Origin of the sequence: Lysinibacillus zambalensis, assembly GCF_040183165.1 — a bacterium.
Classification (GTDB): Bacteria; Bacillota; Bacilli; order Bacillales_A; family Planococcaceae; genus Lysinibacillus; species Lysinibacillus zambalensis.
The window spans coordinates 1-57,671 of sequence record NZ_JBEGDG010000001.1 but is presented as its reverse complement, the minus strand read 5'-3'; the positions used below and the strand labels follow the sequence as shown (position 1 = coordinate 57,671).

Sequence of the window (57,671 nt, the reverse complement as noted above, 5' to 3'; positions counted from 1 at the left end):
AAAGTCGATACTCCTTTCACTTATTTTTTTCACGTCTAAGTAAATAAAGAAAATACGGCGCACCAATGAGAGCTGTAACGATTCCTGCTGGGATTTCTACTGGTGGCATAAGTCCTTTTCCTAACGTATCAGCCACTAATAAAAATAAGGCTCCTAAAATAGCTGACATTGTTATAAATCTACGCGCGTTTGTATCAACAAGCCTTTTAGAAAGATGTGGCACTACTAATCCTATGAAGCCTATTGATCCGACAACTGCTACAGAAGCACCTGTTAAAATTACGCTAACAGAAAGGAAACTATAACGTAATAATTGCACATTTTCACCTAGGCTTGATGCTACCTTATCTCCCAATCCTAAAATCTCTAATTTTCGAGCAAATAATAGCATGATCGGTACCAAAATAAGGCAAGGGATTAAGAACATGATTTCGTTCCAGCTACGTCCCCATAAACTCCCAGTAAGCCAAAGCAATGTCGTATTAACATTATCAGGGAATTTAACGATGAAAAATTGAATACCCGCTTGGCATATCGCGCTTAATGCTATCCCTATTAAAGCAAAGGAGTGCATTTTTGCGCCTTGCTTATAAGCAAAAACTAAAAGAATCGTTGCTACAGTGACCGCTCCTAAAAGTGCTGATATAGGCAACATGATTGTCAAAGCATTAGGTAGTAAAATCATGGAGGCAACTGCAAATAAGCTAGCTCCCTTTGTGACACCAACAACATCCGGAGAAGCTAGTGGATTCTTCAATATTATTTGTAAAATTGCTCCTGCAACTGCCAAAGATGCTCCAACGATAATCGCAATAATCATACGAGGTAAACGATAGTTAAACAAAATGAAAGAATTATCACTAGAATGTCCTATTAATGTATAAAAAATATCGATAGGTGATATTGATATTGAACCAATTCCTAAACTAATAAAAGAAAACGCGAGCAAAATTATTCCACAGATGCTAATAAGTAAATTAGGCTTTTTCTTTCTAATCATTGCTTTATAAGTCGCTCCTTCCTTACTAAATACAAGAAAAATGAAGCGCCTATCAGAGCAGTAACAATTCCCACCGGTGACTCATAAGGATATACGATAAAGTGAGACAAAATATCTGCATATAATAATAAAGTTGCCCCTAAAAGTGCCGAAATTGGAATGACCCGGCTATAATCTAGACCGACAAGTTTCCGTGTAATATGAGGTACAATTAAACCAATAAAACTAATTGGACCTACCACTGCAACCGAAGAACCGGCCAACATAATAACTAGTAACCCTCCAATTAGGCGAATCAATTGGACTCTTTCACCTAAACTGGACGCCATACTTTCTCCCAATGATAATATGGAAAATGAACGCGAAAGTAAAAAGGCTATTGCCAGTCCTATAATGATCCACGGCGATGCAACTTGTACATGTGTCCAATCTTTCCCATTCAGAGAGCCAACAAGCCAGTAAAGCACATCGGTTGCGCGTTCATTTAAAATAACGATAGCTTGTGTAATAGAAGAAAAGAAAAGATGAATCGCTGTTCCAGCAAGTGCTAGTTTGACATGTGTCATCTTCCTTCCAGAGGCGAATACATATACTGTTAGCCCTCCAAGCAATGCACCAATAAACGCTGCATACACGGTCATGGATGGACTCAGTGTTGCAAATAGCAGTGTAGCAGATGCTACTGCTAATGAGGCACCCGCGTTGACACCAAAGATTTCTGGAGAAGCAAGTGCATTTCGTGTAATAGCTTGCATCAATGCGCCAGCTACTGCTAATGCAGCCCCTACCATCACCGTAAGTATTGTTCGAGGTAAACGTAGTGTTTGAATAATCGTTGTTTCTCTTGATTGATCTATTTGAAAGATTGCATTAAAAATAGTATGGATGTTCATAATAGTCGAACCAACACTGAGGTGTAAAAATAAACCAATTAAAAGAAAAGATAGACTTAAAATTGTAACGACCCATATATTCAATGTTCGTTTAGAACCCATTGTTTGTATCACACCTTTAACTGAAAACATATCTAAAAATAAGTAATGCGAGAATGTTGGATTATCAACATTCTCGCTTTTAGTAAAGAAATTAATCTTTTAATTGTTTAACAAGGTCATCACCAATTGCTTCAGATGAAATAACCCCTCGATAACGAGTCCATAAATCGCGATCTACTACAAAAACTTTGTTTTCTTTTACAGCTTTTAAATTTTTCCAAAGAGGATTTGACTTCCAATCATCAATCACCAATTTTCCCTCATTCTGCGCTAACACTAAAATATCAGGGTCGATTGTTGAAAGTTGCTCTAAGTTGATTTCCACATAAGCTTCATTACTTTTTGCAGCGATTTCAAAGCCTAAAGTTTCTAAAAGTTCACCATCATAAGAAGAAGCTGCATGTCCTTGGAAAGAAGTATCACGAACAACTGCTGTTAAAATACTTTTTCCTTTTTCATCAGCTAATTCAGCTTTTAAAGAAGCCAATTTCTTATCGTGTTCTTTGAGGCGTTTCTCAGCTTCAGCCTCTTTATTTACAGCTTTCGCAATTGTTTTGAATGAATCAATATTTTCTGTATATGTTGACTCACGACTACTCAATTCAATCGTTGGCGCTATTTTTTGTAAGTCCTCATAAATGTTTTTATGACGTTGTACATCCGCAATGATTAAATCTGGTTGAAGTGAGCTAATAACTTCCAAGTTTGGCTGTTCACGAGTACCAACAGAAGTGTAGCTTATTTTTTCGCCTACAAGCTTCTCAATCATATCCGTTTTATTATCATCTGCAATACCAATTGGTGTAATACCAACACCTTGTAAAGCATCCACAAAAGAAAGTTCTAAAACAACTATCTTTTTAGCATTTGTCGGAACTTCTGTCGTCCCCATTTCATGTTTGATACTGATTGATTCTGTTACATCTTTTGCATCTTTATTTGACGCCTCTTTTGAATTGCAACCTACTAATAAGAAAAGCATTGAAACAACCATTAGTAAGCCAATCGTCTTTTTGTTACACTTAAAAAACACTTGAAAGCCTCCATCAATTCATTTGATAACAATTATCATTCTCCTTTTATATCACCATATTCACTATGTGTAAATAGTTTTATATAAAAAATAATTTTTTACTTAACAATCCCCACATTCTCAAATTTTAACAAATTTTTATTATTTCTACTTTATTTTATATGTTCGATCCTCATCACTCACAAAAAATCAAATATTAAACGTTTCACTAACACAAAATGACATTCAAACTACTGAGAATTCATTACGTTAAAATTTGTACGAAAGTGAAGCAAGACAAACAATTTGCGAATTATATGAATAGCTACGATTTGATTATGCAATAATAAAAAATCTTTGATAGTTAAAGTTTTCAACCACTTAATGAGTATCTGGAACTAGCGATGTCGATTTTTGATTTGTCCGACTTCTTTCCGCTGTGCCTATTAAAAAGATAAGGAAATTCCCTCTTCTAAAGTAATATCATTGAGAAACTTTACAAATAGCAGTAAAATTTATGTAAGCTTTATTTTTCATTGAAACTTTATGTCGATTATTTCGTATAAGAAGATAGACATATTTAAATGCTAGGAGGAAGAAACATGCTCAGTGTCGGACAGTTTTTCTCTAGACATACCGCTAGCCTCTTATTTTCTATCACAACTGTTTCTATCGCAGCATTTGCGGCAACACCAGGATACTTACTTGGTAGTTTATTGTTCGCTGGAACATACGCGTCAAGTACGACGTTGTTGAAACATAGACAGAAAAAGAAATTCATGCAATTAGCCGGTATAACAAAAGAAGAATACAAACATATTGAAACACAACTTAAAGCAGCCAATAAAAACATCCAAACATTAAGCCAAAACTACTTACGTGTACGTTCTGTTTCTGCATTTAAGCAATTACTCGAAATGACACGTATTTCAAAAAATATCGTGAAAATTGTTAAAACAGATCCACGAAAATTTTATAATGTTGAACAGTTTTTTTATGCACATCTCCCATCCGCTGTTGAATTAACGGATAAATATACGATGTTATCAAGGCAGCCTGTGAAAGATAAGGAAATCCAAATTACATTATCTAAAACAAGAGAAACACTTACAGAATTAAATGATACGATTCAAATTGATTTAAAAGATGCACTTTCTAACGACATCGACCATCTTCAAATGGAAATCGAATTTGCGAATCGTTCCAATATACGACGAAAAGAACAATTGGAGTGGCGAGGCGATGATAAGTGACGGCAAATGATCACGCATTTCAACTAAATACAATACAAGGTATTTCCCCTCTTGTGCAATCTTATTTAGAGACTACAAATAATGAGGCGATGGCGACGTATGAAACGCTATCGCCTCTTGCACAAAGTCGTGCACTTTTATATGCTAGTCAGCTTGACCTAACAAACTTCGAATCAGTCCTGTCCTTAGGGCAAGATTCGCAACGATCACTTTCTCAATTTGCTGATCGAATGCTTGCACAAGTAAAACAAAAAGACGTCACAAAAATCGGCCAAATGCTAGACTCGTTAATGCATACATTAGACCGAGTGGACCCTAACGCATTAGAACCAAAAAAACAGTCCTTTTTTAAAAAAATGTTTGGTAAAATTGAGCCTACTGTTAAGCAAACATTAACGGAGTTTGAACGTACTAGTATCCAAGTAGAGCGAATTGGTGTTCAACTTGAACGCGCACAGCTTCAAATGATTAAAGATGTAGAAATGCTAGAAGAACTGTATGCTCATAATAGAGGATTCTTTGAAGAGTTAGCGACTGCTATTGCAGCTGGACAAATGAAGAAGCAGCAGGCCATTGAAGTAGAACTTCCAGAAAAAGTGACAAGTGTACAGGCATCAAAACAACCACTAGCTGTCCAACAGTTAAATGATTTTGCCGCTCAAATCGAACGTCTAGATCAACGTATTTATGACTTACAAGTATCGCAGCAAGTTGCCTTACAAACTGCGCCACAAATACGGATGATCCAACAGTCCAATCAAACACTAGCGGAAAAAATAGAATTTTCAATCGTTACCCTTATTCCACTTTGGAAAAATCAGTTAGCTATGATGTTGTCTATGCATATGGATCATCGCTACGCGCAGCTAGAGGAAAAATTATCTCGTGCAAATGATCGTTTTACGAGCCCTTCCTTTGCACAGCAAGTATCAAAATTCAAAGAAACACAGCATGAGCTGAAATCAGCTATCCAAGATGTCTTCGCCCTTCATACAGCTACCGAGCAGGAAAAAGAGCATCTACAAGAAGTTGCTGAATTAAAAACCTTTAAGCAGTGATGATTCCGTTTAATCAACAAAAAAGGGTGGCTCAGAAATCATCTGAACCACCCTTTGGTTTTCACTCAAACCTATTGAATGAAAAACCGTACTCAATTACGCAAACGCGAAATTGAATTGCTTATTCAAAATAATCTTTATAGTAGCCACCGATATTACCAGTGTTATCGATAATAAAAACGAACTCTTCTGTTTCATTTTTCACATCATATTGTTGCCCTACTGTTAATACGTTTGACACTAAATATTTTGATGCATTTGTATGCTTACAAGTAACTGTACGTACTGTTGGAGCATCTTTCCATTTTAAATGTAACATAATCTCTCTACCTCTCTTTACTAGCACGAAGCTAATGTATACAGCTTATTTTATAATATTTTTGTCCGCTTGTGGAGAAAAAAACCATAGATGACCATATTTTCTCCGTAACTATCCATTTTTTTACCCATATCCATTTCTCATTGGCGTAAAAGGTGCTGTCGCACAGATAAACAATGCGTCTGAGGACATGTCTTCATTCAGTAGAAATTTCACTGTAGCTCTCATCCCAATACATGCAGAGATGGGAGTCTAAATGAATGGAGATTACTAATAAAAAAATTTACTTCGAGGTGTTAACATGAGCTTTGGTGGTGTACCGCAATGGTTTTTTATCCTGGCCGTTGCATTTGCAATTTGCTTTATTTTATACGCAGAATGGAATTCTAGAAAATAAAGGATCCTATACTATTGTAAAAAAATAAAATGTACATTACAAAATTCAATTTTAGTAGTGTACGTTTTTATTTTTAAAAGTCATTCAATTATTATAAGAAGTATTACGGACTTCAGCTCGAAAGGCTAAAAGAGAACAGGCTCATCAGTCGCTCATGCCATTTTACTTTGATATTCTGTTTAGAGACTTGAAAGTTTAAGTTACAATAAAAAATTTTTTCATGGAAGTTTCCTTACTTGTTTAATCTCTCATATTACTCATTAATCTCAATTTTTTTCGCATCTGCTTGTTCGGGATAACTTTCCTCAATTGCATTTGTCCAAACAGAAACATTTTGTCCTTCTTTTAAAGATTCAATTTCATCAGTTGAAAACCATATCGCATATGGTCTATCATCAGATAATTTTTCAGTTTTGTCTTCCACTAAAAATCTTCCACCTTCAATTCGAACAATTTCGCCTATGATTATAGGTTTATTTGTTATGTCCTCGTTTGACTTCTTCATTACCACTTTTTTGACAGCCTAATAACCCGATTGATAAAAATATGAGAGATAAAATTAAGCTAAATTTTTTCATTATCATCACTCCTTAAAAAATCAGACTGAATTTCGTGGTTTTCGTTTCAATAAAGTGAAAATAATTATATAAAAAAAGCATTATCCCTCTTGAAGAATACTCCCATAAGCTTAAGTACAGCACATTAAAACCTTATTCATATCTTTTTCATTTACTAAAACACTACCATTTTCATCAATAATGAAATCAACCTCGGCATCAGTAAGCCTTTCTATCGCTGAATCAATCATTTCTTGACTTTGTGTTGATGAATCAACCATTTCTTGACTTTGTGTTGATGAATCAACCCATACGTTATAGCTTTTTTCTTGCGAACATCCAAGTAATAGAACACTAGTTACGGTAAATAGAATCCATAATTTTTTCAAAATACTATCTCCTTAACTGAATAAAATTGACGCTACCAGTGGAAGAAAGTTCCTAGAGTGATCGTTAATCGGAGTGGCCCAGATTATATCTTAATCACAAATAAAAGCTGAACAAATTTAGTTCAGCTTCATTGTTACACATTATATATTGACTATTAATAAAATTCGTTTGTACTTATTTTTTTTATTATTTTAATGTCCGTTTTAAAAACGCTTTTGTCCGTTCATGCTGAGGGTTTACTAAAACCTGTGCTGGTGGGCCTTCCTCTACAATAACACCTTTATCCATAAAGACAACGCGATCGGCTACTTCTTTGGCAAATTCCATTTCATGTGTAACGATTAACATCGTATTTCCCGAATCCGCTAGCTGACGCATTACCTTTAATACTTCCCCTACCATTTCTGGATCAAGAGCTGATGTCGGTTCATCAAACAGCATTACTTCTGGGCTCATTGACAATGCTCGCGCAATCGCTACACGCTGCTTTTGACCGCCAGATAGCTGCCGAGGCTTCGCATTTACGTATTGATCCATACCAACGATTTGTAAATATTTTAGTGCAATTTCATCGGCTTCTACCTTCGATCGTTTTAATACTTTCATTTGACCAACTGTGCAATTTTTTAGCACATTATGGTTATTGAATAAGTTAAATTGCTGAAATACCATGCCTAAATGTGTACGGTATTCCTGGATATTATGTTTTTCATCTAAAATATTTTCACCTTTATAAATAATTTGACCTCCACTTGGTGTTTCCAGTAAATTAATGCAGCGTAGTAATGTTGATTTACCTGAACCTGAAGAACCGATTAAGCAGACAACCTCGCCCTTTTCTACTTGGAAATTTACATCCTTTAACACTTCGTTACGCCCAAATGATTTACTTAAATGCTCTATTTTAATAACTGTCATTTATTAGCCCCCTATACTGCTTCTTTCTGTTCTTTTTGGTAGGCATCTGATCCATCCAGCCGTTTTTCTATATACAGTAAAATTCTTGATGCTGTGAATGTCATGATGAAATAAAGAACACATGCTACGAAGAAGGATTCAAAATAGCGGAAGTTATTACCTGCAATCGACTTTGTTTGGAAGAATAATTCCGTAACTCCAATAACGTTTAAAACTGCTGTATCTTTAATATTCATAATTAATTGGTTACCCGTTGCCGGCAATATATTTCGGGCAACTTGTGGTAATACAACATGTAGCATGATTTGAACATGATTCATACCAATAGCCGATGCAGCCTCGTACTGCCCTTGATCAATGGAAACAATTCCACCTCGTACGATTTCTGCCATATAAGCGCCTGTATTTAGTGAAACAACTACAATACCTGCTGTAATAAAGTGCATATTAATACCAAAAGCTATATCTAAGCCGAAATATACAACCATTGCTTGTACAATCATTGGTGTACCACGGAAGAATTCGACATAGCAAGTTAGTATAAAATTAATGAATTTTAAGCTATAAAATTTTACTCCCTTTTTACGAACTTTGATGGTATGCATAATTCCAATGAAAAATCCGATAAGTGCACCAATAATTGTACTAATAATCGAAATAAGTAATGTATAATACGCACCTCGTAAAAACATTTGCCAGTTGTTCTCAACAATAGAAATAATCCATTCAAGACTCATGATGTTCCTCCTAACAACGTCGTGTTGCTTTTTCGTTACAATCGTCTTAGCTATCTACTATTTTCATTGGGCCCCTGTTTCTTTTATCTTATGAAACAATTAGCTAAGACATTATTATAATTTAGTAAGATTCTAATATAATGATATTGCACGGACTAGTAGCTAGCCCGCGCAATTATATTATTGTGCTGCTGGTTGTTGGTGAATGGCTTCTTCCATAATTTTTTGGCGATCATCTTCAGAAATACCTTTTAAGATTTCATTTATCTTCTCAAGGTTTGCATCACCTTTACGTAAACCAACTGCGATCGATGTATTTGAAATGTCTGTATCGAAGCCTTCTTCAAATTTTACATATGTTAATTTATCGTTTGCAGCAGCAGCGGAAATACCTTCTGGACGTTCTGCTACATAGCCATCAATTTTTCCAGCTTCTAATGCAACTCGCATTGCTGGGAAGCTATCCATTGCTGTTTGTTTTTTTACATCTTTGATTTGATCAATAACAGTGTAGTTAGATGTATTTAACTGTGATGTAATTTTTGCACCAGAGAAATCTTGGATAGATGTTGCTTTTTCATATTTACTACCTTTTTTAATTACCATTACAAAATCAGACGTATAGTAGTTTTCTGTGAAGTCGATCGTTTGCTTACGTTCCTCAGTAGGTGACATACCTGCAATAATAGCATCGATTTTATTTGATTGTAGAGCTGGTACTAAACCATCCCATTCCAATTTTACGATAACCAATTCTTTTCCTAAGCCTTCAGCTATTTTTTTCGCCATTTGTACATCATAACCGCCTGCATATTCTGCATTATCGGCAATTTTTACTGCATCATTTGCATCACCTTGCTGCGTCCAGTTAAACGGAGCATAACTTGCTTCCATTCCGATACGGAATTCGCCGCCAGCTTCCTCGTTGTTCGTATTGCCCCCCTCATTACTAGATGACGACGGCTCCTTCTTGTCACTTGTACCACATGCAGCTAGCAAAATTGCAGTCACTACGGTCAACATTACTACTAACCAATTTCTTTTCATGTAAAACTCCCCCTTTTTTCTGTAAAAAAATAAGACAACTGTACTAAAAAAGCCTAAGCTCTGAACTTAGGTCTTACTTTTTCAACAGTTGCCCAAATCCTCACTATAATTCCATCATTCCGAGATAGCACAACCTAGTAAACCTGGAAAAATTCACTAGGACAGTCCTGCACTTATTCACTGCAGGCCCAGCATAAAAGTACGAGCTCCTTTTACACTTCGGCGATAGTTCCTTCTTCATTGCGTCTTCGCTTGCTTGTACTCAACAATGAACTAATAAATACCGCGCCTCTACCTCACAATATAAAAACGTGAGGTTTGAATATTTAATTGATTATTAAGATACTACTATAAAACTAGCTTATTCGTCAAGATAATTTCATTACTTTTCTGACTAATTACAATATTAGGGTTTTTTATCCTTTTTAAAGAAAATCCGCAAATAATTAATACTTAACATACTTTCTATTAATTCAAAAGAAATTGTTAATCAGTAAAAATAATAGCCTTTATACTATATGCAACTTGGTGAAGCTTTCGAAAGCGGTGGGATAACCTGCCCATTGATTCGATTCTTATCCATCGGTCTCGGTCCGGCTCCTCTTTCCGTCGTATCGATTGCTTTATCCGTCGCTTCGGTTCTACTTTCCGTCGCTTTGTTTTCTTTCCGTCGGTCCGGCTTTTCTTTCCGTCGTTTCGGCTCTTCTTTCCGTCGCTCTACTTCCTTTCCGTCACTTCAGCCCTTTTATCCGTCATTCTGGATCCTCATTCCGTCGCTCCGATTACTTTAACCTTCTCTTCCTCAAATTTTCCACACAAGAAAAAAACCTTGCGAAACAAAGTTCGCAAGGTTTTAAGAAACTCAGGAATTAAGAATTTAATAATAAATCTTCTGGGTTTTCAAGTAGTTCTTTAACAGTTTTAAGGAAGCCTACAGAATCTTTACCATCGATAATACGGTGGTCGTAAGAAAGTGCTAAGTACATCATTGGGCGAATTTCAACTTCACCATTCACTTCAACTGGACGTTTTTTGATAGTATGCATACCAAGGATACCAGCTTGTGTACCATTCATGATAGGTGTAGACATTAATGAACCGAATACTCCACCATTTGTAATTGTGAATGAGCCACCTTGAAGATCACCTAAACCTAATTTTTTGTCGCGTGCTTTTTTCGCTAGATCTGCAATTGAATCTTCAATTTCTGCAAAGTTTTTGCGGTCAGCGTCACGTACAACTGGTACTACTAATCCTTCTTCTGTTGATACAGCTACACCGATATCGAAGAAGTTGTTTAAGTGAATTTCATCACCAACGATTTGTGCATTCACATATGGGTATTTTTTAAGTGCTGCAACTACAGCTTTTGTGAAGAATGACATGAAACCAAGTTTAGAGCCAGTTGACTCGAAGAATTGGTCTTTTTTACGAGAACGTAAAGCCATAACGTTTGTCATATCTACTTCGTTGAATGTTGTTAACATTGCTGTAGATTGTTTTACTTCAAGTAAGCGTTTTGCAATTGTTTGGCGACGACGGCTCATTTTTTCAATTGTCACACGTGAATCATCAACAGCTGCTACTGCTTTAGGTGCTGCTGGAGCTGCTTGTGGTGCTGCAACTGGAGCTGTACCATGAGCTGCAACGTCTTGTACACGTACGCGGCCTTGTGGATCTACTGGAGATACAGCAGCAAGGTCAATACCTTTTTCACGAGCAAGTTTACGTGCTGCTGGAGACGCGATTACACGCTCACCAGAAGTTTCTACTACAACTGGAGCTGCTGCGACTGGAGCAGGTGCTGCTTGTGGTGCTGCTGGAGCTGCCTCAACTGGAGCTGCTGCAACTGGAGCAGGTGCTGCACCTTCGCCAGCTTCTACAACTGCGATTACTTGACCTACAAGTACAGTATCGCCTTCTTCAGCTAAAATTTGAGTTAAAACTCCTGCTTCTTCAGAAATGATTTCAGCGTTTACTTTGTCTGTTTCAAGTTCAACGATGAATTCACCCTTTTCAACGCGATCGCCCACTTTTTTTACCCACTGTGCGATACTACCTTCTGTAATCGATTCTGCTAATTCAGGGACTTTAATTTCAGCCACTTTCATTTCCTCCTTTAATTAACGTGCATTGGTGCACATCAATGGGCTACTGCCTAAGCAAGTAGCCCGGCTCTCAAAAATATTTAATATGTGATTATTTAACCTTTACAGGCTCAGCAACTGCTTCTTCTACAAGTGCGGCTTGAGCTGCTTTATGAGAATCTGCATCACCTTCAGAAGTTGAGCTCATTGCAGGACGGCCTACATAACGTAGCTTTTTACCTTCTGAAAGGTCGTGTAATGTTTCTAATGCATAATTCCAAGAACCTTGGTTTTTAGGCTCTTCTTGTACCCAAACGATTTCTTTTACATTAGGATACTTAGCAATAATACCAGCAACTTGCTCTTTTGGGAATGGGTAAAGTTGTTCTACACGAGCAATGTGTAGGTGATCGAATCCTTCACCGTCTTTAATACGGTCTGCGATGTCGATCATGACTTTACCTGAACCTAAAACAATGCGTTCTACAGCTTCTGGTTTTGAACCTAGGCCTGGTTGTTCAATTACTTCTTGGAATGAACCATTTGCTAATTGATCAGCATTTGCTGCAGCTAATGGGTGACGAAGTAAGTACTTAGGTGATACAACCACAAGTGGACGAACGCCTTCTGTACCTAATAATGCTGCTTGACGACGTAATAAGTGGTAGTAGTTACCTGCGTTTGAACAGTTTGCTACGAACCAGTTATTTTCAGCTGACATTTGTAAGTAACGTTCCATACGGCTTGAAGAGTGTTCTGGACCTTGACCTTCATAACCATGTGGTAACAGGATTACTAAACCAGATTTTTGACCCCATTTAGCACGTGCACCTGAAATAAAGTTATCGAACATAACTTGTGCCATGTTAGCAAAGTCACCAAATTGAGCTTCCCATACTGATAATACATGGTCGTTTTCTAAATTGTAACCATATTCAAAGCCCACTACCCCAGCTTCTGTAAGTGGAGAGTTGTGTACTGTAAATGATGCATTTGCACCTGAAATATGGTGAAGTGGCGTAAATAAATTACCATTGTTTTTGTCATGTAACACTAAGTGACGTTGAGAGAACGTACCACGTTGAGCATCTTGACCTGTAAAACGTACTGGTGTGCCATCTTGAATAATTGTTGCATAAGCTAAAGTTTCTGCATGACCCCAGTCGATTTTTGCAGAAGCAAATGCATCACGGCGTTTTTCTAAAATTTTGCCAAGTTTTTTCTGTGGTTCAAAGTTTTCTTCAAACACTAAAAGCTCTTCATTAATTTTTCCTAGACGTTCCGCACCAACTGCTGTATCAATTTGTGGGAATTCTACTTTTAATTCTTCTGGCATTTCTAAATGTTTATGTTCATCTTTATCTGCCATTTCTTTTACATGATCATAAGCCGCTTGCATTTCTGCATAAATAGCTTTATCTAATGCAGCTACTTCATCAGCAGAAACTACACCTTCAGCTGTTAATTGAGCACCGTATAAAGCACGAACTGGTTCATGTTTAGAAACTAATTTATACGTTTCAGGGTTTGTTACAGTTGGGTCATCCGTTTCATTGTGACCATGACGGCGGTAACCCATAAGGTCAACGATAATATCTTTACCGAATTTTTGACGGTAGCTAGCTGCGAAACGACCAACTAGAACTACAGATTCAGGGCTATCTGCATTTACATGCACAACCGGTACTTCGTAACCTTTTGCAGGGTCAGAAGAGTAAACAGATGAACGAGAGTCATGTAATTCAGTTGTAAATCCAATCATGTTGTTAGCAATGATGTGGATTGTACCACCAGTAGTGAATCCTTCAGTTTTTGCAAAGTTTAATACTTCTGTTACGATCCCTTGACCTGGGAACGCAGCATCACCATGCACAAGAATTCCTAATCCTTTTGTGCGGTTATGAATAGCTTGCCCTGGTTTAGAAGTGTCATCTTGTGCAGCACGTGCAGTACCTAATACAACCGGATTTCCTACTTCTAAGTGAGAAGGGTTGTAAGCAAGTTTAACATTCATACCAGATTCACGGTTGTAAGAAGCACCCATGTGGTATTTTACATCACCAGTCCAGCCTTTAGTAATTTCAAGGTTACCGTCTTTTGGCATAAATAATTCATTAGAAACATGTGCAAAATCAGAGAACATCATGTCGTATGGTTTATTTAAAATGTGTGTTAACACATTTAAACGACCACGGTGGGCCATACCAATACGTACATTTTCAACACTATTTGTTTCAGCTGTTTTCAAAATTTCATCGAATAGGACGATTTGAGTATCTAAACCTTCACCAGAGAAACGCTTTTGACCTACAAAAGTTTTATGAATAAACTTCTCGAAGTTTTCAACACGAGTTAAACGGTCTAATAAAGCTTTTTTCTCATTAGAAGCTAATGGTTGTTTAAATGAACCTGTTTCAATTTGTGCTTGAATCCAATCACGTTCTTCTGTTGCTACTACGTGATTATATTCAAATGCTACTTTATCTGTATAAACAGATTTTAAGTAATCGATTGCATCCTTACCATTTTTCACGTTTGCTGGCACATCTTTGAAGAAGACAGCTGCAGGAATTTCAGCTAAATCTGCAGCGCTTAAGTTGAACGCGCTTTCTTCAATTTGAGCTGTTTGTAGTTCACGGTTTTTCAAAGGATAAATATCTGCCGCTAAATGACCGTTTGTACGGATTGCATCTGCTAATTTCACAGCTGCTAACACTTTCTTGTAATCGCCAGCAGGAGCTGCTGCATTACTAGCTACAGCTACTTCACCTTCTACTACTACTGGTGCACCAAATTGTTGGAATAATAATGCTAACTCCGGTTCTACTTCTTCAGGAGACTGTAAGAATAAGTCGTATTGCTCCATCACATATCCTAGGTTAGGACCAGAGAAAGCTGACCATGGAGAACTTACAGTTGTAACGTTGTTCGACATGAAAAATGACCTCCAAATTTTGCCTTTCGGCAGTTCCATTAATTAAATTACAATTAATTATATAATATTTTCCCGCTCTTTAAAAGGATGTTTAACACAACATACCCATAATTTAAAGAACGTTTTTTCCATCTCAATCTTACTACTCTTCACAAAAAATACAACTCTTTTTAGCAAATTAAGCAATTTTCATCCCAAAGGCTAGAATAATTAAATAAAGCGTCTATTTTTCTCAATATTTTAGCGGGAATTTCATCAAGAAAACGGTTCCAACATTTTTTCTACTCTTGACTTCTACAGAGCCATTGTATTTTTCAAGTAACATTTTTGTAATACTAAGCCCTAAGCCTGTTCCTCCGATTTGACGATTTCTTGCCTCGTCGACCCGATAAAAGCGATCAAAAATAAATGGAATATTTTCTTCCGCTATTCCAATCCCATTATCTTCCACACTCAACAATACTTCCTTCCCGGAAACAGCAAGTGAAATTTGAATGTCAGGAACTATTTCACAATAACGAATAGCATTTTCTATTATATTGCGAACAATTTGGTTAAGTGCATTCTCTGTTATAAATATCCGCCCTATTTCCTCTTCTTTCGACAGCGTTATTCGAGCTTCTGGGTGAAGGAGTCTCGTCTCCTCTATAACCGCTTCTATAACTGCTACTGCATCAGCCTCACTATCGCTACCTTTTTCCTCACGACGAGCAAGTTCTAGTAATTCTTCGATCATTTTTCGCATTCGTGCAATTTCCGTTAGCGAAGTTTCAATAGATTCCTCTAAAATTTCCGGATCATCCTTCCCCCATCTTTTCAAAAGGGATAGATGCCCTTCAATTGCCTGAATAGGCGTTCGTAACTCATGAGAGGCGTCTGCAACAAATTGTTGCTGCTGTGCAAATGATATTTGCAATTCATTCATCATCGCATTGTACATTTTCAATAAATCACCTATCTCATCATGAGACGTGTAAGTTAATTGAATCGGTTCATTAAATCCTTTATCCATAACGGTTTTCATCGATGAACGTAACGAACGTAATGGTTTCATCAAATAATTGGCAAGATAATAGCCTATAGATGCAGATATCAATAATGCTCCTATGCCGGCTATTAACATTGTCGTCAATAAATAATGCATCAATGACTGGAACTTTGATAATGGATGAATCACTTGAATATATCCTTGAAAGAAACCAAGTTGAATCGGTTTATTAATGACAATGACATCTTTTTTATCAATTGTCATTTTAATAATTTCCCCCATCGAGGAAAGAGGCACAGCCTGAGGAATGTCATTAATACTAAAAATCTGAACACCATTTGCATTAAATATTCTAAGAGTTTGATTACGATCAGAAATTGAATCTATAAGACCTTTATTTTGCAGAATTTCCTGAATGGTAACATTGGGTCCTTGTGACTCTAAAAAATACACCAAATCATTGCTTGTCCGTTTGATTTTACTATCCTCGTCATTTGATAGCCATGTATGAAGTGAAATATATACGACAATACATATAATAGTATAGCTAAAAAATATAACAGCAGTAGATGTTAGCATCCACTTTCTTTGCAATGACTGATTGACTAAATAATGGCTCCATTTTATCATTCACGCATCACATACCCAACACCACGAACGGTTTCGATATAAGTATTCGTATCACCCGGTAGTTTTGTTCGCAAATGCCGAATATATACATCTACGACATTTGTCTCTATATCCGTATCATACCCCCAAACAGAGGTTAAAATTAGCTCTCGTGTACATACTTTGTTTTTATGTTCTATTAATAGTTTTAGTAGATCATATTCTGTTTTCGTTAAATCAAGCTTATTCCCTTGTACAAAAACTTCATAGGCCGCGATATCCATTTCGATATCTCGAAAATGTAAAGATTCCCCCATTTTTTCATCCGGTGTCACCCGACGTAAAATAGTACGAATTCTAGCTAATAGTTCTTCAATAGCAAATGGTTTTACTATGTAGTCATCTGCACCAGCATCCAAGCCAGCTACACGGTCCATCACAGCATCTCGTGCCGTTAGCAATATAATGGGTACCTGTGATTGCGAACGTATCCGACGACAAATTTCAATTCCATTGATCCCTGGAAGCATCACATCTAATAACAGCACATCAAAATTTTCAGATGCAGCTAGCGCAAGTCCTTCACGTCCATCAAAAGCTACCATTACATCATAGCCTTCATGCTTTAATTCTAGCTCTACAAAACGAGCGATATGCTTCTCATCTTCCACCAAAAGTATTTTTTTAGGCATTTCATCACCTTCTATTCCAAATTAGCGATAAGGTTTTTTCCTTAATACGGTTATAGCATACCATCAAACAAAAAGTCTGTACCACAAGCAACTACTTGTAATACAGACTTTTTTTAATTTCTAAATTAATTTAAAGCCCTTCGCGATGTCACAAATGCGGAAAGGAGTTTTTTTGCGCAAGCACTAAACAGATTCCGGATACATTGTTTATCTGTAGCGAAAGCAAAGCGGCAGCTACAATTATGCCGAGGCATAGTTGATTAAATGTCAGTAATATAGTGATTATTTTTTCCGATTTCCTTCGCTTTATATAAAGCTTGATCTGCTAATTCTAGCAATCCATTTAATGTTTGACCGTGATCCGGATAATAAGCGATACCAATGGAGGCTGTTGGAGAAAAGTAATGTTTTTCAATCGTCCAACCTTTTTTTAATTCATTACGGATTCGATTAATAATATCCATCATTTGAGTATCCCTCGTCTCACCATCCCGAGTTAAGCCTGTTAGGACGACAACGAATTCATCGCCACCCATTCGGATCACTAAATCGTGGTTACGTACCGCAGTAATTAAAACTTGACCAAACTTTCGGATAAAATCATCTCCCGTGTCATGGCCATGCTGATCATTTACAGTCTTAAAGTCATCCCCATCGATATAGAGCATAGCTAAACACTCATTATGTTCTTTTGCTTCTGCCAATATTTTTGGGAACTCCTTGCTTAAAAAACGGCGATTTGGCAATTGTGTTAATGTATCATGATAGGCTAAATATAATAGATCATTCTCTCGTTCCTTACGATGAGTAATCTCACGAGATACCATCATAATTTGCGAAACTTTTTCGCGCTTTGGATCATGAACAACAGTTACGTTTCCTTCAGTCCAAACAGGCGTACCGTCCTTCGCCTTTAGTAGAAGCTCAAATTGTTTTTCCGTTTGACCCGAAAAATTATTTAGAAACGTTTGCCAAGCCTTCTTACTTTGTTCATCTACAATATCATTGTAAAACTGACCTTGTAATTCTGCATTTTCGTAGCCTAAATACAACTCATAAGAGGGCGAGGCATAAATAATGATACCGTCTTCGTTTGTAATGACAATTAAATCATTTGTATTTTCTGTAATTAGACGGAATGTGCGTTCAATATTTTTCAATTCCGTTAACATTCTTTTCTTGTCCGTAATATTATAGTTAATGGATAAATATTGTTCTGTCTCGCCAAATTCATTTTTCAATGGAACTACAGTTGTCTCTACCCAACAATCAGCATGGAATTTTGTACGATAGCATAGCTCCCCTCTCCAAACACTCCCCTTCCTAAGTAATTGTACTAACTCTTTAGTATCGTTACGAGGCTCGATTAATTCTAAAGAAGATTGACCTATTAGCTCTTCTGCAATGTAGCCTGTTGCATTTAAAAACAAATCATTTACTTCTAATATTTTTGCATTTTTATCTAGAACTGCAATGGAAGCTGCAGAATTGAGAGCGGCCTTAAACACCTCAAAACCGTGAGATTTTGTGCGTAACTCTGCCTTTTGTTCGGTGAATTGTGTAAAATCCTGCATGATAAGAAAAATAGCAAAAGAGTTATCCCCCTGCATAACTGGGGATAGTGATACTAAATACTTGCGCTCTTTTTTATCTAGTGTATGAAGCTTAATGAGTTTTTCGCCAATATTTTTGCCCATAGCTGCTTTTTGTAAATAGTTCTGTATATTTTCCACTTCATCTATAGGAACAATTGGTAAATCAATGAATAACTGCTGTTTAACTGTTTCAGTATCTAATTCAAAGTCTTCTGTAAAGCTGGAATTCACTTCATAAATAGTCCCTTCAGCTGATAAGATGACCGTTGAAAAGAAGGCGTGATCAAACATAGAGCGCAGAAATAAAAACTTATCTTCGATGCTACGATCATAAAGAATCTCTTTAGTTATAGCTAAAATATAGTCTTCTTTATTATGTTTAAGCGGACGCACAGATGTCTCATATTTACGAACCTCTGATTTATAATAGGCATAATCCACATAATCCACTTGACTATGCATTGCAATCGCTCGATTGTAATTTTCTTGAATTGTAGTGAAATTACGACTTTGGGTAAGGGAAGAAAGCATTTTCCCAATCGCCTCTTGTGGAAAGAAAGCTCTAGCTGCTTGATTTAAGCGAATATATTGATAATCGTCTCCCACTTTTTTCATTAAAAAGACAAAATCTTTGCCAATAAATAATTCATTAAATAAGACTTCGCTTAAAAGATATTTCATGCTGTCACCCCATAAGTCGTTAATAGTAATATAGAATTTTCATATAGTTTTTGTTCATACAAAAAAATCAATACTACTATTATAACATAATTTAAAAGAACTACCCTTCTCGAATTGGAAAATTTATATCCTTTATAGGGTAATTTTTGATATTTTACCTCTTTTGAAGAAATAATATAATCCTAAAGAAACACTATTTTATTCAAAAATTGATATTATAGACTTAATACTATACAAAATTATACATTAACAGTTTTTAACTATCTACCCGATTGCCTATTTTTCGGAATATTCTGACACGTAAACTTATTTTTTGTTTTAGCGAGGAAAATGATTGCATAAAGCAGTGTGATTGTTATATTATATTAAAAAAACTAGCCTTTTTTCGGTATGGTCGAAAAATCAGTAAGACAGCGGGAGATTATGGTTATCATAGTTTGAACGTCTAGTTCTTTGGGTTTTAATTCCAGTACGAATTTTAGTTTTCTTCTTTATGTTTTAAAGGAATTGTTTTAACTACCCTAGTAAAGGAGGCGTTTCGTATGCTTAAACATCGAGACCTACATGAATGTACAGAGCTTTATGAGCTATTATCACACCCTTCTGTATTCCCTTTTGTCCGTCAAAAAGCCACATCCGCTGATGAATATTGGTTTATGACAAAACAACTGATTGAAGAAGAAGTGAAGGGACTCGCTATTTCAAGGACAATTACTGATGATTGGGGTCAACCGATCGGCACCATTAGCATTCATGATGTGGAGGATGGTGCAGGCTTTTTAGGAACGTGGATCGGACTCCCTTATCAAGGTTTAGGTTATAACCAAAAAGCAAAAATGCTTTTTTTGAATGAACTATTTTTTGATTATAATTTCCATACGGTATTTCTCCGTATTCGAGTTGAAAATATAAAATCTCAGCGCGCAGCCTTAAAGCTACCTTATGTTGTGAGCGCAAATGAAAGTCATCCAACATTATTAGCACAAGTTAACAGAGGCGAGGCGCAATTTAATTTATTTAAAATTCCAAAAGACTTGTTCTATCTTACAACTGCCAATCAAATGGCAGAAGGCGAAGAACAAGCGATGTAATTTCATAATGCGAAACTATAATCAGCGTGGGTTTACTTCAGCCCTCGCTGATTATTTGTCTTTAGCAGTCTTTACTTTCGATAAAGATTAATTACTGCCCGTTCATCCCGGATAAAAATAAGCTATGTGCTCCGTCTTCATGACAGACACATAGCTTATTTTTTAGCTTTGTTTCATTTTATTACTGTAATTGTGTTTTAGTTAAACACTGTGATAACGAAAAACTACTTTTTATATTGTAAAATCAATTTCGCCATTTCTTCAGGGGTTTTCGGTCTTTGTGTTTTTTCCATCGTTGAAACCATTTCTGCTTTGCGCTCTGTTAATACATGAACTGATTTTTTAAACGATTCCTTTGTTAACTCTTCCTCTTGTAACACTTCTGCATAGCCCTGTCTTTTAAATAAGTTGGCATTTAATATTTGGTCACCACGACTTTTTTGTGCAGATAACGGCACTAGCAACATCGGCTTGTGCAGTGCTAAAAATTCAAAAATCGAATTGGAGCCAGCACGTGAGACGATAAAGTCTGCAGCATGTAATAGATCCGGTAATTCCGTTGTCACATATTCAAACTGTTTGTACCCAGACATTGATTCAAATGATTCATCGTAATTCCCTTTACCGCACAAATGAATGATTTGAAACTGCTTCACAAGCTCTGGTAAATTTTGACGAAGTGCATCATTCAAGACAACTGACCCTAGACTGCCTCCCATCACAAGAAGAACAGGTTTTAATGTCGTAAAGCCACAAAGAGATAACCCTTTCGCTCGATCTCCCATAAATAACTCTTCGCGAATAATGGAGCCTGTGCACGTTGCCTTTTCTTTCGGCAGATGCTGTAATGTTTCCTCAAAAATAGTAAAGATGTGTGATGCAAATGGTAGCGCAATTTTATTGGCTAAGCCAGGTGTAACATCTGATTCATGAATGACTACTGGAACACCAGCAAATTTCGCAGCCATGACAACAGGTACAGAAACAAATCCGCCCTTAGAAAAAATGACTTGTGGTTTCACTTTTTTAATTATACGAAAAGCCTGCATCATTCCAGCAAGCACTTTAAATGGATCAGTAAAATTTTTCATCGAGAAATAACGGCGCAATTTCCCACTTGAAATACCGTAAAACGGAACATTAGGAAACGCCTCGCCTATTAATTCTTTCTCAATGCCTTGGTCTGAGCCAATATAATGGACATCATAACCTAGTTCTTGTAAAGATGGGAGTATCGCTTGATTGAGCGATACGTGACCAGCTGTCCCTCCACCGGTTAAAATGATTGATTGTTGATTCACATTAATTCTCCTATTCCATCAATTATGCGCCGGCATAATTGTTGCTGTCGCTTCGCTTTCGCACAGAAAACATTTGTTGCTGTCGCTTTGCTTTCGCACAGAAAACATTTGTTGCTGTCGCTTTGCTTTCGCACAGAAAACATTTGTTGCTGTCGCTTCGCTTTCGCACAGAAAACATTTGTTGCTGTTGCTTCGCTTTCGCACAGATAAACAATGCGTCCGAAATCGGCTTTGTGTTGACAAAGAACTCCTTTCCGATTCCGTGACATCCGCCGGAGGCTTTGGGCCAACACGATGTTGGTCACTCAGTCGTTGCCACAGGACGTGGCGTTTTTAGACTGAGTTCCTTCTTTCAGTGGATGTTTGGACACGCACTTAACTTAAACTCGTATTCATCTCGTCACCTATATAGGTGGTGACTTTCGCTGAAAGAAGGTAAAAGCCATTGTAACCATAATACTTTTGTATACAGTCTTTTATTTTACTATATGCGAACGAAAAGATACAGATGAAGCTTTAAACTTCTTTCAGCTGGTGTCCAATCACTTGCTGAAAGAACGGAACTCAGTCTGATGCAATTATGCCGAGGCATAATTGATTTTTTCATCTTTACTCTATTTTAGTATGCTATACTAATTTAATTATGATAATAAAGGAAGATTATTCACTATGAATCAAACAACTACGTTAAAAGAAAAATATGCATTAATCTTAAAAATTATCGTACCTATTTTAGTATCGCAAGTAGCTATTTATCTTATTTCTTTCTTCGATATTTTAATGTCAAGTCGGTACGGTACCACCGATCTAGCTGGAGTGTCAATCGGCTCCTCTATTTGGATGCCTATTTACATAGGGCTATCTGGAATTCTCCTTGCGATCACACCTATTGTCTCACAGCTTGTTGGAGCTAAAAATGAGTTTGCAGCTAAAAGAGCTGTTCAACAAGGTATCTATGTAGCCATCGTTCTTGCAGCACTTATTTTTATTTTATTAATAGTCGGTATAGATTGGATTCTTGGCAAGATGGATTTAGAAGCCTCTGTACATTCTATTGCTAAATCTTATATTCAATCGATGTGTGCTGGACTTATACCACTATTTTTATTTTTTGTCATGCGCTGTTTTATCGATGCACTTGGACAAACTCGCGTTACAATGATTATTACATTACTTACAACACCTATTAATATTGCGTTGAATTATATTTTCATTTTCGGCAAATTTGGTGCACCTGAGCTTGGCGGAGTAGGCGCCGGTGTTGCAACAGCGATTACATACTGGCTTGTTTTCTTGATTACAGTTTGGATTATTGCTAAACGTAAGCCTTTTGAACGTTTCCACCTATTTAATGACTGGCCCAAATTAGAATGGCTTCGTTGGAAGGAAATTTTAATCATTGGCGTGCCAATCGGAATATCCTTATTTGCAGAAACGAGTATTTTTTCTGCTGTTACTATGATGATGAGTAGCTTCAGTACAGAAATCATTGCAGCTCATCAAATAGCATTAAATTTCACTAGCTTGTTGTATATGGTACCGCTCAGCATTTCGATGGGTGTAACGATATTTGTAGGGTTTGAAATTGGTGCTGGACGAATGCGCGATGCTAGACTTTATAGCTATTTGTGTGTTGGGACCGCGATTTTATTTAGCTTTGTTTCAGCTTGTATTCTTTTTATCCTTCGCGAACCCGTTGCAAATATGTATACAACTGATGGAAAAGTGCTAGAGTACGCCGTTCATTTTTTAATATTCGCAGCTATTTTCCAGCTATCTGATGCTATCCAAGCGCCTGTACAAGGAGCTTTAAGAGGGTACAAAGATGTTACAGTAACCTTTATTATGGCCATCATTTCGTATTGGGTGATCGGCTTGCCTGTCGGTTATGTACTGGCCACTCATACAGACTTCGGGCCGTTTGGTTACTGGATTGGACTAGTAGCAGGTCTGACTACTGGCGCTATTACTTTATTAATACGTTTATTACTTGTTCAAAAAAGATTTACAAATACGACCAAAACAACAATAGCAAACCAGACTTCGCTCTAGTTTGCTTTTTTTCTTTTAGAAGTAACAAACCTATGAGAGACACCCATATTCCCTATTCTATGTATTTTTAATAATTCTCTATCTCCTAATACAATTCCTCGCGCTTCGCTTTCGCGCGTTGCCCCGAAGCTTCCAGAAAAGCGCCCAGCCGGAAAGGAAATCAACCCTCGTTTTGCCAAAGAACCTTGCATTTTCGCTTTTAAAAAATGTCCACTAAGCTTTTTACAACTTAGTGGACATCCTATTATTCAATGTAGCTATTCAATTTATACGATTATTTTTGGATAAATTGTTGAGTCCAGTAGTTACCTGATTTCACATAGCCAACACCAATATGCGTAAATTTCTCATTTAAAATATTCGCACGGTGACCTGGTGAATCCATCCAAGCTTGTACTACTTCCTGAGGTGTACGTTGACCTTGTGCAATATTTTCTCCTGCACTCTTATACGTAATACCTAAAGCTTTCATACGATCAAATGGAGAACCGAATGTCGGACTTGTATGTGAAAAATATTTTTTAGATTGCATATCTTGTGATTTTTCACGAGCAGCTGCCATCAATTTATCATCCGTTTTAAATGGTGCTAAGCCAGCTTTTGTACGTTCAGCATTCGTTAATTTTACAACCTCTTGTTCAAAAGCATTCACATCTGAAGTAGATGTTGATGGTTTTGTTTGAGATGGTGTAGTAGTTGTATTATCTTTTTGAGTCGTTTGTGTATTGTTATTTGTTGTTTGATTATTTTCTGGTACTTGTACTTCTTTTGATGGTGCTTGTGTTTGTGGTTGTTTAACTACCCATTTTTGATTTGACCACTGATTTGACCATTTATAAGAATAAACAACTTTATTACAGTCTGTAGTTGTGTTCCCCTCTGTAGTATTTTCTGCAGCGGAAGCCATTTGAATTGGAGCTGCTAATAAAAATGTTGCACAAATTGCAGTTAGTGTTTTTTTCATTTTTGCAATTCCTCCTTCTATGCAAACAATCGTAAAGTACGATTTTAATAAATTTCTTACCAGCATCTTCTAGCAACACCATCCAGGAAATAGATTCGCGTTAAATAGAGGGTTATTGGCTTTAATTTTTAGCAGGTTTCACCAGCCTATGAAATACTTACGTTTTAAATAGGGTTGACACTTCTTAAAAACTATTAAGTATTTTCAATATTCAAATATATTTTTGTGCGCATTCACACAAAAAAACTGCCAAAATATCTACTTTGAGAAAGACGAAACGAACAAAACTTTCGTCTGACAAGTAGAATTTGGCAGCTTTAGGATGTCTATTTTAACTAGCTTTAGCGTTTACTCAATACCAATGACGTTTAATCTACTTACATCTTCACCAATGATCACGAGTTTTGCAGGCATTTTCACATACTCTGGAAGCCATTGGACCATTCCATATGCATATTGAAACAGCATAGGATTTTTTACACCTTCAATTGGCACGTATCCTTTCATTCGATACACAGTTTCAGGCAATGTACGTACCCAATCCTCAAATTGTTCTTGTGTAAAGTTAACGTCTTTAAATTCAACTAATCGTGAGCCTAGATGCATCGATGCTATTGGAGCTTTCACAATATCTTCTTTATCCACCTGAGCTGTTGCCTTTAAATCTTCTAATAAACGTAATGGCACGCGTCCATTTGTAGTTTGCATAATAAAGGCATGTGGATTAAAGCCTTGTAGCTCATAAACAACTTGTGCCTGCTCAGCTTCTGTTAGTAGATCTGTTTTATTGGCCAGTAATAAATGTGCGTGACGGATTTGTTCCATAAATAAAGAGCGCACTTGCGGAGTTAATGTTTCTCGGTTCAACCACAGCTTCGAATCAGCAACTGTGACAATGCCTCTGACATTTAGCTTTTCTGCAAATAACGGTGAGTAAACAGCGTCTAATGCTTCCACAGGATGTGCTGCACCTGTTGTTTCAATGATCAGGACATCAAAGTCACTATCTAATAGAAGAGATTGAATTTGCGCCTCTGTTTTTTCGGCACCAGAGCAGCAAATACAGCCCTCTAGCATTTCCTTTAACGGAATATCCTTTTCCACAGCCTGTGAGTCAAATGGTAGCTTTCCAAGCTCATTCATAATGACAGCTGGCTTTAAATTTTTTTCCTTAAGTTGTCGAATAACATCAGTTAACATGGATGTTTTTCCACTACCTAAAAAACCACTAAATAAATATACGTCCTTCACCATTTTTCCTCCTATTAAAAAAGCTGTCGCAAGAGGCCATTAGAGACGCCCACTGCGACAGCTACTTTGTTAGTTTATAGTTTACTCAGTTTTTGCTGGTGAACCAGTTAGCAGTTCTTTCGCTTTTAACAATTGAGGATCCTCTGCTTTTAATTTAGCACGTAACGCATCCATTAAAGCATACGTTGTATCGCCAGTTAAAACACCAGTTTCTTCAAAACCATTTGCAGCTTGCAGTTTTTTCACTGCACTTTCTGTATTTTGTTCAAAAATACCGTCTGCATTTCCAGGCTCATATCCTAGAACTTCTAGCATCTCTTGTGCCGCTTTTACAGAGTTAGATTGCACGCCCATTTTCATTTCCATAGCTGGATCTAAGTATGGTAATGATGCATAAGGTGGGTTTGACACTTTCACATCAGGCGCTATGCCTTTTTCGTTAATCCAGTTACCATTTGGTGTTAACCATTTTCCTGTTGTGAATTTAAGGTTAGAACCATCTTTTAATGGTGCGACATTTTGTACTGTACCTTTACCAAACGATGTTTCTCCAACAATTTTAGCACCAACAGATTCTTTTAATGCACCAGCTAAAATTTCAGAAGCAGAAGCACTGCCGCTATCGACAAGTACTGTCACTGGAACATCGTATTTTTTACCAGAAACAGCTGTTGTAATTTTCGGCTCCTCATCTTTTTGTTGCACTTGTACGATCGCTTTACCTTCTGGAACGAATAAATTCGATATCTCTACCGCAGCATCTAGGTAGCCGCCAGGATTTTGACGTAAATCTAATACGATGCCTTTTGCTTTACCTTCGTAATCCGCAAGAATCTTCTCAAATTCTTTTGCAGTATTTTCACTAAATGACGTGATTTGAATATGGGCAATGTCCCCTTTAAGCATTTCACCGTAAACCGTTTCAACCGGAATTTCGTCACGGACAATCGTCATATTAATAGGCTCAGCATTTGTTCCACGTTTCACGGTTAATTTTACAGGCGTTCCCTTTTCGCCGCGAATACGCGCTACCGCTTCAGAAGCAGTAAATCCTTGCACACTTTTTCCATCCACAGTTAAGATAATATCTTGTGGTAATAACCCCGCTTTTTCAGCTGGTGAGTTTTTAATAGGTGACACAACAGTAATATAACCGTTACGTTCTTGAATTTCCGCCCCAATTCCTTGGAAACTAGAAGACAGTCCAGACTGAAATTGTTCTGCTTCGTCCTTCACCATAAAATCAGAATACGGATCATCTAATGCGTCGAACATACCGTTAATAGCGCCGTCGACCACTTTTACATCATCGATATCTTTGTAATACTTATTTTTAAGTAAATCATAGGCTTCATATAATTTTGTGAATTCTGCACGCCCACTCGGTACTTTCACTTCAACTACTTTCTTTTCACCGAATGTTAACGCAAAGATCGTTAAGCCTGCAGTAATAAGGATTGTAAAGAACATCAACATGATAAATTTAAACGGTTTCATTTGTACAAAACGTACTGCTGGCTTTATTTCAGCAGGGGATGTTTGTTCTGGCTGCTGTTCTACACTATCTTTTTTCTGTTCATCCATCTTGATTGTCACCACTCTCATATACACTAACTTGTTGTCACACTATTACCATCTTAACAGGTTATAGAGAAGACGAAAAGAAAAAGACTGTCAAAATTTCATGACAAATCTTATCCCACAACAATCTTCCTAAAATCCATCATTTCTAATCACTTTATTATAAGCTCTTTATTCTATGTAGGTCATATTATTTGTAGCCTTTGTAAAAGTAAAGATGTCTCCAGTTATCTGCTAAGTTGTAGGTATATAATGGTACTGATTTTCTATTTTACTCATTTCTTCGAAGCAGTCAACTAAAATCCTCATAGAATATTAGAAAATACATGTCCACTTATGCATGTTCCTATCATTTGCGTTGTTGTTATTACGTAAGTTCTCTTAATCTTTTTATCACCGAATGTATTGTTAACCTATGAAAAGCAAGAAGCTGGCCCTTATAAATGACAGAAAAAATACCATACGGGGTTGGCGCCAGTTCCATCAGCGCTTCTCTACCTTTGAGATCAATTAGTTCCACTGGTATATTCAATGTATTTGCACCAGCTATAATATTTTCTGTTGCAATTTCGACATATGGACATTGGAATGAACGTAAAATCGTCAAATTGTTAAATTTTTTTAATCGTTCCTCCCAATCATTCGGAAAATATGGTTGTTCCGCTTCACTGCTCAAAGGGTAAACAAGTAATTCAAAATCATATGGTGCCGTATCAATAAGTTGAAAATTGTTTTTCAAAAAAATTTCTTTACTTGGCGCCCAAGACGTTGTTGAATTCGTAATAACAACAACACCTTTTTTTGCAAGTTTTTTTGCATCTTCTAAACATTTATTGAATCAATTATGTCTCGGCATAATTGCGTCCGGAATCGGCTTTGTGCTTGCACAAAGAAATCCTTTCCGATTTCCGTGACATCCGCCGGAGGCTTTAACTTCTTTCAGCGGCTGTTTGGACACTCGCTGAAAAGTAACTGTAACCCGCATTTATTTCACCACCTATAGAGGAGGAAGACTTTTGCTGAAAGAAGTTAATCGAGCACCATATCCTTTTCCAACTTCACTTACCCATAAACAATGGATGACTAAATAACCATTAGCATGAACCACTCTAGATGAATTTTCTGCTTCTGTATATTCAATAAACCCTACTTGTTTTTTATTGGCGGTTACTTGAACATATTTCAAGCCTTCTTCAAATCGATTATTCAGCCATTTATTCTTATTTATATAGCCATTTGATTTTTTCTTGCTTCTAAGACAATAGCTCCCAATTCCTTCTAATAGCTCAGCATTAATTTCCACCAATTCAACCTTGCCCAATGCCATTCACCCCCTAATAATTATGGTAATTATACCCTATTAAAGTGTTTAAAGTACGCATAGGAACATAAAATCAGGCTAATTTATTTTTTAGCCTGATTTCGACAAAAGGAAGAAATTTAATATGTCATAGGACTACTCATTGTCGATATTTCATACAAATGATAAATGAGTAATGATTTGAACTATTTAAGGAGGGTTTAATATTGAATAAGAATACATTTAAAAATCAATCTACTGATTCACTGGATATTTTTGCTGCTAAGCTCACCTATATAGGAGCCTCTATTTCTACATTAGGTGACGGCATACAGGCAGTTGCAGCAGGTCTTGCCTTAGAAGCATTACAAAATTCCAAAAATGACAATTCAAATGATCAGGCAAAACAAAGTGCAAACATGAAAGAACAAATCGATTATTTAATTTCTGAGTTACAGCAAATTAAAAAAATTTTAAAATAACATAATGCTTCAATCATTACGGATACTTATTTGTTTGTGCTTTTTTTACTCTGCTCATCGAGTAATTCAGAAACTGTGACAAATCGATATCCTTGATTTTCAAGTTCAGCTAATATTTTTTCCATCGCTTTCACTGTTTGATGGCGATTGCCGCCTCCATCATGAAAAAGAATGATATTACCTTCTTTAACACCATTTAACACAGTATTCACAATTCTATTCGTTCCTGGACTTTTCCAATCTAATGTATCTAAATGCCATGACCACATCACCACTTTATATCCTTCTTTTGCAATCGCTTCAATCATTGCATCTGAATACTGGCCTTCAACAGGTCGGAACAAAGTAGGTTTAGTTCCAGTGATGTTCTGAATAGTGTCATCTGTTTGTTTTATCTCCTTAAGTAAATTCGGGACATTCGTCCTTAAGGGATGCGTAAATGTATGGTTAGCTAGTTCATGGCCTTCCTTATACATTCTTGCTATCACCTCAGGATTTTTTTGTGCATTTTGGCCAACAATAAAAAAAGTTGCTTTCGCATTGTATTTTGATAATAAGTCTAAAATCTCAGATGTGTACTTTCGATGTGGCCCATCATCAAAGGTTAGAGCAACAATTTTTTCATCCGTTTTGATCTCCCAAACAATTTGTCCTGCTTCTTCATAATACTTTCTTCCTTTGTTTTCATATGTTGCTGCGCCAACTTTTAGATAAAAAAAGGAGACCGTTAAAAGACAAACAGGTATTAAAAACCACAACTTTTTCAAATCTTCACTTCCTCAACTAAAAATATTTAGACTTATTATTTGAGGAATGATAAAAAAAATGCTCTTTTTTTATTTTTTGTTGGTGTATATTTGAAGCTAAAACTGATTGAAGTTAGAAGTTCCTTATAAGGATTGTTAAATACATTTTTCGCCAATCGATTACGGCAAAGTGTTAAAAAGCTTTGTGCGAAAGTGTAGTGGTAACGTAGCGACAGAAATGTGTTTTTGTCTCAGTGCGAAACCGTTGTTGTTGTTGTTGTTGCTGACGCTTCGCTTTCGCACAGATAAAACCGTGTTGCTGTCGCTTCGCTTTCGCACAGATAAAACCGTGTTGCTGTCGCTTCGCTTTCGCACAGATAAATTGCCACAAGGTGTGGCGTTCTTAGACTGAGTCCCTCTTTTTCAGTGAGTGTTTGGAAACCCGCTAAAAGAAGTTAAAATCTGTTTTGTTATATGATGTTCCATATGTTCTAAGTAGTCTTGGATAAGCCACTGTAAGGTCATGAGTTCATTACTTCCAATATTACATTGAAGGCCAAGCTTTTCATTAGGGATATTTTTAATTACATTTATTATTTTTTTATTTAAGCTCACCCATAAATCCAATATTTCATCAATCCGTAACTCTTGATACCCTTGGATTTTTACCCATTCAACTTGATTATATGGAGTTAGTACAAATGGTTCCTCTTCGTATTGTATTTTAATGAACCTTTGCAGATTATTGATAGCAGAGTCACATAAATGGCCTAACACCTCTTTTTTCGACCATTTTTGAGGCGCTGGTCGCTGTGAAATCTCTAATTCAGACATTTGCCGGAACTCTATCGGCACATTATTTATCCAAATTGATCAATAAAATTTTGCATAATTCCCACCCCTACTTATAAAAGCTTAAATAATAATCGATTAATTTAATGACTTCGTATATCCTTTTATATTCTTTTTCTATTTTATAAGAAATAAACAATACTGCTACATTAAAGCTTAATACTGCGAGAGCAACTATTTGGACAAATGAGATTCCAATCATCAACTTTGTATTAATGGCAGAGGCAATGATTGTAATTAACGATATTAGCACACCACATAATGTAATAAAAATCGGCTTTGATCTAATAATTTCATTTGCTTGCAATTTCAAAACATCTAGTAAATATTGAATTTCTTTCAATGTATACTTTTGATCAAAAATCACGAAATATGACATATAAACATCGTTTGCTATATTTTCATTTAGAATATTTTTATGGATTTTTTTCACTAATCGATCACAAAAATCTTTATCTAATGCTTTTCTAGGTTTGAATAGTTCCTCTTTATTTTCAAAAACATTTGTGCCGGGATGCTTCAAATCCCTCATCCTCTCATACTGGTTTACCAGATTTAATGACCTTATTTAAAATAGAAAACATGTTTATAGTCACCCAAATCTTTCAGATAATTAAAGTATATGAAAGGACGGAAAGGTTGTATGTTATTTTCGACAAAATTTTATAGTATTCTGATTAACATTTATACAGTCTTAATTAGTTTAGTTGTCGATAAACAGCTAATGCATCTGTAATATTGAACTGCTCTGTTCGTGAGTCACCCTCCGCACCTACAGTTACTAGAATATACTCTTCGCCATTAATTGTCGCTAGACTTGCTAAACATAAGCCTGCTTGTTCTGTATAGCCAGTTTTGCCGCCAATTATTTCACCTCTCATCTTTTCATTAGCATCCATATTTTTAAACATCCGACTCGACACCGTCATTCCCTCTGGATGAAGATTCGTTGACTTTATTGAGTATCTTTCTGCGGTATAGATATCCCGAAAGGTGTTATTGGTTAAAGCATATTGTAAAAGTATCGAAATATCTTTCACACTCGTATAATGATCGGGATGATGGAGTCCTGTTGCATTCATAAAATGTGTGTTTATCATCCCTAGCTGTTTAGCTTTTTCGTTCATTAACTTTACAAATTTACTCTCCGACCCAGCAATGTAATTGGCTAAACCATTAGAAGCATCTGCACCAGAAGATAGCATTGAACCATAAAGTAAATCCTCTGCTGTTACCTCCTCATTAGGAAGAAAGCCAGCCATCGAAGCATTTTCTTCATACAAACCCTTAAATATTTTTCTAGGAAGCAAAATCTTTTCCTGTAAATTCGAGATATTTTCAATTGCAACTAGAACTGTCATGATCTTCGTCAAAGAAGCAGGGTAAATAATTTCTTCACTACCTTTGTCCAATAATATCTTATTTGTGTCTAAGTTCACTAAAATAGCATTTGAGCTATGTAAATTTACATCAAGATTTATTTCACTTTTCTTTGGTATTTCCAGCTGAAGATTATCAATTATTTCTGGCTTTGAATCTTGGAATTCGTTTACAAACATGTACACCAGAATAACAAAAATCATTAATATTAGGCTATAAAATCTGTTTCTTTTAAACATAAAAACAACTCCTTCTCTCTATGCCTCTATTGAAACATAAAAGAAGGAGCTCTTTTTTAATAATCAATTATAGAATTCTTAAGATTTCTTAAGAAAGTGTTGGAAGCATTACGGTGAAAACTGTTTTTTCATCATTACTTGAAGCTGATATCGTTCCTCCATGAGCATGGACTATTTCATTAGCAATTGCAAGACCAAGCCCCGCCCCACCTGATTGAGTCGATCTGGAAGAATCTAAACGATAAAATTTTTCAAAAATCATCATTAATTTTTCTGGTGGAATTGTTTTCCCCTTATTTGTAAATGAAATAAATGTTTGGTCATTTTGATGGTGTGCGCTAATATGAATTATACTGTTGTCATCGCTATATGCTATGGCATTTTTTAAAATATTATTAAATACCCTAGCTAATTTATTAGCATCCGCAAAAACCTTCATTTCTCCCTCGATATTCACAATTGCTTGCTGTCCTTTAGGGGCCAATAAGGGATAAAATTCATCTGCCAATTGCATTAACATGTAATTTAAATTAATGGATTCTTTATCTAAAATAATGGACTGTAAGTTAAATCTAGTGATTTCAAAAAATTCATTAATCAACTGCTCTAGCCTATATGATTTTTCTAATGAAATCTTCACATACTTTTCTTTTTGGTCTACAGGCATGTCCTTTGCCTCATCCAACAGACTTAAGTATCCAATCATAGATGTCAGCGGTGTTTTAATATCATGTGCTAAGTAAACTACAAGATCATTTTTGCGCTGCTCAGCCTCCTGTGCATCCTTTGCCCGTTTTTCTAATTTATTTTTAGCATCATTTAATTTTTTCTCCATAAAATCTAACTCAGAAGGAAGACTTATTTCCTGATTTGATTCCTCCGAAAGCATATTAACACCTATGGCAATTTGGTTAAAATACTTCGTAAACCGAGAAAGTGCAAAATAAAAAATTACTAATAGCAAAATAATTAAGCCTATCGCTAACCAAAGAGATTTATTTTGTCGAAATAATATCCCATAGGCTCTCTGTGCCGAAAAATAGTCAAGCTGTAGCACGTTTTCACAAAATCGAATAAACCAATCAGCGAAAGGAGCTTGTAAGACACCATCAATAAATACATAACTTATGAAATAGCCTACTAACAATGTGATTACTAAAATCAACAAAATTTGAAGCATGATAGTTCTTTTTAGTTTTCCAAAGTCAATTTTCAATGGTATACCCCACTCCCCAGACAGTTTTTATGAATTTAGGGTTCTCTGCGGAATCATTCATCTTTTCTCGTAAATGCCTAATGTGAACCATTACCGTATTGTTACTACTATAATATTTCTCCCCCCATACTTCTTGAAATAATTCTTCTGATGAAATGACTCGTCCTCGATTTACACATAAAAACCACAATATGGAGAACTCTGTAGGAGTAAGAGATAGTTGTTTTTCATTTAACATACATTTTCGAGTCTTTTGCTCTAAAATTAAGCCTGAAAAATCAATAGTCGAGTCATTTTGTAATGATTCATGATGATTGTACTTTGTAAATCTGCGAATTTGAGCCTTAACCCTTGCAATAACCTCCAACGGACGAAATGGTTTAGTTATGTAGTCATCAGCCCCTAATGTAAGCCCCGTTATTTTATCTATTTCTTCTTCCTTCGCTGTTAACATAATCACCGGAAAATGAAATTGTTCCCGAATTCTTCGGCAAATTTCAAAACCATCGATTTCAGGCATCATTACATCAAGAATAGCAAGATCCAATTTGATCGAGTGTATACACGCTAACGCTTCATGAGCATCGTAAAATTTATAAACATTAAAATTTTCATTTTTTAAATAAAGCTCAATTAAATCCGCAATTTCCTTTTCATCATCAACTACAAGAATATTTATATCCATGCTCATAACCACCTTTATTCAAATAACTTCATCTTTGTTTAAAACATTGATTTAAATCATCCAACATCATATCATTCCGTTAAACTTACTGTCATGCAAAGTCTTAATATTTAAGAAAATCTAAAGAATTACACATAAAAAGACCACTCGTTTACAACGAAGTGATCTAAAAAATTTTCATGCCGAAATTACTCATTAAGGAGGTATCATTACCTTGCTTGATCATCATAATAGGCTTCATTTGCAGCCTTTTTATTCGTACCTTTGAGATATGCAAAAACTATATCTGGACGTTTCAGTAACATCCAGTCGCCATGATGGTCAAATCGTCTACAAGAAGTTATCATCCCATTTTTAATTGTTCCGTATTTTTTCCCGTTCTTCTTGCCCCATACTTTTAAACGCTTCGCAAAATCAGCATCCTCTGCCATTAGCATATTCTCATTAAAACCGTTTACTTCCTGAAAGTCTTTTTTATAGCACCAAAAGATTCCCACAGAGATAACTCCGTACTTGAAAAGTAAAGGAACAATTAGCACCATGCTAGAAACAATGATACCTAAGGACATTCTTTCAAAATTACCATTGACGCCTCCTCCGATGTATTGATTAGATGCTAAATGCTTTTCAACTTCAGATAATAAGTGTTCTGTCATTCGAGTATCAGCATCAATTGTAATCAGAATTTCACCTTTTGCTAACGTAGCCCCAGCATTTCTAATTTTGGATAAGTTTTTATCGTTATTTTCCAATGTCACGCAATTGTAGGACTGTGCAATTTCTTTCGTTTTATCCGTACAACGATTTAGCACTACGATAACTTCAATTTGATCTTTATAAGGTTGTGCAGACTTTGCAATAGACTCTAAACACGCACCGATATATTTTTCTTCATTATGAGCAGGTATGATAACAGAAAATTTCACATTTTCATCAGGAACATCTTTAATAAATGGTGTACTTAACGACATATAAAATCTCCCCTTCATAATTAGTTCTCATTATTTTAATTTAAGTATACAATTATCCTTTCCCCTTAAATATTTTATTTTTGGATTTTTATGTCTATTTCGTAGCTGGATGAATTAAATTCCTTTTAAGATACTACATGTGATGATCAACTCAAAAGAACTTTGCAGACCTTGTTTCTGACATTGTTAAATCGCGCCGCTTAGGCATATTTCTAAAGAAAGGCGGACTACCTCGGTCAGTGACTTTGGCTTGTTAGTATTAAAAAACTAATTATTGGATAGTTGTTGTTGTGCTAGCTACTAGAGCTTCTCTTTTTTGATCTGCTTGAGATGAATTACAGGTATATTTGTGAGGATGATCAATTGCATGCTACAAATGCTATAAAAAGAGCTAATGGATAGTTCATGTAATCACCTGCATTTAAAAGTCATTCATTTACTATATTATTCAATATAATTTTAAATACCCTTTTGACACAGCACACAAAAAAAGCACTGCAATGATTTTTGCAGCACTTTTTAATCGAATTGACTTAGTTTCCGAATGCGAAAATAAGCTCTGTTTCACAAGCTATTTCTCCGTCTACTGTTGCAACCCCGCGTCCTTTACCAATAGCACCCTTTAAGCGTGAAATTTCCACTTCAAGACGCAGTTGATCACCAGGTTTCACTTGTTTTTTAAAGCGACAGTTATCAATACCTGCCAGTAATCCGAGTCTTCCTTGGTTCCCTTCTTTTGTAAGCATAATAATTGCGCTCACTTGCGCTAATGCTTCAACAATTAATACACCTGGCATTACTGGGTAATTAGGAAAATGTCCATTAAAGAACTCTTCATTTATCGTGACGTTTTTAATGGCTACTGCTCTCTTCCCCTCTTCTAATTCTAATACTCTATCCACTAACAAAAAAGGATAACGATGTAGTAAAACCTCTTGTATTTGTTGAATATCTAGCATCAAAAAACCTCCAATAATTTTATCACCTAATTCTAGCATTAATTATTAGTAGTTGGTACTATTTTTTTGTTTGAATTTCAAAATAAAAGCCACATCCTAATATAGATGTGACTGTACTATTTTAAATTAGTAGTTTTCCTTATTGAGTGGCCAAATATAGGCAGGGACATTTTTATATGGAAAGTTTTCCACATCTTTACCTTTAATATGCACGGCACTCTTTAAATCCATCCGATAGTTTTTCTGGAAAGCGAATTCCGCTATTGGAATAGAGCCTTCAGTTAAAAAAATTCATTCATATAATATGCAAAAACTGATGCTAATTAGATTTGTCAATCAAAATAATGGTAGTTATCTCTTTGGCACTAGCAACGGATCTCGTTTAGAAATTTGAGTATTGCTTGCCTCAAAACATACAATCACTTCACTATAATTCAATAATATATTTAACTATACAAATATCACTAGTTTATTTTCTGATTTTTATAAATAGTTAGTTCACTTCTATTTTAGTATTTCATTATCGACAGTTATATAGAAGATAGCATATAATATTTTTTGCATTCATTAAGTTAATCTTATTATTGTCTTACTTGAATGTTTAGTTTATTAGAATAGGATGGGTTGACATGTTATCTTTTATTGCAATAGTTCTTCTCTTATTTTTAATTCCTGGACCTGCTGTTATCATTACCATTACGCAAACGCTGAAAGGTGGTAAAAAGAACGGTATTTTCACTGCATTAGGCATTGGATTAGGTGACTTAGTCCATACGTTAGCAGCTGTCTTAGGGTTATCTGCCATTTTAATGAAATCTGCCACTGCGTTTGAAGTAGTGAAATATATTGGTGTTGCATACCTTGTTTATTTAGGTATTCAAATGCTACTAACAAAACCACAAAAAATAGAAAAACCAACTGTTGAACAAAGTCCGGCAAGTACTTCGTTCCGACAAGGTTTTTTAGCGGAGATTTTAAATCCAAAAACTGCACTATTTTTCTTAGCGTTTTTACCACAGTTTGTTCAACATAATGGCCAGTCCATCACTGTACAATTATTGATTTTAGGCATTACTTTTGTTGTGATGAGCGCTTTGTATACTATTTTGTTAGCTATTATTACAAGCTTTATTGGTGAAAAAATCTTTACGAAAACAACAAACAATGGTTCGCGTTGGCTTGAAAAGGCTGTTGGTTTCGTTTATATAGGACTAGGCGTTAAATTAGCACTGCAAACTCAAAGTAGATAATAATATGGTTCTTAGGGGGAACACGATTATAAACGTGTTCTCTTTTTTTATTTAATTATGGCTGTTTTCTCAAAGATTGTTAAACTTATACTTTTTGTTTGGAGGGTTAGAGATATACGACGTTCTACAAACTGACTGTATTTTTTAATTTAAGAACATTTTTATACTTTATATAGCAAGCTATTCTCCAAGGAATTAAATAACAAATAACAAGCAAGAAAATTAGCATATTGAGTGTAGCTGGTTCGATAGTTGAAATATGTTGTCGAAAAAAATAACGTAAAGCGATCATAATGGAGAAAGTGATTATAAAAGCAGGACTTTTCTTAGCATAAATTAAACCATCATTTCGTAATTCATAATCTGACCATAAAATAAGAGGAATAGAAAAACCTACCCCTAAAAATATTGCTATAGATAATTGAAGGTATGTGACGTTCCCAGACGCGTTTAGAAAAAATGAAAATCCTGGTGTTAAAAATAGAAGAGGGAGAATTATTCGCGTTCCTCTCCCTTTGGTTGGTTTGTACATAGAACGGATTCTACGAACTAAAATGAACAATCCAATAATTAGAAACATAGAAGTAGCTGGTAGTGCAGTTTGCATAAAAACCTCCCTGAATTATGTTTTGATTTATTTATTTTTGCATAAATTCAAACAAAAACCACATTTTTCCTTATGCAATTAAACTGCCCGTTCTTGAATAGCACCAATCTTTTCAAAAACAGCCTTCTTTAAAGTGGAAATTGCATGACATGAACGATGTAAACACGGGTACAAACAGTTTTTAGTATCTCATTTCACGATGGCTAATGGTGGATGTACCACACTTTACACTCCTTTTTTCGATAATTACGATTCAAGTACAAGTCCCATTTCAATTCTTACTTCCCTTTTATCAATATCTTTATTGGAGTAACTTATTAAGTCACATCCAATTAGATGAAATCCATGTTTTCTGTAAAACTGTATAGCAGGAAAATTAGACGTTTGTGTTTCTAAAACGATTGCCCTCACCCCAACTTCTGCTGCACGCTTTTTGACCAAAGCCATGAGCTTACTACCAATGCCTTGCTGTTGATAGGCTTGATCAATATGAATATCATTAATTCTTAACACATGATGCCACTTCTCATGATTAAAACTAACAATTCCCGCTTCTTCTCCATTAAACTCAACAATATAGCATTCAATATCCTCTATATGATCCTCAAAAATTTCTCCTTCCAAATACTTGTGAAATGGCATGTCGAAATGTTTTAACGTAAAATCAACTGTCCAGCCATTTTCTCGTTCTTTAAAGGAAACATCATAATAATTATTGGAGCTGTATTGATAAATAATTTTTTTGCCTTGTGGGAAATTTTCTTTATATATCCTTTTTATTTGTATCAAGTGGAATCACCCTTTTCACCTATTTTTATAATAGAAAAAGCTCTTTAATTTAACTGTATTCAAACATTTAACTGGCTTTACGAATGCGATGTTAATGGAAATAACGGTCGTTCTGTCCCGAATTTTATCATCGGCCGAATAAACAATACATCGTCCTCAGTTTCAATTACTTCAGACTCTAGATTCTGACAATCAGGGATAAAGTGAAAAATAATTCTTTTTATATCTGATGTAGTAATGTAGCTTAAAACTTCAATTACATCAATCTTACTGCGACTTACAACATCAAAAAGATGTAATTCCTCACCCTCTTTTTCGAATAATACTATAACGTCTTCGTCTTCGATAAAATAAATTGAATTAGGAAATGCAATAAGAAAATAGAACATAAGTAAACTTTCATTTTCTTTCACATCTAAAACAGACGATAATGGCATTCTTTCCTTTGCATACAATTTCAATAAAGATACATCGTTGATATTTTCAACGTCTAAATTCCGGATTGTTATGTTTGATTTTTTCTGTAAACCATCAGCATTTAAGAAATATCTACTTTCTTGTACTCTTGAAAACCCAAATTTCGGATAGAAATCTAAAACTGTTTCATTCGCAAATAAATAGATGAAATCGTATTGTTTTTCATATTTATCAATAATGACATTCATTAATTTTTTTGCTAAACCTTTATGACGATAATCTGGATGCGTCATTACTGTACCAACTTGTATGGCTTTATAATTCTTACCGTTTACAGCAACAGTCATTTTACTTATTGATGCATTTGCAATTACTTTTTCATCATCGATATATGAATAACAACAATATTGATCGTTCCAGCATCCTTTTTCATACCATTGGCTAAAATCTAATCCAAAAATTAACTTTGCTAATTCATTGAAACTTTCTCTATATTTTTGATTGTCCTTGTAATCATTTATTAAATGATACTTTGTCATATTTACGCCTCATTTCTCTATTTTATTAGCTCAAAGTAAGTAATTGAGACATTACCATTTTGCACACCCCCAAAAAGACATAAAAAAAACTATAAGAAGAAATCCTTCTCATAGTCAAATTTAAATTCAATATAGATTAATACTCCTCAGTGACATTGTAGCTGTCACTTCGCTGGGCTTTAGCTTCTGTACAAATAAACTATACGTTCGGATTTTGCCTTGACCCTGCTAGATGCTTATAGGATATATTAAAAATATATGATTTGAATAGATATGATGACTTCTAATCGCTATTGTGCAAATGGGCGAACTAAAAAGAATTAAGGTATACACCTTAATCTGCGTTATTGCACTATAAAATTTTTAAAAATTTTATTAGCCATTAATAAGTTTCATCATAAATAATCAAAACCCCATTTCACCATATATTTAACATAACTATACATTTTTATGGATACTTTTGTAAAGGGTGAATTAAGCTTTCATTTTTTATGTAGAAGCTTATAGACCTTTTCATTGTCTATAAGCTTGAAGTGCATTAATTATTGTTTTGGTGTATTTGCGGTAAGTGGATTACTGTTTGCAACTAATTGCACTGGTGTCGTGCCTTCCTGAGAAGACGTTGTCATTTGATGTGCATTGTCTGACATCGATTGGCGTTTCATTACGCCAAAAATAGCTGCGGCACCTAAAAGTCCCCATGCAAAAAATCTCACTGTTGATAGCCTCCTTCTCATACTAAATATTTTAAAACAGCTTTAGTATTGGAAATCCCCTGCGGTTTATACGGTGTTAGCTATTTGAGTTTTTTATTCAATTTACTGATTATTTTCAAAAATATAAAAATATAGTAAAGTGAAATGGTATAAAATTCGAATGGAGGTAGAACATGAATATTAAAGTTGCAACATTAGAAAATATTCCGCAAATAGAAATATTATATGAAGAACTGTTTTTAGAGATGTCAAAACTACAACCAAAGTACATAGCTCCAACAAAACAGGATGTAAAGTTTCTTACAAACACAATTTTAGAAGAAAAGTCAGATATTTTTGTTGCTGAAATAGATCACAGTATTGCCGGCTTTTTACTAATTCAAGAATTAACTACGCCTTCTTATTCTTGTATCGTCCAGCATAATTATGCGTATATTATGGATGTAATTGTTGGCGGACAATATCAAAGTAAAGGCATCGGTTCAGTATTGCTACAAGAGGCAAAAAAATGGGCAGAAGAACGTAAATTAGATCATTTAGAGTTAAGTGTTTTAGCAGAAAATAGCGGGGCTTTTGCCTTGTATGAAAGACATGGATATAAAGAAGCGAGCAGTATTATGCGCTTAGAACTTTAAAATTTTATACGATATTAGAGCCTGCTTTGAAAGTTAGCAGGCTCTTTAGAAATGTTAACATTTGACCTATGTTAACTTAAAACCATTTATTAGTACAAATTAAATAAAATTTGGGTGAAAATTTTCCGGATACTATAGCACCTTCTGTATAAACTATTTTCAGGAGGTGATTTTCAATGGCAAACAACAATCAAAACTTTAATTCGAAAATTCCTAATGCAACTCCAAATGCAATGAACGTGGAATTTGGAAATGAAACTGATGTTAATCAAATTAGACAACAAATCCAACAGGCAGAAGCTAACAAAAAATTTGCTTCTGGTTCAAAGAACTCGATGGACGTAGAATTCGGAACTGAGACTGACGTTAATCAAATTAGACAACAAATCCAACAGGCAGAAGCTAACAAAAATCTTGCTTCTGGTCGATTTGCAAACGAAAACAATACAAAATAAGTTTAAATAAGTCACAACCACAACCGGCAACCTTTGCCGGTTTTTTGTTCCCAAAATGCAACAAGCTTCCTCTCTTAAAAGAGCCTAAACCCATTCGCACTGTATTGTGTGACGATACTTAGCCTTTTTGAATGTATAGGAAATCTTACTCTACACACAATAATTATTGAGTGTATCGCACGCACTTATTTGGTTGTGGCGTTGGTTGACCGTCACAGCCTCCCTCATTTATTACTTAGGGTCACTTTCAACTCGGTGACCCTTTTTTATTTCTAAAAACGTTTTATTTTTCTTTTAAAAAATGCGAATAACTAGAAATTGTGCTGAAGTATTTAGTGTTTGGTCAGCTTTAATTAAAATTACAGACTATGGCATGATTGCTGGATATCAAACGTTTTAAAATCACGCTGGTGATGAAGATCAAAAAATCATAGATGATATCATCGACGGTTGTAGAGAAGAAGTACACGCAATATCCCCTTTTATTTTTTTGTTACAAAAAAATTTTTATCATCGCCATTTCCGTTATATTCTAAGTGTAATTGCACAATCTAAAACGTAACAAACAATAATGGAGGTTGTAGCAATGAAAAAATTCTTGTACTTCGGGGCACTGGCTGCGTTCTTTCTAACTGCTTGTTCCTCACACGACGAAGCTCCAGCTAGTGAACAAGCAGAAGCAAAGGAGAAAACCGTTTATGCAGAAACAAAAGAAAATTTTGAGACAAGTTATCTATATGAAGTGGAAGATCCATTTACAAAATGATTGCTGAAGACAGATGACTAATTAAGGTTATCTGTTTTTGTTTTTATAAAATCTGTTATAAAAGATACGTCACTGGAAACTTCCTATTGGATTCAAGTACCTGACAAGACAATTCATCCTATCATGTGGATGTAGGTTGTGCATATGTTATGCTCCTAACTTAAATAAGGCTTCCTGTTTTATTTGTATTATCTTTTTCTTACTTTTTTACAAAACTTCACCCCCATTATGAAATGGGGGTGTGGCATCTATTGAATGTTCTTATTTTACCAACAGTTCACGCTCAAATTGCTTTGACTTTTCTTTCTTGTTAAAAACTACGAACGATATGGTTGTACCTTGATTTGGCTTACTTTTAATTTGAAGTCCTTTACCGTAATGTTGTTTTAAGCGAAGATCTGTATTAAGTAATCCAATGCCATTTGAACTTTCCGATTTTCTTTCAAGTAAACGTTCCATCGTAGCTTCATCCATTCCAGTGCCATCATCTGACACAGAGATCTCAATATACGTGTCGAAATCTTCAATGCTAATATGAATATTCCCGCCATTTTCACGGGGCAATATCCCATGTTTCAAAGCATTTTCAATTAATGGTTGGATGGTTAGTGATGGCATCATGACGTCTGTGGAAACGTTTAGATCCCACGTTACGTTAATCCGCTCCCCGAAACGTTCCTTATAAATGTATATATAAGATTGAACAAGATTTACTTCGTCTTCCAGTGGAACAAGTTCATCAATATTTTGAAACTTAAAGGATTCTCTTAAAAAATCACTTAGTGCTTCAAGTAGCTTACTAGTTCGCTCGATATCAATTTCACTTAACGTAATAATCGCATTTAATGTATTGAATAAAAAATGGGGCTGTATTTGTGCCTGAAGCCAAGCTGCCTCCATTTGAAGTCGTTGTTGTGCAGATTGTTTAACATCGGTTAATGCATTCACTCTTGATCTTAACTCTAAAGCGTCCACTGGTTTTGTAACGTAATCATTCGCACCAGATAAGAAACCATTTTTAATATCTTGCGGCTGACTCCTTGCTGTGAGAAGTAAAACTGGTAGTTCAGTTATTGAAAAATGCTGACGAATTGTACGAACTAATTCGTAGCCAGACATATTTGGCATCATTACATCTGATATGACTAAATCCCACTCTTGTGACATTAATATTTCGAGAGCTTTATTACCGCTTGTAACCGATACTAAGTCGTATTTTTCTATAGAAAGTATTGTTTCGATAACTCTTAAGTTAACTGGGTCATCATCGACGACCAATACTCTAGGTCTATTCGCTTCCATAATAGATTGATTTCCAATTCGATCATCAAATGGATTTGTAGGAGTCACTACCGCTGATACTTTGTTCTCATCTGATAGCAGTGCTACATTTGTTTGCTCATCCGTTCCGTCAGATATTGGGAGAGTAAACGTAAATTCTGACCCTTTCCCTACAACTGATTTTACCCGTAATGTTCCCCCATGTAGTTCAACCAAACGTTTAGTAATACTCAGTCCTAGCCCAAATCCGCCTTCTATCATTGCCTTACTAAGAGTACCCTGCTCATAAGGTTCAAATATACGTTCAATGGTTTCCTCATCTATTCCAATACCAGTATCCGAAATCACAATTTCAGCCATCCCATTTCTTACATGACCAGAAATCTTCACTTCACCTTCGTTCGTGTATTTCACTGCATTATGAAGTAAATTAAAAATGATTTGAATCACTCTATTTTCATCAGCTATTACTTTTGAGAAATTTTCAGGGATTTGATTCATTAACTGAATCTGTTTTCCGTCACCCATAACATAGAGCATATCTAATACACCCGATACAATTGCATGAATCGAAACAGTTCTAAACTTTAGTTTAGGGTTATTTTCTTTTAAACTCATGACATCTAGTAAATCATTTAACATAATTGACATACGACTTCCTACAGAAAGCACTGTTTCTAAATCCTTGACACTTTTGTCACTGAGTACACGTTCTTCTCTTTCCAAAACAGCCTTAGAAATATTAAGGATTCCATGAAGTGGATTTCGTAACTCATGAGACGTATTAGCAAGAAATTCATCCTTTAACTTATTAGCCTTTTGAAGCTTATTAGCAAGTTCTTTCGTATCTGAATAAACTTTTGCATATCCTTTAAACCATAATGTAGCTAAACAAGCCATTGTGATAATAAGATCAAATGGATACATAATCACTTTTATTCCAAAGATGAGAAGTAGACCATCCCAAATGTAATTATTGCCAAATGCTAAAATGGCAAGAAGTAAAAATATATTACTTCTGACCTCTTTAATAGATTTTGTCATTACCGTTAGGATCGTTATTACTAACGCAATACCTAAAATAAATATATAAATATCTTGATAAGTTACTATATAGCGAGTAGGCAACACGATTGCCATAAATGCAGCTATACCACAGATAATACTAAACCAACGTGTATATTTACTCACATGTTGAGGCATCCAATGTTTTATTCATTGAATGAGTGAAAAGCCTATCCCTACCATAGCAAGATGAACTAATTTAAAGCCCCATTCATAATTAATCGAAAACAAATAAGATAATAATTTGTCATCGCTTGCTAATAAGTAATAATTCATAATGCTCATCGATAATAGAGAAAAATAAAGTAATTTTTTTTCTTCCTTGTTCCCTATAAAAAATAAAATGATAGAATAGATCGCGTGTATAAAAAAAACAACTGCAACTAGTTGCTGCATAGCTATCGACCATTGTGTTTCCTTAGCTAATATATCTTCTTTCCCTAATTTAATGGAGCGAACAATGCCACCGCCACGAGGATCCTTAAAGTTAGAAGCCTGAACAATAATTTCGATTTCTTTATGACCGTTTGCTTCAAAAGAAACAGTATATGGAACATTTTTGGCCACTGTATTTTCTGCTTTCTCCCCAATTTCACCTGATTTTGCTAACTGTCGTCCATTTACATAAATTTCAGAAGAACTCCGAACACTCGGAACTCGAATACTGTAAGTTATTTTGTCCTCTGGATTGACGAGTAATTTTAAGCGATAAGTACCGTAACCGTAAGGGCTCATCTCTTCTTCTTGTAAAGAAGAACTCCATCCCTCAGGAACCTCTATGTATGTAGATTGAACCTTTTTAGATTCTAAGTGCTTTTCTTCACTAATCAACCAATTATAAGGATAAAACTCCCACTCTCCATCGAGTGTAATAGCATGTTCGTCATTAAAATTCCAATTTCTTAAATCCATTTGCCCTTTTACAGCATGTGGTTGATCTGAATTATCGAATAATTCCAACCATAAAACTCGTGAGCCTGTTAGAAAGATAATAAATAAGCAAACGATGAGAACAATTTTTCTCTTTTTCATTAACGTTAATTGTCAAAGGTGTTATGTATTTTTCCGTTATGATACAAGCTCCTTAGACCAAATCACACCTCCTACGATATATTATCCTAGCAGAGTTAACATTACTTTTAAATCTAATTTTTTGCCTTACATCCAATTTTTACAACACACCAATGTTTTAATTTGCAAAAATATACTTATTACCCCATAATTTGAAATACTTTTTTTACAACATCATAAAAAATCACCAGACACCGATCCCGGTGATTTCAGACAGTAGAAAAATGCGACTTTGTTTGTGCTTTAAGTTTGTCTACAAAAAAATATACATCAATTGTTTAGTATCATAAGTCCGTGGACTTTGCTTCAATCACCTCTTCATTACGTTCCTGCGGGCCCGCTACTTTTCCCAAACCAACAACTCTTTTCTTCATCAGTAAATTAGTCATATTAAATGATTCTAGGCTGGCGCAGCAAGCTTTCACTATCATGCAGTGTACCACGCAGTAAGATTGTATCCATATTTCCCCTAAATTACTAAAGCTTTAACTGACTCAGTGCATATTCTGTAGTCATTGTAATGTTTTCAGGAATTTCATTTATAGAAAACCACTGCACCTTCTCTAAAGCATGCGGTTCTCTATTTTCTACTTCACCATTCGTAATATGAGCAGCAAAGGTAGGCGCTACATAATGGACATCTTCTGAATGTATAATATGGTTGGTCACACATACCAATTGTGTAATTTCGATGTCCACTCCAAGTTCTTCCTTTATTTCACGTATGATCGCATTTTCTATTGTTTCCATATAGTCAACCTTACCACCCGGTAAGCTCCAACAGCCTGCTTCTGGTGCTTTTTTACGTAAAACGAGTAAAATTTTGTTAGCCTTATCTACAATAACTGCCCCAACGCCAACTTTTGGTGATTTCACTTTTTCCATTTGTATTTCCTCCTATAATAACTAGCTGCTATCGGATGTATATAACTTCAATATGTAAAATATGTATCTTGAATGGTTACTTACGAAGGTCATTCACTCCGCCAAGTAGTAGATGCCCTCTTCCTAACTATTATACTCGTAAAATTTAATGTAAAAGTATTGGAAAAATTATTTCTACCTTTATTTATTTTTTTAGTTAGATGATTACCATCTCTCCTTTTTACAACTTTGCGTATTATATATTGTAGAAAGGAGGGAGTAAAAATGAGTTGTTCAGGTAATGGTTACGGCTCAGGGTCCACTTTTGCCCTAATTGTAGTATTATTCATCCTTTTAATTATCGTTGGCGCTACTTTCATTTGTTACTAATAAACAACGCCGCCAATGTCTCTATTGCTCAAATTTCCCTAGAGTAATACTAATTTATCCCTATACCTTCTATACGAATGACTAAGGGTCACTTTCCTCCAGTGACCCTTTTTTCTACTTACATTTATTTAATTAGAGAAAAAATATTAGTGTCATACGGAACACCATTTTGGTGCATATAATTTTTTAATATCCCTTCTTTTTCAAAGCCCAATTTGGTCAATAGTTTATTTGAAGCTTCATTTTCAGTAAAAACAATAGCTCCAATACGCATTAAATCCATCTCTTCAAAGCCAAATGCTAGGACTCTATTAACAGCTTCTTGTGCATACCCTTTTCCCCAGCTCTCAGGAAAAAGTGCATAGCTAATTTCAGCTCTTTTATGCTCAGTCGACCACTCTTGAAAACCGATAGTACCAATAATACCTTTTTGTCCTTTTAATGAAATTCCCCATTTAATCCCACGTTTTTCATCATAATTTTTTGAAAAATTTTTAATTATTTGTTTAACCTGCTCTATATTTGTTAAAGGATTTTGCCCATAGTGACGTAATACATCAGGATTTGAAAAACAGTTTAATACTTCTTGGGCGTCATGTTCAGTAAGTTCTCTTAACACTAATCGTTCAGTATCTAAAATAGGAAACATCTTCTTCACTCCATTTCCAAATAAGTTATCTTAGATTCTATACAAAAATGGTGAGAATTGGTACAGCATTTTAGGTAGAACAATACTTTTTTATTTACAAATGTAAAAATATAGATTTATATAAATGGATCACGAAACGGTCTCTCATTCCAATCAATTGAGCATCTTCATCCTTAACTTGCAGTGCTATACCCTTTTACAATCATTCAGGATTAATTCCCCCATACAAAAAGGTAATTGGCCCTGAGTTCAATCTAGATGAGGTGGGAAATCCTACATTCAATAACATGTTAGAAAAAAGCTAAATAAACTTGTCCTTTTAGGGATGAAAGTCTCAAATATATATAGTTTCTCTTTAATACTGTTTTCGTATAGAAAAACAAAAACAAGTTGCTTCTACATATTTTGTAGATCAACTTGCTCTTTGTCTTTTGAGCTTTGCTAAATTGCTATTCAACTACAGCGCTTCATACCTTGTCAGTCATCCAAAAATAAAAATAGACCATTAAAAGTAGCTCAATACTCGTTATTTTGATAGGGATTGCCATTTTCATAGAGATACGATTCCAATTCTTTAACCTTGTTCCCGTCTAATTGGTGTGTTAACCCGAATGTTTCACCCTTCCCACCATGATTTATTACAATGTCAAGATCATGAAGTAATTCAGTGAAATACTTGAAAGTCTGTTTTAAGTCGTCATTAAACCTTGATCTTTCTTGCGTTTTCGTCGATAAAACATACTCAAGATGTCCCATCCAAATTTGAAGAACATTCAGGTTTTCAAAGTCCTTTTGAAGGTCATCGCCTTGAACCCGAAAATATTTCATTTCAGTAGTGATTTGATCGGCCTTCGGATAATATTGGTTCACATCGGTTGTTTTAACAATATCTTCAGCGTGATAGGCAATCCAAGCTTCAAGCGTAGGTTCGATTCCATATTCATTAAAGCCTTCGGGAGTTGAAACATCCTTCCACAGCTTCGCGTTGTTAACTTTAGTTACTCCCGACTTTACTTTTTCAATTTTAGATTCCGCCGGTTTTACTTCTTCAATTTTAGTTTCTTCGTTCGTACATCCTGTTAATAAAACAGTGACAAATAATCCTGTATATGCTATTTTCGTTAACCTCATAATTCGGCTCCTTCTATAGTTGAAAATCTCACACCAAACATCACCTATATTTTAACTTAAAAACTAATTAATTCCTAGAACTAAACCTAGTTAGTTTGATAGCAATAATTTTCAAGAAAACAACCCTTTTTAATTTTGAGGTTTTGACCTTGCTTTTCTACACTTTAAAAAACTAAATGACCAGTTATGAAGATAAACAATGCGTCATGTGCATAGCCATTTTCGCATCGACGTGATGATTGTAGGCTACCATCCTATGTGCACTCTTTCCGATTCCGTGACATCCGCTGAAAGAAGTTAAATAAAAATAGTTCGTTGAAACTGGCGATGGAACATTGTATTTCCTTCTTGAGGCACCCCATCAATATTAATCCCCCATGTATTCATGATAATCGGATCATTAGGCAGAATTGGATCACCTGGAAGAATTGGATCAGTTGGAAGAATTGGATCAGTTGGAGTTTTAACAAGCACTTCATAACATGGATCACTTAGTTGCCAACCATTTTGCGGAGTTGCATGAACGACAAGTAGTTTTTTTGCTGGAATTGTAAAAATAAGAGGCGTTGCTGGGTCATAAAAAGGTGAAGGTTGCAATTCTCCACATAAGAATGCTTCTTTTGGTATCTCTTCTTGAGCACAATTTTGCCAATCTAATACCGATACTGTTACTGTTTGGGGTGCGCCTGTTTTATTTAAAAGAGTGACAACAATCGTCTCTGTAGATGGATTCCTCCATATTGCTCCTGTCGTAAAATTACTCGGAACAGGAAGCCTAACAGAGCTACATTGACAAATCGGACAAGAAGATACTTTATTTGATCGGAATACATTTTTACAATCACAATTGCAGGAAGAACTCATCATTGTCTTACCCTCTTTTCAATCGATAGATAATAATACTAGAATATGATAAATCATTTATAGGGTTTAGGTTATTCGTACATAGGCTGTAGTATATAAATAACAAAACTAATAAGTGCTTTATTTAATTCTACTTATGAAAAATATCAATATATTTTTCTTATTATTATTTTCCTATACATCCCATTGAGCATGATAGGCGTATCTTCCTCTACTACTATATTTTCAGGCGATATTTCTTCAAAGCTCCGACCAATATCAGTTCCTAGTAAGCTAATAATGGGTCTTAGTAAAATTTTGGGCAAGGCCTGTTTTTCGTTTTTAGGAACAAATTTGTCAAAAACTATTATTCTCCCGTCTTGCTTTAAAACCCTCGTCATCTCTTGAAAACATTTAGTTGCGTCAGGTACTACCGATAGGATTAGACTAGCTACGACATAGTCAAACGATTCATTTTCAAATTCCATATTTTGAGCATCCATTTCTAAAAATGTAATTGTAGAATGTTCAAACTTTGCCCTTGCTTTACCGAGCATGTCCGGTGAATAATCAATAGCCGTTATTTTTAAATCATTATGATTAATTAACTCTAAATCAGCGCCTGTTCCTACACCTACAAATAGGATTTTTTGTTGATTATTAAATGATATGGATTGAAATATTTGTTTTCGAGCATTCAAAAAAACACCAGAATTAAAAAACTTGTCATAAATTGGAGAACCCATCCTATAGATAAATCTATTCCAAGAATTATTCAAACTTTATCACTCCCACTTGAATATAATCTCTTCTTGAAATAATCATACACCATTTCCCTTTTGTATAAAATTACCTTTTGATACACCCTTCTTTTTTGTAACATATGTAAGGCAAAAAAGGCATCAAGAAACCTTGATACCTTTTTTACACACCTTTAGTTATCCACGACCAGCCTGGAATTCAGGATATAAAGTCATTCCACCATCCGCAAATAGAGTAATACCCGTTACATAACTAGCCTGTGATGAAGCAAGCCATACTGCGACTGCAGCGATTTCTTCTGGCTTTCCGATATACCCCATCGGAACCATACTTTCTACATCAGCACGTTTAGCTGGATCAGCAAATTTCTCAGCATTTATAGGTGTATTGATTGCCCCTGGTCCAATGTTATTGACACGAATTCCCTTTGGCGCATATTCTAACGCTAATGTTTCTGTCATTAACTTTATGCCCCCTTTACTAGCAGCATAATGCACAAACAACGGCCAAGGAATTTTCTCATGAACACTGGACATATTGATAACGGTTCCTTTAATATCATTTTCAACGTAATATTTAATTGCTTCTCGACTTCCTAAAAACGCACCCGTTAAATTTGTATTAATGACTCTATTCCAATCGCTTAACGGCATTTCATGAGAAGCGACTGGGTTTTCTATACCTGCATTATTAATCATCACATCAAGTGTTCCAAATTCTTTTACAGCAGTCTGAACGAGATTAATGACGTCCGCTTCAACAGTCACATCTCCTTGTACAGCAATGGCCTCGCCACCTGCTTTTTTAACTTCTTCCACAACAGCATTTACTTCCGCTTCATTGGAACGATAATTAATAACTACTTTCGCTTTTTCCTCTCCAAAGCGAATGCCCATTGCTTTTCCTAGTCCCGTCGAAGCGCCTGTAATGACAATAACTTTTCCTTCTAAATCTGGATACATACAAGATCCTCCTTTTATCTTTTCGCAATTCCCAACATAATACCAGCAGCGACAATAAATACAATCCCGATAATAATTGCTACAAGTTGACGTTTTGTTTTTTTCTCACCTAATATAAAAATTCCACCTAAAGTTGCGATGACAATCCCCATTTGAGAAAGAGAAAAACTTGTTGCAACACCTACACGTGGCTGCGATATAAATAAAAACATATTTCCGGCAGCCCATATTAAACCAGGAATAATATTACGAATCGCATATTTATTAAATGGTTTATGCTTAAATGTTAATAAAACCCCACCTATTACCATCCCGATTGCTTGTGGCAATAAAGCAGACCATCCACTTACATTAAATAAACGTACTACCACCACATATACTAAATAACCAAAAGTTGAAACAAGTAAAATTAAAATCCCTTTTTTCAAATTGCTTCCGTGTTCTTCTTTTTTCTCTTCTGGATTAGGAAGTGATGTGAGAACAATACCAATGATGATACTAATAAGTGCCAGAATACCTAATATAACCGACATTGTTGTCGACCATTCATGAAACACGATTACGCCAAATAAAGTCGTTGATACCAATTGCATCCCTGTTGAAATGGGCATCGTTTTTGAAACCCCAATTAAATCAATACTTTTCAATTGGTTTACTTGACCTAATGCCCAAAAAAGACCTGATACAATTCCGACTCCAAACACTATAGGGGATAACTCAGGCTTTACAAAAAAGTAAATACCTATAGAGAATATAAGTGCACCAAATGTTGTTCCAAGCACTTGACTATATGGTCCACCACCGAGCTTGACGTTAAATAATACAATACTTCCCCAAAATAGAGCTGGTAACAACGCTAGGATGATATCCATTTTTAAATCTTTCACCTCACTAAACGCTTTATTTGATTTAACAAAACATCTATAATACTTTTTTATATTGCGCTTAGTGAAGCTTTTTATACTTTTAATAAGAAACACCATTGAAGTTGGCTTAATTTGTTATGTAATACTTCCACTTTTGTCACACAATAATAGACCAAGATGGCCATTAAGCGTATCTTGGTCTTATAGAATCTCTGTTTGCATGGTGGATTTTTTTACATTACTATTTATAAATTAATTCCTAAGGCAATCCACTATACAAAAGAGTTATTAAATCATAATAATATAATAAGCTAATTTTTTAGCTTACACCGCCTTGTTACTAAGGGTCACTTCTATAAAGTGGCCCTTTTATTCAAAGTAAATTACGGAATAATTAATTTTAAAAAATTATAATTTAAAAGGTACTTTTTGTTGGATAAATACCTCCCTCACTTTCTATATCGATACATATTATAGATGTAGAAAGGAGGAATGCTTCATGGGATGGTTCAGTGGCAATTATAACAACAATTGTTGCTACGGAGGTTATAGCTGTGGAGGTGGCAATAACGGTTCAACATTTGTTCTAATTGTTGTTCTGTTCATTCTTTTAATTATTGTCGGCGCTACATTCATGTATTAATCTTTTAATAATTATTTTGAGCTATTAAAATAATTAAGCGTGTATGGTTTAAGCCTTACACCTCTTCATTCAAGGTCACTTTCACAGAGTGACCTTTTTAACTCAAGTAAACCTTGCGAAATGATCCAATTTGTCCCTACTTCCCCAGCAATCATAAAAAATTTCAATACCAACAATTTTTCTTTACATTTTATATATAAGTATTGTCAGCACTAGCTAAATTTATTTTTGAATACTAAGTTATCCCTATACCTTCATTAAGCGGATCACTTTCCTCCAATGATCCGTTCAATACAAACCTAAACAATAAAAAGGAACGATCACCCCTATAAAGATCTTGTCGTTGCTTGTTTAGTAATAGCGTGGGTTCGGATAGGGCTGTTGTGGGTATTGCTGATGATGGTGATGGTGGTGATGGTGGTGCGGATGACGATGATGAGTTGGGTAGTAATGCATAGGGTAGTAATGATGGGATGGGTAGTGTTGGCCCGGATAAAAATGAGTTGGCGAAACCGGGTAATATGGATGTCTGCCACCATGTTGTCCCCCATAACCATCATGCCTGTAATCATATTGCATATTTTTCCCTCCTTTCGATATCGATATAGGTTATGCTATTAAGGATTAACAGTCTACGCAAATGCCTATGTGCTCCCTCAAAACGCGCTCTTTCTATGTTACAATTTCACTGTAGAAAAAGTACGATAGAGGAGCGAAATATATGACTAATAAACAATGTAAGAGATGTGGAAATACCCAATTTACAGAAGCTACAGACTATATCCCAGTAAAACCAAGTAAAGGTTCATTTAAGAGGGCAAATAAAATATATACATTTTGTGTAAATTGCGGTTAAGTTGATTCTATTCGTATAGAAAATACAACTATTTTTAAAAAATAAAAATCTATTATCACCTATCAAAATCAAAATTATTAGCCTTTCAGCATTAGGGCCTGTGTGTAGAAATCCATACATACTAGACCTTTTATTTTGTGTTAAGGTAGTGAGGTACTTCTACTTTAAAAGAGTAATTGCAGGGTCATCTTGCTTCAATATTTGTGAAATGATGGAGTTTATCTATCTCTACAATTTGGGATAAATTAACGAGAATATCCGGTTTCAACTCATTCACTTGTGTCAAAGGGATCCAACTAATTTTTTGACTACTGGAATCCTGTCCATTGTAGGTAGGCTGAATTGGAATTTGACCACGGTAAATAAATAAAATCTCGTGAAAATAATCCTTATCGTGGAAGAAATTTTCGATTACCGCAAATAATTTTGGGGTACCCAGTTGCACTCCCGTTTCTTCCAATATCTCACGCTCAATTGCCTCAATACTAGTTTCTCGTAACTGTACTCTTCCTCCTGGCAAAGAAATTGTCCCATCAGGAAATTGACTTACTAATAGGTTGTCATTGTAAACAATCCATGCTGCAACGCGAATGTTCAGTTTTCCCGCATTCATTTTTACTGTTAAATCTTCAGACATTTTTGCTCCTCCAAATATAATTATTTTAGTTTACATGTTGACGTAACATGAGGTAATAAAATCAGGTCTCATAATTTTCTCTCTCAATAGACTTACGAGAAAAGCAGAGGAATGATCAAATTTTTCAATGCAATGTCACATTTTACACTATTATATTACTCAACTAATTCAACTGTAAGTGTAGTAACAGCCATTGGTGCCGTACCTTGTACTTTTCCGTTATAACCAACTTTTACTTTATCACCAACTTTAAATGTTTCGTCGGGATTCTTTGCAAGATTTACATAAACAATACCGTAAACCGCATTATTTTCTGATTTAGTTACATAAACTACGGCTTTCCGATCGTTTATCATCTCCTCAATTACCCCTACAAAAGTAGCTTTAACTTCACTTTTACACATAACCAACAAACTGCAGAATATAAGAAGCATGATGAATAAACTAAATGTCTTTTTCAAAATGGAATCCTCCTTTCATTTACCTTTCACATTTAAAATAGCTCGATTCAGATAGTTCCAAAGGAGTCGCTTAGTAGAAAAGAAATAACGAATACAAAAATCCACCCATTTCTGAGTGGACTACTTAATCATACTTCCTTAAATCCTTTATGCTGTCGCAAAAACTAGAATTACATTTGCTTAATTCTTCGGGGAATTCTAAATCCCAAAGCTATAGCTGCACCTATACAGCTAGACAGACATCCTAAGATTAAATAAATCGAAAGAGGAGATTCACCAATTAGGACAGAGGCTATACCTCCAATTACCGGAAATAAAGCTACCATGTACCCGCTTTTTGCAGCACCTATTCTTTCAACAAGCTTTAAATAAAATAGCCATGCTAGGAAAGATGCGATCAATGTTAAATATAATAAAGCTGATATGTATGTTATTGATGTAGGGATTATGATCTTTTGCCCCTGGAACAATACAATGACTGACATTAGAATACTTCCTACAGTAAAACCAATAGCGTTCGAATAAATAGGGTCAATCTTTCCTCTGGCATTCCTCGCAGAACTTACATCACCAATAGCTGTAAGTACTGTACCTAAAAGAGCAATCAAAATACCCTTTAAAACATCTAAGCTAGAGAAACTACTTAAAGAAGGATAAATGAGGACACAAACACCCACCACTCCTAACACTCCTCCAAACAAAACACGAGGATGTAGTTGCTCTTTTAAGAAAATTCGAAGAGCTAGCGGAGTCAATATCACTTTTAAAGAAAAGATTAATGTTACAATTGCTGCTGAGCTCAATATTGTTGCATAGTATAAGCATAAATAACTTAATGCAAAATTACATATACCAAACACCATGATAAAAGGTATATCTTTACGTGTTGGCTTCCCTTTTGGCTTAAGAAACAACACTAGTGCAATAAATAAAAATGCAGTAATAACTAGTCGATAAGTCAAGGATAATTCTAAGCTCACTGGCGTTCCTTGAATTTTCACTGCAATAAAATTAAGTCCCCAAACTATTAAACAAAATATATACATTAGATTTGTCACGATATTTACTATACCTTCTGTCGTTCTTAAATTGACGAAATATCGAATAGGAAAGGATTCTCTCTACTTGAAATTACCGCCTAATATATAGTATCATCGCATATCATCTTTGTAAAAAGGTTTCTTCCATATCCTGCACTATTTTATTAGATTTCTTAAGGCTATCGTCCGTAAATTAGAAATAAAGATTCAAGATACCCCCTATTAATCTTGTCTTTCATATCTTCACTTATCACAAAGCCGCAGTTAAGTCCGTACTTTTCCAGTTGACTAAATAAAATTTAGAAGAATACGAAAATAATATATAATATATTAAAATGAAGTTGGGTTAATATGGAAAAAACAGAAAGGAACAATATATAATGAATATTGAGTGCACGCGATATCGAGTGAAACAAGGTAAAACGGAAAAAGTAAATGAGTGGTTAGCTTTCTTGAATGAAAATATGGAAGATGTTCTAGTTACTCTTGAAGGCGAGAAAATGTACGTTGAAACGATTTTTCGAGAAGTGTTAAATGGAGAAGAATATTTGTATTGGTATGTTGTTCAAGGGACAGGTGGAATTGATGTGGATGATTCAGAACATTGGATTGATAAAAAACATCTTGAATACTGGGATGAATGTATTGATAAAACCTTTAAACCTGTTGATTTACAAACTGAGGTAGTGATGATTCCTGAAAAAGTACGAAATTCTATGAATTAAACACTTTCTTAAACAAATGAAAACTTGTGTTTAAGAAGATTAGGACTTGCGTTTAAGATTGAATTTCAAATCTGCAAGTCCCTTTGTGTGGATTCCTCAATCTCCCTATAACTCCTCAAATAATGCCGAAGCAACGATGTAAATGATGCCTCTACTATTGGGTTAACTCCTCTACAGTAGACTACGTTTACTATAGAAGAATTAGGTATTGATGAGAATATGGGCACTGAGGAACTTAAAAAGAAAATAGAAAATATTTTTAAGGCTTGGGTTAGTTCTAGACTCGATATTTCCTACAGTATCGTAATGGATATGGATATGGACATGGACATGGATTGTGAATGGACATCCTATTTTTAATTTAACAGGGCTATTCGAAACACAAATGCAAAAAGTATTGTCATTCATGCCTAATCTCAACATCTATCACCAACTACAAATCAAGCTTTACAGTCTTCATAACATCTATATAAGGCTTTTTAATTCGATTGTTCTAATAATGATGATAAATCTTTTTATTGTGCGTTCTATCGATTTAATTTGTTCGATATCTTTTTCGGGAACTGTTGAAAAATGTGCTTTTGTACTCACTAGCCTTCAATCTTGTTTGTTAATTGCAAAAAGGCAGTTGAAATTCAGATTCAACTGAACTTTCAACTGCCAACTCAAATATTAAATTATTTGTAGTGCTCATTTAATATTATAAGGTTATTTTCGAATTCATATTGTTGCCGTGAACTGCTTTGATCTGTACCTCTAAAAACTAGAGATTATCAAGGACTAGTAGGAGGAGTAAGTCCGAACAGAACAGGAGTAACTACAGTACTACCAGCTCCAAGGCGGACTTGTTGAACTTGCAGTACTTTTACTGTAAGATCCAGAACAATTTTTTCACGCAATGTGCTAAAAGT

At 35.2% G+C, this 57,671-nt stretch carries 56 protein-coding genes, 2 pseudogenes and 1 riboswitch; of the genes and pseudogenes, 12 read left to right on the top strand and 46 right to left on the bottom strand.

Features of this window, described 5'->3' with window-relative positions:
• Nucleotides 1-16: 16 nt before the first annotated feature.
• The 3 genes from ABNX05_RS00290 to ABNX05_RS00280 all read right to left on the bottom strand — a co-directional run bounded on the left by ABNX05_RS00290 (nt 17) and on the right by ABNX05_RS00280 (nt 2,989).
• A complete protein-coding gene (locus tag ABNX05_RS00290; protein ID WP_349657848.1) occupies nt 17-1,000 on the bottom strand; it encodes a FecCD family ABC transporter permease in 984 nt (327 codons plus the stop codon).
• Nucleotides 997-2,004 (bottom strand): FecCD family ABC transporter permease, encoded by a 1,008-nt coding sequence (locus ABNX05_RS00285; protein WP_432760114.1) that lies wholly within the window; start codon nt 2,002-2,004, stop codon nt 997-999. The genes ABNX05_RS00290 and ABNX05_RS00285 overlap by 4 nt, the downstream gene beginning before the upstream one ends.
• Nucleotides 2,005-2,086: 82 nt before the next feature.
• Nucleotides 2,087-2,989 carry an ABC transporter substrate-binding protein gene (locus tag ABNX05_RS00280; RefSeq protein ID WP_349658293.1) on the bottom strand — a complete coding sequence of 301 codons (903 nt, stop codon included), beginning with the start codon at nt 2,987-2,989 and terminating at the stop codon, nt 2,087-2,089.
• Nucleotides 2,990-3,609: 620 nt separating this feature from the next.
• Here ABNX05_RS00280 and ABNX05_RS00275 point away from each other — a divergent pair.
• Both ABNX05_RS00275 and ABNX05_RS00270 read left to right on the top strand, forming a co-directional pair.
• The gene (locus ABNX05_RS00275; RefSeq protein ID WP_349657846.1) at nt 3,610-4,260 is read left to right on the top strand and encodes a 5-bromo-4-chloroindolyl phosphate hydrolysis family protein; all 651 of its coding nucleotides are present in this window, start codon (nt 3,610-3,612) and stop codon (nt 4,258-4,260) included.
• Nucleotides 4,257-5,318 carry a toxic anion resistance protein gene (locus ABNX05_RS00270; protein WP_349657845.1) on the top strand — a complete coding sequence of 354 codons (1,062 nt, stop codon included), beginning with the start codon at nt 4,257-4,259 and terminating at the stop codon, nt 5,316-5,318. Before ABNX05_RS00275 ends, ABNX05_RS00270 begins: the two co-directional genes overlap by 4 nt.
• 121 nt (nt 5,319-5,439) lie before the next feature.
• Here the strand turns inward: ABNX05_RS00270 and ABNX05_RS00265 are convergent, their stop codons facing one another.
• The 11 genes from ABNX05_RS00265 to ABNX05_RS00215 all read right to left on the bottom strand — a co-directional run bounded on the left by ABNX05_RS00265 (nt 5,440) and on the right by ABNX05_RS00215 (nt 19,270).
• Nucleotides 5,440-5,637, bottom strand: coding sequence for a DUF6501 family protein (locus ABNX05_RS00265; RefSeq protein ID WP_079562258.1), 198 nt, complete (start codon nt 5,635-5,637; stop codon nt 5,440-5,442).
• A 650-nt stretch (nt 5,638-6,287) separates the two neighbouring features.
• Nucleotides 6,288-6,539 (bottom strand): DUF3221 domain-containing protein, encoded by a 252-nt coding sequence (locus ABNX05_RS00260; RefSeq protein WP_349657844.1) that lies wholly within the window; start codon nt 6,537-6,539, stop codon nt 6,288-6,290.
• Between the two features lie 183 nt (nt 6,540-6,722).
• The gene (locus ABNX05_RS00255) at nt 6,723-6,980 is read right to left on the bottom strand and encodes a hypothetical protein (RefSeq protein WP_349657843.1); all 258 of its coding nucleotides are present in this window, start codon (nt 6,978-6,980) and stop codon (nt 6,723-6,725) included.
• 187 nt (nt 6,981-7,167) lie between these two features.
• Entirely contained in the window at nt 7,168-7,899 is a 732-nt protein-coding gene (locus ABNX05_RS00250) for an amino acid ABC transporter ATP-binding protein (RefSeq protein ID WP_349657842.1), read from the bottom strand.
• A gap of 11 nt (nt 7,900-7,910) precedes the next feature.
• Nucleotides 7,911-8,636: an amino acid ABC transporter permease gene (locus ABNX05_RS00245; protein ID WP_349657841.1), complete on the bottom strand. Its 726-nt coding sequence runs from the start codon at nt 8,634-8,636 to the stop codon at nt 7,911-7,913.
• 180 nt (nt 8,637-8,816) lie between these two features.
• Nucleotides 8,817-9,683 carry a transporter substrate-binding domain-containing protein gene (locus ABNX05_RS00240; protein WP_349657840.1) on the bottom strand — a complete coding sequence of 289 codons (867 nt, stop codon included), beginning with the start codon at nt 9,681-9,683 and terminating at the stop codon, nt 8,817-8,819.
• Between the two features lie 117 nt (nt 9,684-9,800).
• Nucleotides 9,801-9,985, bottom strand: a riboswitch (Lysine riboswitch).
• Nucleotides 9,986-10,552: 567 nt separating this feature from the next.
• A complete protein-coding gene (gene odhB, locus ABNX05_RS00235; protein WP_349657839.1) occupies nt 10,553-11,788 on the bottom strand; it encodes a 2-oxoglutarate dehydrogenase complex dihydrolipoyllysine-residue succinyltransferase in 1,236 nt (411 codons plus the stop codon).
• 94 nt (nt 11,789-11,882) lie between these two features.
• A complete protein-coding gene (locus tag ABNX05_RS00230; RefSeq protein ID WP_349657838.1) occupies nt 11,883-14,705 on the bottom strand; it encodes a 2-oxoglutarate dehydrogenase E1 component in 2,823 nt (940 codons plus the stop codon).
• Between the two features lie 232 nt (nt 14,706-14,937).
• Nucleotides 14,938-16,323 (bottom strand): sensor histidine kinase, encoded by a 1,386-nt coding sequence (locus ABNX05_RS00225; protein ID WP_349657837.1) that lies wholly within the window; start codon nt 16,321-16,323, stop codon nt 14,938-14,940.
• A complete protein-coding gene (locus tag ABNX05_RS00220) occupies nt 16,320-16,994 on the bottom strand; it encodes a response regulator transcription factor (RefSeq protein WP_349657836.1) in 675 nt (224 codons plus the stop codon). The genes ABNX05_RS00225 and ABNX05_RS00220 overlap by 4 nt, the downstream gene beginning before the upstream one ends.
• Before the next feature lie 260 nt (nt 16,995-17,254).
• Nucleotides 17,255-19,270 carry a diguanylate cyclase domain-containing protein gene (locus ABNX05_RS00215; protein ID WP_349657835.1) on the bottom strand — a complete coding sequence of 672 codons (2,016 nt, stop codon included), beginning with the start codon at nt 19,268-19,270 and terminating at the stop codon, nt 17,255-17,257.
• Nucleotides 19,271-19,812: 542 nt separating this feature from the next.
• On the opposite strand from ABNX05_RS00215, the gene ABNX05_RS00210 reads away from it, so the two are divergent.
• Nucleotides 19,813-20,361, top strand: a complete 549-nt coding sequence (locus ABNX05_RS00210) for a GNAT family N-acetyltransferase (protein ID WP_349657834.1) — start codon at nt 19,813-19,815, stop codon at nt 20,359-20,361.
• 224 nt (nt 20,362-20,585) lie between these two features.
• Here ABNX05_RS00210 and murG read toward each other — a convergent pair whose 3' ends face one another.
• Nucleotides 20,586-21,662 (bottom strand): undecaprenyldiphospho-muramoylpentapeptide beta-N-acetylglucosaminyltransferase, encoded by a 1,077-nt coding sequence (murG, locus tag ABNX05_RS00205; protein WP_349657833.1) that lies wholly within the window; start codon nt 21,660-21,662, stop codon nt 20,586-20,588.
• 669 nt (nt 21,663-22,331) lie between these two features.
• On the opposite strand from murG, the gene ABNX05_RS00200 reads away from it, so the two are divergent.
• Nucleotides 22,332-23,714: an MATE family efflux transporter gene (locus tag ABNX05_RS00200; protein WP_349657832.1), complete on the top strand. Its 1,383-nt coding sequence runs from the start codon at nt 22,332-22,334 to the stop codon at nt 23,712-23,714.
• Between the two features lie 274 nt (nt 23,715-23,988).
• Here the strand turns inward: ABNX05_RS00200 and ABNX05_RS00195 are convergent, their stop codons facing one another.
• The 5 genes from ABNX05_RS00195 to ABNX05_RS00175 form a co-directional block, all read right to left on the bottom strand.
• The gene (locus tag ABNX05_RS00195) at nt 23,989-24,678 is read right to left on the bottom strand and encodes a CAP domain-containing protein (RefSeq protein WP_349657831.1); all 690 of its coding nucleotides are present in this window, start codon (nt 24,676-24,678) and stop codon (nt 23,989-23,991) included.
• A gap of 348 nt (nt 24,679-25,026) precedes the next feature.
• The gene (locus tag ABNX05_RS00190) at nt 25,027-25,929 is read right to left on the bottom strand and encodes a CobW family GTP-binding protein (protein WP_349658292.1); all 903 of its coding nucleotides are present in this window, start codon (nt 25,927-25,929) and stop codon (nt 25,027-25,029) included.
• A gap of 81 nt (nt 25,930-26,010) precedes the next feature.
• Nucleotides 26,011-27,513, bottom strand: a complete 1,503-nt coding sequence (locus tag ABNX05_RS00185) for a lmo1851 family serine protease (protein WP_349657830.1) — start codon at nt 27,511-27,513, stop codon at nt 26,011-26,013.
• A gap of 364 nt (nt 27,514-27,877) precedes the next feature.
• Nucleotides 27,878-28,249, bottom strand: a complete 372-nt coding sequence (locus ABNX05_RS00180) for a hypothetical protein (RefSeq protein WP_349657829.1) — start codon at nt 28,247-28,249, stop codon at nt 27,878-27,880.
• Nucleotides 28,250-28,507: 258 nt separating this feature from the next.
• Nucleotides 28,508-28,831, bottom strand: a complete 324-nt coding sequence (locus ABNX05_RS00175; RefSeq protein ID WP_349657828.1) for a hypothetical protein — start codon at nt 28,829-28,831, stop codon at nt 28,508-28,510.
• A gap of 206 nt (nt 28,832-29,037) precedes the next feature.
• On the opposite strand from ABNX05_RS00175, the gene ABNX05_RS00170 reads away from it, so the two are divergent.
• Nucleotides 29,038-29,292, top strand: coding sequence for a translation initiation factor 2 (locus ABNX05_RS00170; RefSeq protein ID WP_349657827.1), 255 nt, complete (start codon nt 29,038-29,040; stop codon nt 29,290-29,292).
• 26 nt (nt 29,293-29,318) lie between these two features.
• On the opposite strand, the gene ABNX05_RS00165 is transcribed toward ABNX05_RS00170, so the two are convergent.
• The 8 genes from ABNX05_RS00165 to fabZ all read right to left on the bottom strand — a co-directional run bounded on the left by ABNX05_RS00165 (nt 29,319) and on the right by fabZ (nt 36,340).
• Nucleotides 29,319-30,059 (bottom strand): polysaccharide deacetylase family protein, encoded by a 741-nt coding sequence (locus ABNX05_RS00165; protein WP_349657826.1) that lies wholly within the window; start codon nt 30,057-30,059, stop codon nt 29,319-29,321.
• 402 nt (nt 30,060-30,461) lie between these two features.
• The gene (locus ABNX05_RS00160; protein ID WP_349657825.1) at nt 30,462-30,872 is read right to left on the bottom strand and encodes a DinB family protein; all 411 of its coding nucleotides are present in this window, start codon (nt 30,870-30,872) and stop codon (nt 30,462-30,464) included.
• 67 nt (nt 30,873-30,939) lie between these two features.
• Complete coding sequence (locus tag ABNX05_RS00155) at nt 30,940-31,413, bottom strand: hydroxymyristoyl-ACP dehydratase (RefSeq protein WP_349657824.1); 474 nt, start codon at nt 31,411-31,413, stop codon at nt 30,940-30,942.
• A 175-nt stretch (nt 31,414-31,588) separates the two neighbouring features.
• Nucleotides 31,589-32,509: a D-alanyl-D-alanine carboxypeptidase family protein gene (locus ABNX05_RS00150; protein ID WP_349657823.1), complete on the bottom strand. Its 921-nt coding sequence runs from the start codon at nt 32,507-32,509 to the stop codon at nt 31,589-31,591.
• An 88-nt stretch (nt 32,510-32,597) separates the two neighbouring features.
• On the bottom strand, nt 32,598-33,689 hold the full coding sequence (gene vanS, locus ABNX05_RS00145; RefSeq protein WP_432760113.1) for a vancomycin resistance histidine kinase VanS: 1,092 nt from the start codon (nt 33,687-33,689) through the stop codon (nt 32,598-32,600).
• A gap of 25 nt (nt 33,690-33,714) precedes the next feature.
• Entirely contained in the window at nt 33,715-34,410 is a 696-nt protein-coding gene (vanR, locus tag ABNX05_RS00140; RefSeq protein ID WP_349657821.1) for a VanR-ABDEGLN family response regulator transcription factor, read from the bottom strand.
• 209 nt (nt 34,411-34,619) lie between these two features.
• Nucleotides 34,620-35,381 carry a glycosyltransferase gene (locus ABNX05_RS00135; RefSeq protein ID WP_349657820.1) on the bottom strand — a complete coding sequence of 254 codons (762 nt, stop codon included), beginning with the start codon at nt 35,379-35,381 and terminating at the stop codon, nt 34,620-34,622.
• A gap of 533 nt (nt 35,382-35,914) precedes the next feature.
• A complete protein-coding gene (gene fabZ / locus ABNX05_RS00130; RefSeq protein WP_349658291.1) occupies nt 35,915-36,340 on the bottom strand; it encodes a 3-hydroxyacyl-ACP dehydratase FabZ in 426 nt (141 codons plus the stop codon).
• A 629-nt stretch (nt 36,341-36,969) separates the two neighbouring features.
• On the opposite strand from fabZ, the gene ABNX05_RS00125 reads away from it, so the two are divergent.
• Nucleotides 36,970-37,590 carry a LysE family translocator gene (locus tag ABNX05_RS00125; protein ID WP_079562237.1) on the top strand — a complete coding sequence of 207 codons (621 nt, stop codon included), beginning with the start codon at nt 36,970-36,972 and terminating at the stop codon, nt 37,588-37,590.
• Between the two features lie 124 nt (nt 37,591-37,714).
• On the opposite strand, the gene ABNX05_RS00120 is transcribed toward ABNX05_RS00125, so the two are convergent.
• From ABNX05_RS00120 to ABNX05_RS00105, 4 genes are all read right to left on the bottom strand, one after another.
• The gene (locus tag ABNX05_RS00120) at nt 37,715-38,197 is read right to left on the bottom strand and encodes a CcdC family protein (protein WP_349657819.1); all 483 of its coding nucleotides are present in this window, start codon (nt 38,195-38,197) and stop codon (nt 37,715-37,717) included.
• A gap of 246 nt (nt 38,198-38,443) precedes the next feature.
• Nucleotides 38,444-38,986: a GNAT family N-acetyltransferase gene (locus tag ABNX05_RS00115; protein ID WP_349657818.1), complete on the bottom strand. Its 543-nt coding sequence runs from the start codon at nt 38,984-38,986 to the stop codon at nt 38,444-38,446.
• Nucleotides 38,987-39,063: 77 nt separating this feature from the next.
• Nucleotides 39,064-39,942: a GNAT family N-acetyltransferase gene (locus ABNX05_RS00110; RefSeq protein ID WP_349657817.1), complete on the bottom strand. Its 879-nt coding sequence runs from the start codon at nt 39,940-39,942 to the stop codon at nt 39,064-39,066.
• A 542-nt stretch (nt 39,943-40,484) separates the two neighbouring features.
• A complete protein-coding gene (locus tag ABNX05_RS00105) occupies nt 40,485-40,658 on the bottom strand; it encodes a hypothetical protein (RefSeq protein ID WP_349657816.1) in 174 nt (57 codons plus the stop codon).
• 173 nt (nt 40,659-40,831) lie between these two features.
• Here ABNX05_RS00105 and ABNX05_RS00100 point away from each other — a divergent pair, with 173 nt between their 5' ends.
• The 3 genes from ABNX05_RS00100 (at nt 40,832) to ABNX05_RS00090 (ending at nt 42,514) form a co-directional block, all read left to right on the top strand.
• A complete protein-coding gene (locus ABNX05_RS00100; RefSeq protein WP_349657815.1) occupies nt 40,832-41,293 on the top strand; it encodes a GNAT family N-acetyltransferase in 462 nt (153 codons plus the stop codon).
• Nucleotides 41,294-41,469: 176 nt separating this feature from the next.
• Complete coding sequence (locus ABNX05_RS00095; protein ID WP_349657814.1) at nt 41,470-41,748, top strand: gamma-type small acid-soluble spore protein; 279 nt, start codon at nt 41,470-41,472, stop codon at nt 41,746-41,748.
• A 586-nt stretch (nt 41,749-42,334) separates the two neighbouring features.
• Nucleotides 42,335-42,514 (top strand): hypothetical protein, encoded by a 180-nt coding sequence (locus ABNX05_RS00090; protein WP_349657813.1) that lies wholly within the window; start codon nt 42,335-42,337, stop codon nt 42,512-42,514.
• A gap of 261 nt (nt 42,515-42,775) precedes the next feature.
• Here ABNX05_RS00090 and ABNX05_RS00085 read toward each other — a convergent pair whose 3' ends face one another.
• From ABNX05_RS00085 to ABNX05_RS00075, 3 genes are all read right to left on the bottom strand, one after another.
• Entirely contained in the window at nt 42,776-44,986 is a 2,211-nt protein-coding gene (locus tag ABNX05_RS00085; RefSeq protein ID WP_349657812.1) for an ATP-binding response regulator, read from the bottom strand.
• 24 nt (nt 44,987-45,010) lie between these two features.
• On the bottom strand, nt 45,011-45,892 hold the full coding sequence (locus ABNX05_RS00080) for a hypothetical protein (protein ID WP_349657811.1): 882 nt from the start codon (nt 45,890-45,892) through the stop codon (nt 45,011-45,013).
• Between the two features lie 516 nt (nt 45,893-46,408).
• Nucleotides 46,409-46,816, bottom strand: coding sequence for an NUDIX domain-containing protein (locus ABNX05_RS00075; RefSeq protein WP_349657810.1), 408 nt, complete (start codon nt 46,814-46,816; stop codon nt 46,409-46,411).
• Between the two features lie 273 nt (nt 46,817-47,089).
• On the opposite strand from ABNX05_RS00075, the pseudogene ABNX05_RS00070 reads away from it, so the two are divergent.
• Nucleotides 47,090-47,185 (top strand): annotated as a pseudogene (locus ABNX05_RS00070) (YjcZ family sporulation protein); the annotation flags it as partial.
• A 124-nt stretch (nt 47,186-47,309) separates the two neighbouring features.
• Here ABNX05_RS00070 and ABNX05_RS00065 read toward each other — a convergent pair.
• The 6 genes from ABNX05_RS00065 to ABNX05_RS00040 form a co-directional block, all read right to left on the bottom strand.
• Nucleotides 47,310-47,834: a GNAT family N-acetyltransferase gene (locus tag ABNX05_RS00065; protein ID WP_349657809.1), complete on the bottom strand. Its 525-nt coding sequence runs from the start codon at nt 47,832-47,834 to the stop codon at nt 47,310-47,312.
• Between the two features lie 516 nt (nt 47,835-48,350).
• A complete protein-coding gene (locus tag ABNX05_RS00060) occupies nt 48,351-48,965 on the bottom strand; it encodes a hypothetical protein (RefSeq protein WP_349657808.1) in 615 nt (204 codons plus the stop codon).
• A gap of 297 nt (nt 48,966-49,262) precedes the next feature.
• Complete coding sequence (locus ABNX05_RS00055; protein ID WP_349657807.1) at nt 49,263-49,832, bottom strand: hypothetical protein; 570 nt, start codon at nt 49,830-49,832, stop codon at nt 49,263-49,265.
• 143 nt (nt 49,833-49,975) lie between these two features.
• Nucleotides 49,976-50,587 (bottom strand): class I SAM-dependent methyltransferase, encoded by a 612-nt coding sequence (locus ABNX05_RS00050; RefSeq protein WP_349657806.1) that lies wholly within the window; start codon nt 50,585-50,587, stop codon nt 49,976-49,978.
• 159 nt (nt 50,588-50,746) lie between these two features.
• Entirely contained in the window at nt 50,747-51,532 is a 786-nt protein-coding gene (gene gdh / locus ABNX05_RS00045; protein WP_349657805.1) for a glucose 1-dehydrogenase, read from the bottom strand.
• Nucleotides 51,533-51,546: 14 nt separating this feature from the next.
• Nucleotides 51,547-52,404 (bottom strand): RhaT/GlcU family sugar-proton symporter, encoded by an 858-nt coding sequence (locus tag ABNX05_RS00040; RefSeq protein WP_349657804.1) that lies wholly within the window; start codon nt 52,402-52,404, stop codon nt 51,547-51,549.
• A gap of 493 nt (nt 52,405-52,897) precedes the next feature.
• Here ABNX05_RS00040 and ABNX05_RS00035 point away from each other — a divergent pair, with 493 nt between their 5' ends.
• On the top strand, nt 52,898-53,041 hold the full coding sequence (locus ABNX05_RS00035) for a YjcZ family sporulation protein (protein WP_349657803.1): 144 nt from the start codon (nt 52,898-52,900) through the stop codon (nt 53,039-53,041).
• A gap of 326 nt (nt 53,042-53,367) precedes the next feature.
• Here the strand turns inward: ABNX05_RS00035 and ABNX05_RS00030 are convergent, their stop codons facing one another.
• The 4 genes from ABNX05_RS00030 to ABNX05_RS00015 all read right to left on the bottom strand — a co-directional run bounded on the left by ABNX05_RS00030 (nt 53,368) and on the right by ABNX05_RS00015 (nt 56,053).
• On the bottom strand, nt 53,368-53,613 hold the full coding sequence (locus ABNX05_RS00030; protein WP_349657802.1) for a hypothetical protein: 246 nt from the start codon (nt 53,611-53,613) through the stop codon (nt 53,368-53,370).
• A gap of 468 nt (nt 53,614-54,081) precedes the next feature.
• On the bottom strand, nt 54,082-54,534 hold the full coding sequence (locus tag ABNX05_RS00025; RefSeq protein ID WP_349657801.1) for an NUDIX hydrolase: 453 nt from the start codon (nt 54,532-54,534) through the stop codon (nt 54,082-54,084).
• Between the two features lie 155 nt (nt 54,535-54,689).
• A complete protein-coding gene (locus ABNX05_RS00020; RefSeq protein WP_349657800.1) occupies nt 54,690-54,890 on the bottom strand; it encodes a hypothetical protein in 201 nt (66 codons plus the stop codon).
• Between the two features lie 275 nt (nt 54,891-55,165).
• Nucleotides 55,166-56,053: a DMT family transporter gene (locus ABNX05_RS00015; RefSeq protein ID WP_349657799.1), complete on the bottom strand. Its 888-nt coding sequence runs from the start codon at nt 56,051-56,053 to the stop codon at nt 55,166-55,168.
• A gap of 362 nt (nt 56,054-56,415) precedes the next feature.
• Here ABNX05_RS00015 and ABNX05_RS00010 point away from each other — a divergent pair, with 362 nt between their 5' ends.
• Nucleotides 56,416-56,760 carry a DUF6176 family protein gene (locus ABNX05_RS00010; protein ID WP_349657798.1) on the top strand — a complete coding sequence of 115 codons (345 nt, stop codon included), beginning with the start codon at nt 56,416-56,418 and terminating at the stop codon, nt 56,758-56,760.
• Nucleotides 56,761-57,533: 773 nt separating this feature from the next.
• Here the strand turns inward: ABNX05_RS00010 and ABNX05_RS00005 are convergent.
• Nucleotides 57,534-57,671 (bottom strand): annotated as a pseudogene (locus ABNX05_RS00005) (CsxC family protein); the annotation flags it as partial.

What these genes read in the sequence shown, in the direction of transcription:
- ABNX05_RS00290 (WP_349657848.1), bottom strand. Translation starts at nt 1,000, where the DNA reads ATGATTAGAAAGAAAAAGCCTAATTTACTTATTAGCATCTGTGGAATA.
- ABNX05_RS00280 (WP_349658293.1), bottom strand. Translation starts at nt 2,989, where the DNA reads ATGGTTGTTTCAATGCTTTTCTTATTAGTAGGTTGCAATTCAAAAGAG.
- ABNX05_RS00275 (WP_349657846.1), top strand. Translation starts at nt 3,610, where the DNA reads ATGCTCAGTGTCGGACAGTTTTTCTCTAGACATACCGCTAGCCTCTTA.
- ABNX05_RS00265 (WP_079562258.1), bottom strand. Translation starts at nt 5,637, where the DNA reads ATGTTACATTTAAAATGGAAAGATGCTCCAACAGTACGTACAGTTACT.
- ABNX05_RS00260 (WP_349657844.1), bottom strand. Translation starts at nt 6,539, where the DNA reads ATGAAGAAGTCAAACGAGGACATAACAAATAAACCTATAATCATAGGC.
- ABNX05_RS00250 (WP_349657842.1), bottom strand. Translation starts at nt 7,899, where the DNA reads ATGACAGTTATTAAAATAGAGCATTTAAGTAAATCATTTGGGCGTAAC.
- ABNX05_RS00245 (WP_349657841.1), bottom strand. Translation starts at nt 8,636, where the DNA reads ATGAGTCTTGAATGGATTATTTCTATTGTTGAGAACAACTGGCAAATG.
- ABNX05_RS00240 (WP_349657840.1), bottom strand. Translation starts at nt 9,683, where the DNA reads ATGAAAAGAAATTGGTTAGTAGTAATGTTGACCGTAGTGACTGCAATT.
- ABNX05_RS00230 (WP_349657838.1), bottom strand. Translation starts at nt 14,705, where the DNA reads ATGTCGAACAACGTTACAACTGTAAGTTCTCCATGGTCAGCTTTCTCT.
- ABNX05_RS00225 (WP_349657837.1), bottom strand. Translation starts at nt 16,323, where the DNA reads ATGATAAAATGGAGCCATTATTTAGTCAATCAGTCATTGCAAAGAAAG.
- ABNX05_RS00220 (WP_349657836.1), bottom strand. Translation starts at nt 16,994, where the DNA reads ATGCCTAAAAAAATACTTTTGGTGGAAGATGAGAAGCATATCGCTCGT.
- ABNX05_RS00215 (WP_349657835.1), bottom strand. Translation starts at nt 19,270, where the DNA reads ATGAAATATCTTTTAAGCGAAGTCTTATTTAATGAATTATTTATTGGC.
- ABNX05_RS00210 (WP_349657834.1), top strand. Translation starts at nt 19,813, where the DNA reads ATGCTTAAACATCGAGACCTACATGAATGTACAGAGCTTTATGAGCTA.
- ABNX05_RS00200 (WP_349657832.1), top strand. Translation starts at nt 22,332, where the DNA reads ATGAATCAAACAACTACGTTAAAAGAAAAATATGCATTAATCTTAAAA.
- ABNX05_RS00195 (WP_349657831.1), bottom strand. Translation starts at nt 24,678, where the DNA reads ATGAAAAAAACACTAACTGCAATTTGTGCAACATTTTTATTAGCAGCT.
- ABNX05_RS00185 (WP_349657830.1), bottom strand. Translation starts at nt 27,513, where the DNA reads ATGGATGAACAGAAAAAAGATAGTGTAGAACAGCAGCCAGAACAAACA.
- ABNX05_RS00160 (WP_349657825.1), bottom strand. Translation starts at nt 30,872, where the DNA reads ATGTCTGAATTAGAGATTTCACAGCGACCAGCGCCTCAAAAATGGTCG.
- ABNX05_RS00150 (WP_349657823.1), bottom strand. Translation starts at nt 32,509, where the DNA reads ATGTTTAAAAGAAACAGATTTTATAGCCTAATATTAATGATTTTTGTT.
- vanS (WP_432760113.1), bottom strand. Translation starts at nt 33,689, where the DNA reads ATGCTTCAAATTTTGTTGATTTTAGTAATCACATTGTTAGTAGGCTAT.
- vanR (WP_349657821.1), bottom strand. Translation starts at nt 34,410, where the DNA reads ATGGATATAAATATTCTTGTAGTTGATGATGAAAAGGAAATTGCGGAT.
- ABNX05_RS00135 (WP_349657820.1), bottom strand. Translation starts at nt 35,381, where the DNA reads ATGTCGTTAAGTACACCATTTATTAAAGATGTTCCTGATGAAAATGTG.
- fabZ (WP_349658291.1), bottom strand. Translation starts at nt 36,340, where the DNA reads ATGCTAGATATTCAACAAATACAAGAGGTTTTACTACATCGTTATCCT.
- ABNX05_RS00125 (WP_079562237.1), top strand. Translation starts at nt 36,970, where the DNA reads ATGTTATCTTTTATTGCAATAGTTCTTCTCTTATTTTTAATTCCTGGA.
- ABNX05_RS00120 (WP_349657819.1), bottom strand. Translation starts at nt 38,197, where the DNA reads ATGCAAACTGCACTACCAGCTACTTCTATGTTTCTAATTATTGGATTG.
- ABNX05_RS00110 (WP_349657817.1), bottom strand. Translation starts at nt 39,942, where the DNA reads ATGACAAAGTATCATTTAATAAATGATTACAAGGACAATCAAAAATAT.
- ABNX05_RS00100 (WP_349657815.1), top strand. Translation starts at nt 40,832, where the DNA reads ATGAATATTAAAGTTGCAACATTAGAAAATATTCCGCAAATAGAAATA.
- ABNX05_RS00095 (WP_349657814.1), top strand. Translation starts at nt 41,470, where the DNA reads ATGGCAAACAACAATCAAAACTTTAATTCGAAAATTCCTAATGCAACT.
- ABNX05_RS00090 (WP_349657813.1), top strand. Translation starts at nt 42,335, where the DNA reads ATGAAAAAATTCTTGTACTTCGGGGCACTGGCTGCGTTCTTTCTAACT.
- ABNX05_RS00080 (WP_349657811.1), bottom strand. Translation starts at nt 45,892, where the DNA reads ATGAAAAAGAGAAAAATTGTTCTCATCGTTTGCTTATTTATTATCTTT.
- ABNX05_RS00075 (WP_349657810.1), bottom strand. Translation starts at nt 46,816, where the DNA reads ATGGAAAAAGTGAAATCACCAAAAGTTGGCGTTGGGGCAGTTATTGTA.
- ABNX05_RS00065 (WP_349657809.1), bottom strand. Translation starts at nt 47,834, where the DNA reads ATGTTTCCTATTTTAGATACTGAACGATTAGTGTTAAGAGAACTTACT.
- ABNX05_RS00060 (WP_349657808.1), bottom strand. Translation starts at nt 48,965, where the DNA reads ATGAGGTTAACGAAAATAGCATATACAGGATTATTTGTCACTGTTTTA.
- ABNX05_RS00055 (WP_349657807.1), bottom strand. Translation starts at nt 49,832, where the DNA reads ATGATGAGTTCTTCCTGCAATTGTGATTGTAAAAATGTATTCCGATCA.
- gdh (WP_349657805.1), bottom strand. Translation starts at nt 51,532, where the DNA reads ATGTATCCAGATTTAGAAGGAAAAGTTATTGTCATTACAGGCGCTTCG.
- ABNX05_RS00040 (WP_349657804.1), bottom strand. Translation starts at nt 52,404, where the DNA reads ATGGATATCATCCTAGCGTTGTTACCAGCTCTATTTTGGGGAAGTATT.
- ABNX05_RS00035 (WP_349657803.1), top strand. Translation starts at nt 52,898, where the DNA reads ATGGGATGGTTCAGTGGCAATTATAACAACAATTGTTGCTACGGAGGT.
- ABNX05_RS00030 (WP_349657802.1), bottom strand. Translation starts at nt 53,613, where the DNA reads ATGATTACAGGCATGATGGTTATGGGGGACAACATGGTGGCAGACATC.
- ABNX05_RS00025 (WP_349657801.1), bottom strand. Translation starts at nt 54,534, where the DNA reads ATGTCTGAAGATTTAACAGTAAAAATGAATGCGGGAAAACTGAACATT.
- ABNX05_RS00020 (WP_349657800.1), bottom strand. Translation starts at nt 54,890, where the DNA reads ATGATAAACGATCGGAAAGCCGTAGTTTATGTAACTAAATCAGAAAAT.
- ABNX05_RS00010 (WP_349657798.1), top strand. Translation starts at nt 56,416, where the DNA reads ATGAATATTGAGTGCACGCGATATCGAGTGAAACAAGGTAAAACGGAA.